Annotated in this window: 65 protein-coding genes and 1 pseudogene (1 of these 66 running past the window's edge); 40 read left to right on the top strand and 26 right to left on the bottom strand. The window is 43.2% G+C overall.

Annotation, left to right across the window (positions count from 1 at the left end; translation table 11 throughout):
* From G475_RS0116740 to G475_RS28080, 5 genes are all read left to right on the top strand, one after another.
* Nucleotides 1-117 carry the 3' portion of a GntR family transcriptional regulator gene (locus tag G475_RS0116740; RefSeq protein ID WP_026702259.1) on the top strand. Its footprint begins 279 nt before the window's first position, so 117 of the gene's 396 nt are visible here — the last part of the coding sequence; its start codon lies beyond the left edge, outside the window; it ends in the stop codon at nt 115-117.
* Complete coding sequence (locus tag G475_RS0116735) at nt 114-1,226, top strand: DUF1648 domain-containing protein (RefSeq protein WP_051302632.1); 1,113 nt, start codon at nt 114-116, stop codon at nt 1,224-1,226. Before G475_RS0116740 ends, G475_RS0116735 begins: the two co-directional genes overlap by 4 nt.
* Nucleotides 1,227-1,253: 27 nt before the next feature.
* Nucleotides 1,254-2,033, top strand: coding sequence for a CPBP family intramembrane glutamic endopeptidase (locus G475_RS0116730; RefSeq protein WP_026702257.1), 780 nt, complete (start codon nt 1,254-1,256; stop codon nt 2,031-2,033).
* Nucleotides 2,034-2,201: 168 nt separating this feature from the next.
* Nucleotides 2,202-2,582: a glycine betaine ABC transporter substrate-binding protein gene (locus tag G475_RS0116725; RefSeq protein WP_026702256.1), complete on the top strand. Its 381-nt coding sequence runs from the start codon at nt 2,202-2,204 to the stop codon at nt 2,580-2,582.
* A gap of 57 nt (nt 2,583-2,639) precedes the next feature.
* Nucleotides 2,640-2,858, top strand: a complete 219-nt coding sequence (locus G475_RS28080) for a rhodanese-like domain-containing protein (RefSeq protein ID WP_084414171.1) — start codon at nt 2,640-2,642, stop codon at nt 2,856-2,858.
* A 132-nt stretch (nt 2,859-2,990) separates the two neighbouring features.
* Here the strand turns inward: G475_RS28080 and G475_RS25430 are convergent, their stop codons facing one another.
* Nucleotides 2,991-3,863 (bottom strand): DMT family transporter, encoded by an 873-nt coding sequence (locus G475_RS25430; RefSeq protein ID WP_035711580.1) that lies wholly within the window; start codon nt 3,861-3,863, stop codon nt 2,991-2,993.
* 124 nt (nt 3,864-3,987) lie between these two features.
* On the opposite strand from G475_RS25430, the gene G475_RS0116715 reads away from it, so the two are divergent.
* The 3 genes from G475_RS0116715 to G475_RS0116705 all read left to right on the top strand — a co-directional run bounded on the left by G475_RS0116715 (nt 3,988) and on the right by G475_RS0116705 (nt 6,292).
* Nucleotides 3,988-5,412, top strand: coding sequence for an aminotransferase-like domain-containing protein (locus G475_RS0116715; RefSeq protein WP_026702255.1), 1,425 nt, complete (start codon nt 3,988-3,990; stop codon nt 5,410-5,412).
* 95 nt (nt 5,413-5,507) lie between these two features.
* On the top strand, nt 5,508-5,720 hold the full coding sequence (locus G475_RS0116710; protein ID WP_026702254.1) for a hypothetical protein: 213 nt from the start codon (nt 5,508-5,510) through the stop codon (nt 5,718-5,720).
* A 128-nt stretch (nt 5,721-5,848) separates the two neighbouring features.
* Nucleotides 5,849-6,292, top strand: coding sequence for a DUF1801 domain-containing protein (locus G475_RS0116705; protein WP_026702253.1), 444 nt, complete (start codon nt 5,849-5,851; stop codon nt 6,290-6,292).
* A 52-nt stretch (nt 6,293-6,344) separates the two neighbouring features.
* Here G475_RS0116705 and G475_RS0116700 read toward each other — a convergent pair whose 3' ends face one another.
* Together G475_RS0116700 and G475_RS0116695 are read right to left on the bottom strand one after the other, a co-directional pair.
* Nucleotides 6,345-6,524, bottom strand: a complete 180-nt coding sequence (locus G475_RS0116700; RefSeq protein WP_233275802.1) for a hypothetical protein — start codon at nt 6,522-6,524, stop codon at nt 6,345-6,347.
* Between the two features lie 58 nt (nt 6,525-6,582).
* On the bottom strand, nt 6,583-7,206 hold the full coding sequence (locus G475_RS0116695) for a hypothetical protein (protein WP_026702251.1): 624 nt from the start codon (nt 7,204-7,206) through the stop codon (nt 6,583-6,585).
* Between the two features lie 132 nt (nt 7,207-7,338).
* On the opposite strand from G475_RS0116695, the gene G475_RS0116690 reads away from it, so the two are divergent.
* Nucleotides 7,339-7,743, top strand: a complete 405-nt coding sequence (locus G475_RS0116690; RefSeq protein WP_026702250.1) for a hypothetical protein — start codon at nt 7,339-7,341, stop codon at nt 7,741-7,743.
* 113 nt (nt 7,744-7,856) lie between these two features.
* Here the strand turns inward: G475_RS0116690 and G475_RS0116685 are convergent, their stop codons facing one another.
* Nucleotides 7,857-8,681 (bottom strand): metallophosphoesterase, encoded by an 825-nt coding sequence (locus G475_RS0116685; RefSeq protein ID WP_035711576.1) that lies wholly within the window; start codon nt 8,679-8,681, stop codon nt 7,857-7,859.
* A gap of 205 nt (nt 8,682-8,886) precedes the next feature.
* Between G475_RS0116685 and G475_RS25425 the strand changes: the two genes are divergently transcribed.
* Nucleotides 8,887-9,186, top strand: a complete 300-nt coding sequence (locus tag G475_RS25425) for a hypothetical protein (protein WP_051302629.1) — start codon at nt 8,887-8,889, stop codon at nt 9,184-9,186.
* A 235-nt stretch (nt 9,187-9,421) separates the two neighbouring features.
* On the opposite strand, the gene G475_RS0116675 is transcribed toward G475_RS25425, so the two are convergent.
* Nucleotides 9,422-9,775: a winged helix-turn-helix transcriptional regulator gene (locus G475_RS0116675; protein ID WP_026702248.1), complete on the bottom strand. Its 354-nt coding sequence runs from the start codon at nt 9,773-9,775 to the stop codon at nt 9,422-9,424.
* 222 nt (nt 9,776-9,997) lie between these two features.
* Here G475_RS0116675 and G475_RS0116670 point away from each other — a divergent pair, with 222 nt between their 5' ends.
* Nucleotides 9,998-10,669, top strand: a complete 672-nt coding sequence (locus G475_RS0116670) for an NAD(P)H-dependent oxidoreductase (RefSeq protein WP_026702247.1) — start codon at nt 9,998-10,000, stop codon at nt 10,667-10,669.
* A gap of 64 nt (nt 10,670-10,733) precedes the next feature.
* Here G475_RS0116670 and G475_RS0116665 read toward each other — a convergent pair whose 3' ends face one another.
* Nucleotides 10,734-10,976, bottom strand: a complete 243-nt coding sequence (locus G475_RS0116665) for a hypothetical protein (protein ID WP_026702246.1) — start codon at nt 10,974-10,976, stop codon at nt 10,734-10,736.
* Between the two features lie 9 nt (nt 10,977-10,985).
* Entirely contained in the window at nt 10,986-11,855 is an 870-nt protein-coding gene (locus G475_RS0116660) for an alpha/beta fold hydrolase (protein ID WP_026702245.1), read from the bottom strand.
* A gap of 193 nt (nt 11,856-12,048) precedes the next feature.
* Here G475_RS0116660 and G475_RS0116655 point away from each other — a divergent pair, with 193 nt between their 5' ends.
* Nucleotides 12,049-12,633 (top strand): CGNR zinc finger domain-containing protein, encoded by a 585-nt coding sequence (locus tag G475_RS0116655; RefSeq protein WP_026702244.1) that lies wholly within the window; start codon nt 12,049-12,051, stop codon nt 12,631-12,633.
* Between the two features lie 117 nt (nt 12,634-12,750).
* Nucleotides 12,751-13,401 (top strand): LytTR family DNA-binding domain-containing protein, encoded by a 651-nt coding sequence (locus tag G475_RS0116650; protein ID WP_026702243.1) that lies wholly within the window; start codon nt 12,751-12,753, stop codon nt 13,399-13,401.
* Between the two features lie 217 nt (nt 13,402-13,618).
* Here the strand turns inward: G475_RS0116650 and G475_RS0116645 are convergent, their stop codons facing one another.
* From G475_RS0116645 to G475_RS0116635, 3 genes are all read right to left on the bottom strand, one after another.
* A complete protein-coding gene (locus G475_RS0116645; protein WP_026702242.1) occupies nt 13,619-14,221 on the bottom strand; it encodes a class I SAM-dependent methyltransferase in 603 nt (200 codons plus the stop codon).
* 222 nt (nt 14,222-14,443) lie between these two features.
* Nucleotides 14,444-15,637 carry an MFS transporter gene (locus G475_RS0116640; protein WP_026702241.1) on the bottom strand — a complete coding sequence of 398 codons (1,194 nt, stop codon included), beginning with the start codon at nt 15,635-15,637 and terminating at the stop codon, nt 14,444-14,446.
* A gap of 128 nt (nt 15,638-15,765) precedes the next feature.
* Entirely contained in the window at nt 15,766-16,986 is a 1,221-nt protein-coding gene (locus tag G475_RS0116635) for an MFS transporter (protein WP_026702240.1), read from the bottom strand.
* Between the two features lie 143 nt (nt 16,987-17,129).
* Between G475_RS0116635 and G475_RS0116630 the strand changes: the two genes are divergently transcribed.
* Nucleotides 17,130-17,882, top strand: a complete 753-nt coding sequence (locus G475_RS0116630; RefSeq protein ID WP_026702239.1) for a MerR family transcriptional regulator — start codon at nt 17,130-17,132, stop codon at nt 17,880-17,882.
* Nucleotides 17,883-18,009: 127 nt separating this feature from the next.
* On the opposite strand, the gene G475_RS0116625 is transcribed toward G475_RS0116630, so the two are convergent.
* Nucleotides 18,010-18,891: an Rpn family recombination-promoting nuclease/putative transposase gene (locus G475_RS0116625; protein WP_026702238.1), complete on the bottom strand. Its 882-nt coding sequence runs from the start codon at nt 18,889-18,891 to the stop codon at nt 18,010-18,012.
* Between the two features lie 336 nt (nt 18,892-19,227).
* Here G475_RS0116625 and G475_RS0116620 point away from each other — a divergent pair, with 336 nt between their 5' ends.
* Nucleotides 19,228-20,745, top strand: coding sequence for an acetyl-CoA hydrolase/transferase family protein (locus tag G475_RS0116620; protein WP_026702237.1), 1,518 nt, complete (start codon nt 19,228-19,230; stop codon nt 20,743-20,745).
* A gap of 581 nt (nt 20,746-21,326) precedes the next feature.
* Here the strand turns inward: G475_RS0116620 and G475_RS28075 are convergent.
* Nucleotides 21,327-21,671, bottom strand: a pseudogene (locus G475_RS28075) (methyl-accepting chemotaxis protein); the annotation flags it as partial.
* Nucleotides 21,672-21,857: 186 nt separating this feature from the next.
* On the opposite strand from G475_RS28075, the gene G475_RS25420 reads away from it, so the two are divergent.
* The 3 genes from G475_RS25420 (at nt 21,858) to G475_RS0116595 (ending at nt 24,250) form a co-directional block, all read left to right on the top strand.
* Nucleotides 21,858-22,286: a hypothetical protein gene (locus G475_RS25420; protein ID WP_051302627.1), complete on the top strand. Its 429-nt coding sequence runs from the start codon at nt 21,858-21,860 to the stop codon at nt 22,284-22,286.
* A 623-nt stretch (nt 22,287-22,909) separates the two neighbouring features.
* Nucleotides 22,910-23,650, top strand: a complete 741-nt coding sequence (gene map / locus G475_RS0116600) for a type I methionyl aminopeptidase (RefSeq protein WP_026702234.1) — start codon at nt 22,910-22,912, stop codon at nt 23,648-23,650.
* A gap of 147 nt (nt 23,651-23,797) precedes the next feature.
* The gene (locus G475_RS0116595; RefSeq protein ID WP_026702233.1) at nt 23,798-24,250 is read left to right on the top strand and encodes a VOC family protein; all 453 of its coding nucleotides are present in this window, start codon (nt 23,798-23,800) and stop codon (nt 24,248-24,250) included.
* 218 nt (nt 24,251-24,468) lie between these two features.
* Here the strand turns inward: G475_RS0116595 and G475_RS0116585 are convergent, their stop codons facing one another.
* A complete protein-coding gene (locus G475_RS0116585; RefSeq protein WP_026702232.1) occupies nt 24,469-25,296 on the bottom strand; it encodes an SPL family radical SAM protein in 828 nt (275 codons plus the stop codon).
* 247 nt (nt 25,297-25,543) lie between these two features.
* Entirely contained in the window at nt 25,544-25,669 is a 126-nt protein-coding gene (locus G475_RS28070; RefSeq protein ID WP_407636209.1) for a helix-turn-helix domain-containing protein, read from the bottom strand.
* Between G475_RS28070 and G475_RS0116575 the strand changes: the two genes are divergently transcribed.
* The 4 genes from G475_RS0116575 (at nt 25,646) to G475_RS0116555 (ending at nt 29,965) form a co-directional block, all read left to right on the top strand.
* The gene (locus G475_RS0116575) at nt 25,646-26,062 is read left to right on the top strand and encodes a DUF2975 domain-containing protein (protein ID WP_407636212.1); all 417 of its coding nucleotides are present in this window, start codon (nt 25,646-25,648) and stop codon (nt 26,060-26,062) included. The two genes, G475_RS28070 and G475_RS0116575, sit on opposite strands and share 24 nt — an antisense overlap.
* A gap of 24 nt (nt 26,063-26,086) precedes the next feature.
* Entirely contained in the window at nt 26,087-26,296 is a 210-nt protein-coding gene (locus tag G475_RS0116570) for a helix-turn-helix domain-containing protein (RefSeq protein WP_026702229.1), read from the top strand.
* A 968-nt stretch (nt 26,297-27,264) separates the two neighbouring features.
* Nucleotides 27,265-27,705: a hypothetical protein gene (locus G475_RS0116560; RefSeq protein WP_026702228.1), complete on the top strand. Its 441-nt coding sequence runs from the start codon at nt 27,265-27,267 to the stop codon at nt 27,703-27,705.
* A gap of 22 nt (nt 27,706-27,727) precedes the next feature.
* Nucleotides 27,728-29,965, top strand: coding sequence for a molybdopterin oxidoreductase family protein (locus tag G475_RS0116555; protein WP_026702227.1), 2,238 nt, complete (start codon nt 27,728-27,730; stop codon nt 29,963-29,965).
* An 80-nt stretch (nt 29,966-30,045) separates the two neighbouring features.
* On the opposite strand, the gene G475_RS0116550 is transcribed toward G475_RS0116555, so the two are convergent.
* Nucleotides 30,046-30,753 carry a YqjF family protein gene (locus G475_RS0116550; protein WP_026702226.1) on the bottom strand — a complete coding sequence of 236 codons (708 nt, stop codon included), beginning with the start codon at nt 30,751-30,753 and terminating at the stop codon, nt 30,046-30,048.
* Between the two features lie 549 nt (nt 30,754-31,302).
* Here G475_RS0116550 and G475_RS0116540 point away from each other — a divergent pair.
* Entirely contained in the window at nt 31,303-32,847 is a 1,545-nt protein-coding gene (locus G475_RS0116540; RefSeq protein WP_026702225.1) for an FAD-dependent oxidoreductase, read from the top strand.
* 58 nt (nt 32,848-32,905) lie between these two features.
* Nucleotides 32,906-33,067 (top strand): hypothetical protein, encoded by a 162-nt coding sequence (locus tag G475_RS27335; RefSeq protein ID WP_156911762.1) that lies wholly within the window; start codon nt 32,906-32,908, stop codon nt 33,065-33,067.
* A gap of 340 nt (nt 33,068-33,407) precedes the next feature.
* On the opposite strand, the gene G475_RS25415 is transcribed toward G475_RS27335, so the two are convergent.
* The 3 genes from G475_RS25415 to G475_RS25410 all read right to left on the bottom strand — a co-directional run bounded on the left by G475_RS25415 (nt 33,408) and on the right by G475_RS25410 (nt 34,920).
* Nucleotides 33,408-33,962, bottom strand: a complete 555-nt coding sequence (locus G475_RS25415; protein WP_026702224.1) for an alpha/beta fold hydrolase — start codon at nt 33,960-33,962, stop codon at nt 33,408-33,410.
* Nucleotides 33,963-34,050: 88 nt separating this feature from the next.
* The gene (locus G475_RS27330; RefSeq protein ID WP_156911760.1) at nt 34,051-34,221 is read right to left on the bottom strand and encodes a hypothetical protein; all 171 of its coding nucleotides are present in this window, start codon (nt 34,219-34,221) and stop codon (nt 34,051-34,053) included.
* A 261-nt stretch (nt 34,222-34,482) separates the two neighbouring features.
* Complete coding sequence (locus tag G475_RS25410) at nt 34,483-34,920, bottom strand: RDD family protein (protein WP_051302622.1); 438 nt, start codon at nt 34,918-34,920, stop codon at nt 34,483-34,485.
* A 177-nt stretch (nt 34,921-35,097) separates the two neighbouring features.
* Between G475_RS25410 and G475_RS0116515 the strand changes: the two genes are divergently transcribed.
* From G475_RS0116515 to G475_RS0116500, 4 genes are all read left to right on the top strand, one after another.
* Nucleotides 35,098-35,766 (top strand): hypothetical protein, encoded by a 669-nt coding sequence (locus tag G475_RS0116515; RefSeq protein WP_026702223.1) that lies wholly within the window; start codon nt 35,098-35,100, stop codon nt 35,764-35,766.
* Nucleotides 35,767-35,801: 35 nt separating this feature from the next.
* The gene (locus G475_RS0116510; RefSeq protein ID WP_156911759.1) at nt 35,802-36,095 is read left to right on the top strand and encodes a hypothetical protein; all 294 of its coding nucleotides are present in this window, start codon (nt 35,802-35,804) and stop codon (nt 36,093-36,095) included.
* Between the two features lie 156 nt (nt 36,096-36,251).
* Nucleotides 36,252-36,848 carry a TetR/AcrR family transcriptional regulator gene (locus G475_RS0116505; protein ID WP_026702221.1) on the top strand — a complete coding sequence of 199 codons (597 nt, stop codon included), beginning with the start codon at nt 36,252-36,254 and terminating at the stop codon, nt 36,846-36,848.
* Between the two features lie 121 nt (nt 36,849-36,969).
* A complete protein-coding gene (locus G475_RS0116500) occupies nt 36,970-37,791 on the top strand; it encodes a GNAT family N-acetyltransferase (protein ID WP_026702220.1) in 822 nt (273 codons plus the stop codon).
* A 175-nt stretch (nt 37,792-37,966) separates the two neighbouring features.
* Here G475_RS0116500 and G475_RS0116495 read toward each other — a convergent pair whose 3' ends face one another.
* Nucleotides 37,967-38,590: a class I SAM-dependent methyltransferase gene (locus tag G475_RS0116495; RefSeq protein WP_026702219.1), complete on the bottom strand. Its 624-nt coding sequence runs from the start codon at nt 38,588-38,590 to the stop codon at nt 37,967-37,969.
* Nucleotides 38,591-38,818: 228 nt separating this feature from the next.
* A complete protein-coding gene (locus G475_RS0116490) occupies nt 38,819-39,664 on the bottom strand; it encodes an aldo/keto reductase (RefSeq protein WP_084414169.1) in 846 nt (281 codons plus the stop codon).
* Between the two features lie 321 nt (nt 39,665-39,985).
* Between G475_RS0116490 and G475_RS27325 the strand changes: the two genes are divergently transcribed.
* On the top strand, nt 39,986-40,159 hold the full coding sequence (locus tag G475_RS27325) for a hypothetical protein (RefSeq protein WP_156911757.1): 174 nt from the start codon (nt 39,986-39,988) through the stop codon (nt 40,157-40,159).
* Nucleotide 40,160: 1 nt separating this feature from the next.
* Here the strand turns inward: G475_RS27325 and G475_RS0116475 are convergent, their stop codons facing one another.
* The 3 genes from G475_RS0116475 to G475_RS0116465 form a co-directional block, all read right to left on the bottom strand.
* Nucleotides 40,161-41,279 (bottom strand): PRK06851 family protein, encoded by a 1,119-nt coding sequence (locus tag G475_RS0116475; RefSeq protein WP_026702217.1) that lies wholly within the window; start codon nt 41,277-41,279, stop codon nt 40,161-40,163.
* A 74-nt stretch (nt 41,280-41,353) separates the two neighbouring features.
* A complete protein-coding gene (locus G475_RS25405) occupies nt 41,354-41,875 on the bottom strand; it encodes a hypothetical protein (protein WP_051302620.1) in 522 nt (173 codons plus the stop codon).
* Nucleotides 41,872-42,264 (bottom strand): hypothetical protein, encoded by a 393-nt coding sequence (locus tag G475_RS0116465; RefSeq protein ID WP_026702216.1) that lies wholly within the window; start codon nt 42,262-42,264, stop codon nt 41,872-41,874. The genes G475_RS25405 and G475_RS0116465 overlap by 4 nt, the downstream gene beginning before the upstream one ends.
* Before the next feature lie 206 nt (nt 42,265-42,470).
* Here G475_RS0116465 and G475_RS0116460 point away from each other — a divergent pair, with 206 nt between their 5' ends.
* The 9 genes from G475_RS0116460 to G475_RS0116410 all read left to right on the top strand — a co-directional run bounded on the left by G475_RS0116460 (nt 42,471) and on the right by G475_RS0116410 (nt 52,349).
* Nucleotides 42,471-43,577 (top strand): sensor histidine kinase, encoded by a 1,107-nt coding sequence (locus G475_RS0116460; protein WP_026702215.1) that lies wholly within the window; start codon nt 42,471-42,473, stop codon nt 43,575-43,577.
* Nucleotides 43,555-44,241, top strand: coding sequence for a response regulator transcription factor (locus G475_RS0116455; RefSeq protein ID WP_026702214.1), 687 nt, complete (start codon nt 43,555-43,557; stop codon nt 44,239-44,241). Before G475_RS0116460 ends, G475_RS0116455 begins: the two co-directional genes overlap by 23 nt.
* Before the next feature lie 127 nt (nt 44,242-44,368).
* Nucleotides 44,369-45,874 (top strand): alpha-N-arabinofuranosidase, encoded by a 1,506-nt coding sequence (locus tag G475_RS0116450; protein WP_026702213.1) that lies wholly within the window; start codon nt 44,369-44,371, stop codon nt 45,872-45,874.
* Between the two features lie 427 nt (nt 45,875-46,301).
* On the top strand, nt 46,302-47,672 hold the full coding sequence (locus G475_RS0116440; RefSeq protein ID WP_035711568.1) for a sigma-54 interaction domain-containing protein: 1,371 nt from the start codon (nt 46,302-46,304) through the stop codon (nt 47,670-47,672).
* Nucleotides 47,673-47,876: 204 nt separating this feature from the next.
* Complete coding sequence (locus G475_RS0116435) at nt 47,877-49,169, top strand: CitMHS family transporter (protein ID WP_026702211.1); 1,293 nt, start codon at nt 47,877-47,879, stop codon at nt 49,167-49,169.
* Nucleotides 49,170-49,211: 42 nt separating this feature from the next.
* Entirely contained in the window at nt 49,212-50,534 is a 1,323-nt protein-coding gene (locus G475_RS0116430; protein WP_026702210.1) for an acyclic terpene utilization AtuA family protein, read from the top strand.
* On the top strand, nt 50,521-50,820 hold the full coding sequence (locus tag G475_RS0116425; RefSeq protein WP_026702209.1) for an AtuA-related protein: 300 nt from the start codon (nt 50,521-50,523) through the stop codon (nt 50,818-50,820). The genes G475_RS0116430 and G475_RS0116425 overlap by 14 nt, the downstream gene beginning before the upstream one ends.
* Nucleotides 50,821-51,485: 665 nt before the next feature.
* Entirely contained in the window at nt 51,486-51,698 is a 213-nt protein-coding gene (locus G475_RS0116415) for a DUF6366 family protein (RefSeq protein WP_026702208.1), read from the top strand.
* A 66-nt stretch (nt 51,699-51,764) separates the two neighbouring features.
* Nucleotides 51,765-52,349 carry a DUF421 domain-containing protein gene (locus G475_RS0116410; protein ID WP_026702207.1) on the top strand — a complete coding sequence of 195 codons (585 nt, stop codon included), beginning with the start codon at nt 51,765-51,767 and terminating at the stop codon, nt 52,347-52,349.
* A 43-nt stretch (nt 52,350-52,392) separates the two neighbouring features.
* Here the strand turns inward: G475_RS0116410 and G475_RS0116405 are convergent, their stop codons facing one another.
* The 3 genes from G475_RS0116405 to G475_RS0116390 form a co-directional block, all read right to left on the bottom strand.
* Entirely contained in the window at nt 52,393-52,818 is a 426-nt protein-coding gene (locus G475_RS0116405) for a CBS domain-containing protein (protein WP_026702206.1), read from the bottom strand.
* A gap of 29 nt (nt 52,819-52,847) precedes the next feature.
* Nucleotides 52,848-53,030: a YjzC family protein gene (locus G475_RS0116400; protein WP_026702205.1), complete on the bottom strand. Its 183-nt coding sequence runs from the start codon at nt 53,028-53,030 to the stop codon at nt 52,848-52,850.
* Nucleotides 53,031-53,702: 672 nt separating this feature from the next.
* Nucleotides 53,703-54,215: a GNAT family N-acetyltransferase gene (locus G475_RS0116390; protein WP_026702204.1), complete on the bottom strand. Its 513-nt coding sequence runs from the start codon at nt 54,213-54,215 to the stop codon at nt 53,703-53,705.
* A gap of 464 nt (nt 54,216-54,679) precedes the next feature.
* On the opposite strand from G475_RS0116390, the gene G475_RS0116385 reads away from it, so the two are divergent.
* Both G475_RS0116385 and G475_RS0116380 read left to right on the top strand, forming a co-directional pair.
* On the top strand, nt 54,680-55,330 hold the full coding sequence (locus G475_RS0116385) for a hypothetical protein (RefSeq protein ID WP_026702203.1): 651 nt from the start codon (nt 54,680-54,682) through the stop codon (nt 55,328-55,330).
* Between the two features lie 85 nt (nt 55,331-55,415).
* The gene (locus G475_RS0116380) at nt 55,416-55,781 is read left to right on the top strand and encodes a PH domain-containing protein (protein WP_026702202.1); all 366 of its coding nucleotides are present in this window, start codon (nt 55,416-55,418) and stop codon (nt 55,779-55,781) included.
* Nucleotides 55,782-56,096 lie beyond the last annotated feature (315 nt).

Below are 56,096 nucleotides of genomic sequence, written 5' to 3'. Positions count from 1 at the left end.
CAGACGCTGCGCCCGATTGTAGCGGAAGGGCTTTGTAAAGATCTGTCTTATGAATCCATTGCCGCTTTATATCAAGAAGTATTGGATGAATTTCGAGAAGGGGAGGATGAAAAATGACAATCCATACACTCATTGCTGTTTTATCAATAGTCTCATTGCCGGTTGCGCTTATCTTAGCATGTATTCCGTATTTAACACGCAGGACGGAAAGTTTTGGCGTGTCCATTCCTGAGAAGGTTTATCATACGGAACCCCTGAAACTAATCAGAAAGCGGTATGTCCGTGCTATACTTCTTCTTACTGTTATTTTAATAGGAGGTTTCCTTTGGGCTGGTTTGATGATGACGGCCAATGAAGAAACCTTAAGTATGGTGTTTGCCGCCTTCATGTTGTTTTTAATCGCTCTTTCCTTTGGCGTCTATTTGAAATTTCATAACGAAATGAAGCGGATAAAAAAAGAATCAAATTGGGCACAAGATAAGACACAGAAGGTTGTCGTGCGCACAGATTTTCATGCACGTAAGCTTACCTACTCTAACCTTTGGTATGGTATTCCTTTTGCCATTGCGATTTTAACCACGTTGCTTACCGCGCTGTTTTATGACCGGCTGCCGAATGTCCTGCCCATGAAAATAAATTTTGCGGGAGAAGTAACCAATGCTGTTGAGAAAAGCTATCGTACGGCGTTTTTCCTGCCGATCATGCAGTCGTATCTTATCCTGCTTTTTATCTTTATCAATACGGTGATTGCGAAGTCCAAGCAGCAGCTGAATGCAGGGGCTCCTGAGAAGTCCTTTCAACAACTCACATTGTTTCGGAGAAGGTGGTCTCTCTTTCTCCTCTTCACTTCAATCCTATTAACGATCATGTTTTCATTAATGCAATGGAGCTATTTCTATCCGACAAATCAACATATGGTTCCCATTGTGAGCTTACTATGCAGCGGAATTATTATAATTGCGGCGCTTGTCTTATCATTTTCGACAGGTCAGGGTGGAAGCCGGATTCAAATCGAGGGAGAAGAGCAAGGAGAATCTGTGGATCGAGAGGAGGACATCCATTGGAAGCTCGGTCAAATTTACTTTAATCCAAATGACCCGGCGCTATTTTTGGAAAAACGTTTTGGTGTTGGCTGGACGATAAATTTGGCGAGGCCGACAGCATGGCTTTTATTAATTGGAATTATTGCGACAGCAGCGGGTATTCCAACCCTCCTAATGTTGTAAGCCTTTGATCATATAAGGAGGTAGAGCATGCAGCACCCTAGAAAACCATGGCGCTCTTTTGTATTTTTTCTGTTCGTTGGTGTGATTGCCGTTCTTTCCCTGCTGCCAATGCAAATTGAAATTCTTCCCCGGCAGCTGGAGGAGCTCGGTGTTCCTTTAAAGCTTCCCATTGAAATAATGGCTGTGCTGTCTCTCCTTAACCCTCTGCTATTTATTATAGTAGGTCTGCTCATAGGTCACTTTTTAGCTGAGAGAACTGGATTCTATTCTTTCATTTATGATAAAGATCGATATGGCACGCCATTGTTAAGTCGATTAAGGGCTGTCTTTATAATTTCCGCTCTTTTAGGGGGAATTAGTGGTGTTTTCATTGTAACGGTAGATTTTTTCCTTCAGCCCTTCCTTCCAGAAGAACTGCACATATCAGGTGCTGAGTCGACGGTTGATTTTTTCGACCTCGTTGCACGGCTGTTGTATGGAGGGATTGCTGAAGAATTAATGCTTCGCTTTGGGGTCATGACTTTAGTGGTTTTTATCATGTGGAAGGTCTTTCAACGCAGCCAAGCTCGACCAACCTCCGTTATTGTATGGATTGGTATTATCCTATCTGCTCTGCTCTTTGGGTTAGGTCATTACGCGGCAACGGCCGCAGCTACAGACATGACTCCCATTGTTTTTGCTCGCATGATCTTTTTAAATGGGTTTGGTGGTATTATCTATGGCTGGCTTTATTGGCGCAGAGGTCTTGAGGCAGGGATGATTGCGCATATAGCTACTCATGTGGTCTTTGTACTCTTCTCCCTTTGAAGGTGCCTTTTGAAGGTGCCTGGCACGCCCCGGTTTTTGTCGTATTTTGTAAGTTTCTGCAAGCTCCTATGACCAAGATAGCGAAGATAAGTTAAATTCACTACAATATACTCCGGAAAATATGCGAGAGGTATTTAATAAATTAAACGAAAAAGGGAGACTTTTATCATGAAAAAGACCTTAATGCTATTTATTACATTAACTTTATTGATACTTGCTGCTTGTGGTAATGGAGAAGAGGAAAATAATGCAAATGGTGATACAGAAAACAGCACATCAGAAGATTCATCGGATGAAGAAACGAATGAAGAAACAAGTGACGGAGCGAGTGAAGATAAAGGAACCATTGTTTTTGGACAAACACCTTGGACAAGTACTGCACCGCCAACACAAATTGCAAAACAAATTTTAGAAGAACAAGGTTTCACAGTTGAAGTAAATCATGTTTCGCAGCCAATTATCTGGGGTGGCATGAGTAATAAAGAAATGGATTTCTTTATGGATGCGTGGTTACCATATACAGAAGCACCGAGAATGGGAAGAGTATAAGGACGAGTTAGTGAAGGTAGCAACAAGGTTATTCCTTTAAACGAATTACAAGACAGAATGTCGGAACTTCCCAAGGATAAAATGATTGTACTATATTGTTGGGACACTTGGTGTACCCTTGCTTCCAAAGCTGCTGACTTGTTGCTTGAAAATGGATTTGATGCAAAGGAATTATATGGAGGGTTGGCAGCTTGGAAAACACTCGACTTCCCGACGTCAGGATTATCAGAAGCAGCCTCATCCAACGAGGGTAGTGGTGTCGACTGTGAATGTTAGAATACTCTATCACAACATAGGTCACCAATCGGAGTGGAAGCGACGATAACTAACAAAGCAGAGAAAAAGCAACCTACATTAAAACTGAAATATGAGCATGCTGCTTCAGATAAAGCTTGAATCATTGATGAATCATTTTTTGTTTCTCTCTTTGTACAAAGCAGCCAGTGAAACGCCGGCTAACACAACCACCCCGCCTGCCATCGATAGAAGGGTGGGGGTTTCGCCTATCCATATCCATGAGATAATAATGGCTAAGACAGGGGTTAGATATAAGGAACTGGTGGCTTCCGATGCGCCCTGTTTCGATGTGGCGTATGCTATGGCGAAGTAAGGAATCACGGTCGGGAACAGGCCGAGATACATAACGGTGAGTAAACTTTCCATGGAAGCCTGATGAATCGCTTCCGCCGTGCCGGGAACGGAAACCAGCATAAAGAGAGTTCCGGCCCAAATGGTGTACGTTGTAAATGGAATAAACCCATACTTCGTCAGATAGTTAGATTGCAGCACAAAATAAACACTCTCCCCCAGGGCTGCTATTAAAACCATAAGCACCCCCATAATTTCCAAGTTGAAACCTTCCCCTGCATCGAAGGAGATAAGAAACACTCCGAATAATGCCGTGATAGAGCCGGCCCATCCATATGTACCAAAGGTTTCTTTTAAGAAAAACCTGGCAAGCAGGGCGGAAACGAGCGGCGTGGTCGATACAACGAAGCTTGCTGCTCCGGCACTAACTGTCTCTTCTCCGATACTAAGAAACGTGTGATAGACGGAAAAGCCCAGAAATCCAAGAATTAAAATGGCGGGCTGGTCTTTTCGTTCCGGCAGTTTCATGTTTGTTGCTATGGCAGCAATCACAAGGGCAGTGGAACCAATCAATAGGCGCAGCATGGATAAATGTAACGGTTCAAACGATTCCAATCCTACGCGTATAGCCGGAAAAGCAGAAGCCCATAGAGTAATTGCCGCGGCATAGGCCAGTAGAACACTTATAGACATATGTAAATCATCCTTTACGATTCGAAGGTGTATTTGGTCCTGGAGCTCCTATGATAAAATACGTACGAAGCATTGGAATCAACCATTTCCATGAAAGCCATGCCAACCAATCAAGGGTGAAAAAATGAATAATCAATCATCAACGACGTATAGAGAAATTGTGGAATGCATCGAAAAGAAAGCAGCAGAAGGGCAGTGGTCCGCCGGGCGGAAACTTCCGCCTCAAAGGGAGTTGGCCGCTGCATTCGGGGTGAACCGGAGCACGGTGATTCATGCGTTGGATGTTTTGAAAGAGAAGGGAATTGTAGAATCAAAGACGGGAAGCGGGACATATATTTCGAACCATGATCCATCCAACGTATCAAAAAGTTTCGTAAACTGGAATGACTTTTCAAAGTACAGCCTTCATCCAACGAACCACGATATCGTGAGAAAAATAAATAAGCTGGAGCTGGACGATTCGATCATACAATTAGGCAAGGGAGAACTTCACGAGGAGCTGTTTCCCAAGCGTTTATTTAATGATTCGCTCCGCTCGCTGGAGACGACGTATAATCATTACGGATATGATGATGGCACGGGAGATTATAGATACAGAAAAGCGGTCTCGTCCTATTTGAAGGAGCGGGGGATTGCTTCCAGTCCGGATACCATATTGTCGGTTTCCGGTGCGCTGCAGGCGTTGCAGTTAATAACGCTTGGTTTACTGCAGATGGGCGCCACGGTTTACACGCCCCAGATATCGTATGTTCATTCCCTGCATGTTTTTCGAACATCCGGTATGAAGTTGAAAAGTATTCCGTTTAAGAGGCAGCGGCTTGATACGGATTACTTACGCGACGATTTGTACAGAAACAAAGGCTCGTCTATGTTATATATCAATCCTACGTTTCAAAACCCGGTGACGACAACGCTGGATGGTAACAGCCGAAAAGAATTGGTGAAACTGTCCCAGGAATATAAAATGCCTGTCATAGAAGATGATATCTTCCGGGATTTATGGATCGACCATGAGCCGCAGCCTCCTATTGCGTCCCTTGATCACAGCGGGCACACGCTTTTCATCGGCAGCTTTTCCAAGACAATGGCGCCGACGCTTAGAATCGGGTGGATGACAGGCCCGGCAGACGTTATGGAGAAACTGAGTGACCTGCGGATGCAGCTGGACTATGGAACAAGTTTCCTGCCGCAGCTTGCAATGTATGATTTCCTTGAAACAGGAAGATACGACGAGCATCTGAAAACGCTGAGAAAAGAACTTCGCGACAGACGAGATACCTTAGTCTATCTTTTGGAAAAACACATAGCAGATGCTGCGACCTGGGAGATTCCCGCAGGAGGCATGTTCATATGGGTGCGGTTTTCAGATGATATAAATGTTCGAAGGTTGTTTTCTTCTCTTGTGGACAGGGGAGTCTTAATAAATCCGGGCTTCATTTACAGTTATTATCACAATCAATATGTAAGACTGTCCTTCACCAGTTCGTCTCTGGAGGAAATGGAATATGGTGTGAAAGTAATGAGAGAAGTGTTGGACCATCTAAAATGATATAATCTAGAAGGCAGGGAATATTCATACCCTTGCAGGAATGGTATAGTATGCAGAGATGAATAATGATTCCCGTTTATAATAGGAGGTATATTTTGTCAACATATGATTTTTCCGCTCATCGGAAATGGTCCCGGATTCCAAAAGATATTCAGCAGCTTCTTCTCCAGAATGTGTTCTGCGTCAACTGCGGGGAAACGACGATTGTGGATTTTGAGCTGAAAGATGAAAAGAATGGTGTGCTGCTGGAAGGAAGTTGTAAGACGTGTGGCGGCGACGTGGCGCGATTGGTAGGAGACGACGGATAGACTGTTTGTTTAAAGAGGAAGGGGCAGAAGTGTTGCTCCTTCCTTTTATTATACTCTCTTAATATTAACATCAAAAAAATAAATCGCTATGTCCGCCGTGTATAATGAAAGAGAAAGGATGAAACGGTGTGGACAATCTAAATCAGTACATGGGAACGATGGATTCGAAATGGAAAGAGGCTTTTGTTCAGCTGAAAGAGGTCGTTGATGAAAATATTCCAGTCGGGTTTGAACCGGCGATACAGTACGGCATGCCGTCGTATGTCGTGCCGCTGTGTCTCTATCCGGCAGAGTATCACGCGAAAAAGGATATACCCCTGCCGTTAATCAGCCTGGCGGCGCAGAAACGGCATATTGCGTTGTATCACATGGGGCTGTACGCGGATCCGGCGTTGCTTGAATGGTTTGAGAAGGGGTATGCCGAGCACGCGGCGCATGCCTTGAATATGGGGAAGAGCTGCATACGCTTTACAAAACCGGATCAGATCCCTTATCCGCTTATCGGAGAGCTTGTGTCGAAGATGTCGGTGGAGGAATGGATCGCGTTGTATGAAAACAGCGTAAAGGGGTAATTAAAATACTATGTCTATGATTTATTGATGTTCTTCCAGGCTCCTCCCGTCTCTATTTCTGTACTTTTCTTCTGGCAGAATAATCCCAGATAGTTAATGTAATAAAGTATACTATAATAGTAACCATCGCATAGTCGCTGTATTTGCCTGGGAGAAATAGAAGGATGGAAGCTGTGACGATAAAAAATGGGGGCATCAGTATCCAGTAGCGTTTATTTTTAAAATGTTTCATAATCAGCTTCTCCTTCTGAGCTCTTTTTATCGATGACACAGCCGTTTGTACCTAAAATCTAAGGGTTCCTGAGTTCAATAGAGATGTTACTAGCTTCTTCGGCGGCAACTTGTATATCAAACGTACCGTCTACGTTCAGCCCCTGGATTTGAATGCTGCCGTTTCTTGATTCGGAGATTTGCTGCTCCCATAATACCTGATCCTCTGTTTCGGCGGACAGGGTGATCGTTCCTTCGCCAACCGATGCTGTATAGGGAATGGAAATGATTCCTCCCCCGGTTGTTCCGGTTTCCGTTACATCATAACTCCCCCGCAGCGTATCAATCGATACAGTAACCGTACCGTTTGCTATCTGTCTGTTGGCATTTACGGTTACATTGTCAGCATAAAAGTACAGGAATGCTGACACACCAATGATGAGGATAAAAGTAAAGGCTGATGCTATAATGAAAAACACTTTCATGTTTATCTTTTGTAGTATAAGATGGTTCAATTTGTATACGAGTCGAAATAACAAAGGAAATAACACGGCTGCGAAAAGAATAATAATCCAATGAACGGGCTGCAGGACAGCTAAAATAAGTACCGCCATGTACATTGCTATAAACATCCAATATCCTATGTGCAGAAACGTCTTGCTTTTATCGGGTTTACCGAAAATCATTTCTATGACTCTTTGCAAAGAACTCCTCCCATTTTGCCTCCAAGGTGCTGTTCTTCTCAAAACACATTAATCATAGGTAATACTAACACATATATGGTTAAATTTGTATATTAAAATTGTGCTGATAATGTGTAAAAAAGGAGGGTTCAAATGGTTAAGAAGGTATTGCAAGTTCTTATTCTTTTATTCGGATTATTTACTGCAGTTGCAGGTTTCTCTTACTATATGATTACTATTGGAGATTCCGCAGTACCGGATATGACGGGCGATATGATGGTGATTCAAACTTTTTTATTTATATCGACTTTTTCATTAGTTGTTGGTATGTATTTAGTTAAAAACTTCATTGTAAGAATTATAACAGCTGTCGTTTTTCTTGCAGTCGACGGAATATATATAGATGTATTGAGGACTAACTTGCCCGGCTATGAAGATAACAGCATTGATCTTGCTTATGTTCAACTGCAATATTCTTTTGTTTTACATTGCAGTTTGATCTTGGGTTGGGTGTTATTCCTTATTTTTCAGCAATGGTGGAGAACAAGAAAGAGATAAAAACTTTGTCACGGTACGTTCCTTCCTTCCTTTCTTTCTTTCTGCTCCCTTCACTATATGGGTTTCTTTTCCATCTTAACATATCGTTTCTCATTTTTTTCGTTTGATTGATACTATTCTTTGCCTTCCACCGTCACGATGGTCATCTGGCTCTGATTCAAAAAACGCACCGGTATCACACTGGTGCCGAGGCCGCTGTCGATGTAGAGCCGGCTGCCGGAGTCCAATGAGTACGTTCCTTTGTCGTACCGGGGGAAAAACCCTTCGCCGGGGGAGACGACTCCGCCGATGAATGGGAACCGGATCTGACCGCCGTGGGTGTGGCCGCTTAAAACGAGGTCGGCACGGGCAGCGGTTTCGTTTTCGACAACGAGCGGGGCATGGGAGAGCAGCACGGTGTAATGCCCGCCGTTCATCCCCTGAAACGCTTGGTCAAGGTTGTGATGGTCCGTAAAGTGGTCATCAATGCCGGCGAGGTTAATTACGGCATCGTCTACCTCCGCCTTGGTGTTCGTGTTATCCAGAATCATGATCCCGCTTTCCCGCAGACCACCGAGAAGGGTTTGGGCGCGAGGGTTGTCCCATTCGTGATTGCCGGTGACAAAATAAATTTTCTCCGTTACCTCGGTCAGTTTTTCCATCAGCTGCAGCGCCGGCTCCATGCTGGATGTGTTTTCATCGATGAGATCCCCTGTGATGACGATCATGTCCGGGGCGGCGCTTTTGGCGGCGTTGAGGAGCGGCTCGTTATTGTCCCCGAACTGTTTATTATGCAGGTCGCTGATCTGCAGCATGCGGATCGATGCATCGCCGGGCAGCTCCTCGGTGGTGAACGTGACGTGTTTGGTCTGGAACACGTTGGTATCGTAATAGCTTTTTCCCGCGATTACCGCAGCGGCTGTAATCAAGATAAGAAGCATCCAGCGTTTTTTCGTCATGATCATGACCACCCTTTTTGTATCTGCATTCCTTTGCATCTATAATAGCATGGTTCGGACTCATCCGGCAGGGAGCAAAAAGGATGGAGGAGAGGCTAAACATGATGCTGGAGGAACCTTCTGCAGTATGAGGTGATTCTAATGTATCCCTTCTTTATCTAGGCACGTTACAATAGAGGTAATGGAAAAAAGAGGAGGAGCTATTATGAATCATTTTTCCGTGCCGGCGATGGTGGAGTCATTTAAGGAACTTTTTCCGAAGGAAGCGTCTATTGCGGTTTCGGATGTGCAGCAGTTCCTTTACTATGAGCCGAGCAAACAGATTGATTTGAAGATTCAGCCTGGGGATAAAATAAATAAAAATACCGTAACGTTTAAGGCGCTGTCGATTCAGGAGAAAACGTCGGATCATGTGAACAGTACGGTTTTTGGGACGAATGTGCCAATTTTGGATGACGGGGAGCCTGCAGGGTGTCTTACAGCGACTCTGCCCTTAAAGTTCTAAGTTTTTGAAGGTTCAAATAAAGACGAGCTGGGTGCTGCTTGTGTAAGGGTGGGAAAATAAAAAATGGATGAAACCTTTTTATGAGGGTCTTCATCCATTTTTTTATTGGTTAATGTTCTATACATTGATGTTATGAGTCCCATTCTTCAGCTTAGAAATTCACCACTAATCTTTCTTTTGCATCAAGCTTATATCTTATTATGGGGTATCTGCCTAAAGGCGATCCAGCCAGCGATCAGGAATGCTTAAATGTAGTTGAATCTTTTTGATATTCCTTGTATTCATCGCCCCAAGCCATCACTGAATTGAGTATCGGCTTTAATTTTTTCCCGATGTCGCTCAACGAATATTCGACTTTTGGTGGTATTTGAGAGTGTACGTTACGAACCACAATTCCATAATCCTCCAAAAGGCGAAGCTGTTTGGTTAAGGTGGCATGGGTGATATCTGGAAATAATCGCTGGATTTCATTAAATCGCATCGGTTTTTCAAGTAAAAATAAAATAATACGCATGGACCATTTCCCGGACAATATTTTTTGAGCGCTTGTTAAGCCGCATTCTTCTAATATCTCATTGGTATAGTTCATGGCCTTCCTTTCCAGTATCCAATTGCATACTAACGCTATTCCGATAGCGTAGAAATCCTCTAAAAGATACCTCTATAATAGTATTTATATGATAGGAGCCTATCATATAATGATTTTTCAAACAATGTAAAAGGGGTGAAGGGGGAACACAAGAATTATTTCGTCACCAGGTTGAAATTTGAAGTGCAGGCCATGCCAATAAAAACAAAGGAGAGTACACTTATGAATACAACGATACCTGTTAGTAAAGAACAAGTGATTTCAGCTTTTCAATACAGGCATGCTACTAAAACATTTAATACGAACAAGAAAATATCCGGGGAAGATTTTAACTATATTCTAGAAACGGGAAGGTTATCACCCAGCACGATGGGTTTAGAGCCATGGAAGTTTGTCGTTGTGCAAAATCCGGAATTAAGAAATAAGCTAAAAGAGGTTTCCCCTGGAGCCCAACGCCAGCTGGACACTGCGAGTCATTTTCTGGTCATTCTCGCCCGGACAAATCTAAGATATGATTCCGAATATGTCATGAATCAATTGAAAAATGTGAAAAAAATGCCGGAAGAAGTTGTTACATTTTACTCTAGCGCATTAAAAGGTGTTCAGGAAGAAAGTGGTTTGTTGAAAGATGAACGTTTACTGTACGAATGGTCTGCAAAGCAAACCTATATTGCTCTCGGAAATATGATGACCGCTGCGGCTTTAGCCGGCATTGATTCTTGTCCGATGGAAGGGTTTGACTATGCAGCAGTCGACCATATCTTAGAAGAAGAAGGTTTGTTACAGGAGGGAAACTTCAAGGCATCCGTGATGCTCGCTTTTGGATATCGAAATGAAGAACCCGAACGAGTCAAAACAAGAAATGATATGGAGCACATTGTACACTGGTCATAAATGGTCATAAAAGGGAAAAAACCGCCCTGGCAAAATAAAAAATGTGCAAACAAATGGAGCTGTATCAAAAGTCTGTTAAATGCTGAGGCATGCGCTGCAGGCGGACGCTTGCCGTGGGCAGCGCCTCAGCTACATCAAACGGAAAAACCGCCGTTTGATGGGATCTTCGGCTGCTGCTCTTCCCACAGGCGTCGCCGCCTTCCGCTTCTGCCTGGGTCGAAATTTCTTTATCATAGGAATGGGGCTGTACCTTTGATACAGCCCCATTTGTTCTTGCTTTTGAATTATCGGGTGGACACTGCATCATGGTAAGGCATTAATCATGGTATGTTAAACGGTCTCGTAAAAATTGCTTTATCAAATAAGCACTGGTGTCCAACTCTTCTTCTAAAGGAAAATGCCCGGTATTTAATAAATGGACCTCGCAATCGTTAAGATCCTTTTGGAAAGCTAATGCCCCTTTAGGTCCAAAGAACATGTCATTTTTTCCCCAAACAGCAAGTGCAGGAGGTTGATACGTCCTAAAGAACTCCTGCCAATTTGGATACTGCTTAAGGTTGTTTCTATAGTCGTAATACAAAGCAAGTTGTATTTCGTCATTGCCGGGGCGATCCAAAACCATTTGATCCATATTCCATGCATCAGGGCTGATTCGCTCGGGATGACGTGTCCCATCTGTGTATTGATATGTTGTGAAGTCTAACGATAAAAGCGATCTTAAATTGTTCTTATTTTCCTCCGTTGGATTTTCCCAATACTTGCGTACAGGATCCCAAGCGGACATTAACCCTTCTTCATAAGCATTTCCATTTTGAGTTATAATGGCTTGAATTCGTTCAGGATGTTTGATCGCCAATCTGAATCCCACGGGAGAGCCATAATCATGAACGTAGATACTAAATTTCTCTAGTTTTAATGTTTCCACAAATTCATTGATCAAAAGTCCAAAGTTATCAAACGTATATTCAAATTCATCCATTTTTGGTTGGTCGCTGTTGCCGAACCCTGGATAATCAGGCGCTACAATATGATACTCATCCATCAGCTCCGTGATTAAGTGTCGATACATATGAGACGAAGAAGGAAAACCATGAAGCAGTAAAATAGTCGGATTTTTTTTATTCCCAGCTTCCCGGTAAAAGATATTAACGCCCTGGACACTTACATTTTTGTATTCTACTATCATATCCTCACCCCTTTATATTATTGAAGAAGCATGCAGTAGCCTGACAAAGAGTAATTCCTATTCATACGCATCCCCCCCTCTCTTATAACCTCTTTAATAAATTTTTAGTGGTTATAAAAGATATACTACCGTACTCATTCTAACTTTTCAATATGTTTTTTAACGGTTATAATAACATTTGAGGTGAAAATGGATGGATAAATTAGTGTATGTGCTAGGTGGCGCTGCATGGATAAACTTGGTTAATACAACGTATATCTCCAATAAACAAGAGGTCGATATCTTAGCTGATGCCTCCCGGACGTGCGAATGGCTGAAGGAAAATAACGTATTACGGGAGTCTGATGTACCGGCTTTAAAAGACGGAGAATGGAGGCATTCGTTAATAAACGAGCTTCATTCGCTGCGTCAGCTTTGTGAAATGGTTTTGTTCGATGTAGAACAAAAAGGAGTACTCTCTCCAGATACAACAGATCAATTAAAACAGCTTGTTGAACGGGTGAATGTCAGCCTGACTATGGATGCAGATGATGAAAAAGTAGAATTGGTCTCCGAAGGAATAACAACGGAAGATCACGTACTCTTCAAGATTGTCGCTTCTATTTTTGATACATTGAACAGTACTTCTATCCGTCGTATTAGGAAGTGTGAGCATCAAGAATGCAGGCTCCACTTTGTCGATACATCAAAATCAGGAAAAAGACGCTGGTGCAGCATGGAGTTGTGCGGAAATCGCAAAAAGGCGGCCGAATTTTATGCGAAGAATAAGAAAAAGTAGTAATTCAAAAAGGCGCGCATGAAGCTGGAGACCGATGGGACTGAGCTGTATTTATTTAGTGATAGGTGTCAGAAGCCCGTTACAATAGAGGTAATAGAAAAAAGAGGAGGAGCTCTTATGAATCATTTTTCCGTGCCGGCGATGGTGGAGTCATTTAAGGAACTTTTTCCGAAGGAAGCGTCTATTGCGGTTTCGGATGTGCAGCAGTTCCTTTACTATGAGCCGAGCAAACAGATTGATTTGAAGAGTCAGCCTGGGGATAAGATAAATGAAAATACCGTGACATTTAAAGCGCTCTCGATTCAGGAGAAAACGTCGGACCATGTGAACAGTACGGTGTTTGGGACGCCATATTTTGGGACGAGTGTGCCGATTCTGGATGACGGGGATCCGGCCGGATGCATCACGGCGATTCTGCCGTCGAAGCAGCTTCGTTTTCTTTCCACTTTTTTGACGGTTCAAATGAAGGACAGCTGGGTGCCGTTTGCGTATGAAGACATTATGTATCTCGAAGCCCAGAACCGGAAAACGTGGGTGCAGACGGAACAGGGGATGGGAACGCATAAATTCGTATTAGGGGATCTGGAGTTGTATCTGCCGGATGACACCTTTATTCGCTGCCACCGGTCTTATATTGTGAATGTGAAGTATATCGCTGAAATTCAGCCGGATTCTCATTCCACTTTTTTATTGATTATGAAGGATCAAACGAGAATCCCTGTGAGCCAAACATATGCAAGTCACTTTCGGAAGAGTCTCTCTTTCTGAATGTAGGTGCCTGTCACGCCCCGGTTTTTGTCGTATTGTGTTCGTCATGAGACCGCCCCCTTTTTTGAAAAATAAAAATTAAAGCACCATGATTTCATGTTAGCATGAACGACCGGAAAACACTCTGTGTTTCTCTCTTTGAATATACTGTTTCCGACAGAACGGAATGACTTCCGTACAGCACCCGAGGAATAGATTCACGAAGATAAACTGTCGTTTATTCTTTGACACTGCAGGCCAGAAACAGAGAAGCGTCCTGGTTCATAAAAACACTTTTTCCGTGATAGAAGGTTTGGATGTGAATGGAGGAGTAGCCGGCTTCGCTTAGTATCTCTTTTAGCTCGTCATGGGACAAAATCTTGTGGTTATGTTCATGCTGATCGAAGGTATCGTCTTTATCAAAATCAACGATAAGCAGCCGGCCGCCTGGTCTTAATACGTGAAACAGTTCCCGCAGGATGCTTGCTGTATCATGAATGTGGTGAAGAACCAGGGACATGATAATAATATCTGCTTCAAGCTCAGGCGTTTCTTTTGTGAAATCCGCGTATTGAACTTCTGCGTTGGAAAGGCTTCGGCGGGAAATCTTCTCCTGCGCCATATCCAGCATCTGCCGCGAGGAATCGACGAGCTTCACCGAACGTACCATGTCGGTTAGCTGCAACCCTACGAGTCCCGTACCGCCTCCATATTCCAGCACGTCCTTGGAACGGCTGTCCGGCAGCTCCTGTTTTATCTGTTTTCCAATAATCTCCGACAATTCTATTTGTTCCGGTGTATCGTATTGTTTTGCCATCTCATCAAATGTGTTACCTTCCATGGTGGTTAGCTCCTTCCAGGTCTTTTAAAAGATATTATAGATTCATATTATCTTTAATTAAGTTTTATTATAGCAATCCTTATTCTCTCCGTCAAAATAAATAACTCTGTTTGATAAAGGCAGTAGGGAAAATAAAGAACTTTAAGTGAATAACATGAAAACTAAAAAAAGAGCAACCACCGATTAATAAAGGAAGCTGCTCCGTAAGTCGGCAGGCTACCTTCACGTCGATTTCTTAACAGAGGAAGAAGCAAGTCCTGCCAGGAAGATTCCGATAAGAACAAAAACAAATGCTTGCAGCAGCCCCATGAATTCCCCGAATAACCCCAAAATCGGCGGGCCGACAAGAAAGGCGGTGTAGCCGATAATAGAAACAATACTTACTCTGATTACGGCTCCTTCCGATTCGTCGCCGGCAGCGGAAATGCCTACCGGAAAACCTAAAGAAGTGCCAAATCCCCATAAAAAGACACCACACGCAGCGATAGGCAGATATCCAGTAAATATAACAAGAGCCAATCCTGAAAACGCCAAGAGGGAGGCGGTCCGAAGCACAGGGACTCTGCCGAATCGGTCGAGGAAAAATCCTCCTGCGGTGCGGCCTAGGAACATGGCTGTTAAAAAAAGGGTGAACATGGCGCTGCCGGTGATATGCTGCACGTTGAAACCATCCACCATGGCGAGCGGCAGCCAGTCATTTGCCGACCCTTCCGCAAAAGCCATTCCGAAGACGACCAAACCAATAAGCAGCGTCCTGGGTTCTTTCCATACCGTCCATGAGCTAGTAGATGGATCTGTTTCTTTTTTCTTACGGGGGAGATGTTCTTTCCCTGTCCCATGAGGCAAATATCGATAGGAGATAAGAAGAACCCCAGCTGTTACCACGCTGATGATGAATAAATGGACGGTGACAGATATATGTAACGCCATCATGAGGGCACTCCATCCTGCTCCTGCTAACGTTCCTCCGCTGAAGGAAGCATGCAGGGCGGGAAGCAGAGTTTTATGGGCCGCGCGCTCTAAGACCGCCCCTTCTAAATTAATGGCGACCTCAAGAAAACCTATGCCAAACCCGAAAACCATAAGTCCGGCAAAGACCAGCAAACTGATTGAAAAATAAGTCCCGGTCCCAATAGCTGCTGTGCCGGCGGATATACAGAGGATACTCGAGACCGTTACGAAGCGGGCGCCGACTCTTGCGATAGCTCGCGATGCAGATAATAATCCCGCCATCGATCCGAGCGCGAGTCCGAAAATAATCCAACCCATCTGGGCAGTTGACGCTTCCAGTGTATCCCTGACCTCCGGGGTCCTGGCAACCCACGAGGCCAGCGCGACTCCTGACAATGCGAAAATAATAAAAAGAGCGTTGCGTGATAAATGAAGTTGTTTATTCGTTGCATTGGTGTTTGACATGTTCTCATCGTAACATAAGGTGCCTGTCACGACCCGGGTTTTGTCGAATTAGATTTTTTGGCTTCCGGCTGATGAAAAGGGGGACGAAGAAAAGACCACTTCCTATCTGAAAGTGATCTTTAATTAATTTAATAAGCAGACTTATAATTTCTGAACGTTTTTCCTTTCCATAAAATAGTAAGCGCAATCATTAATCCAGCTGCAGCAAAAGATAATACTACCTGCTGAATATCTATACCCTGGGCGACAAGGGTTGTTACGCTCGCATAGGCAAGTGGATCAAACCCATTCATCGCTAAAAATACAAGACTCATCACTCTCCCCATAATTCGCGGATCCGTATCTTCCTGGGTGGAGGTGAAAAAGGGTATAGCAACGAAGGAAAAAGCAAATCCAATAAGAAATGCTAAAGCTGTTAAAACAAACAAATTAGGAATTTGACTGAATGCGACAGCTACAATTAACATCGCAATTAACCCAATAATCGAGGTTAGGCCCCGACTGCGTATTTTCACTGTGCCAATGATGCCGGTGCTGATTAACATCCCCAAGCCTAAAGAAGCCTCAATTAAACTAAGGTTTATGGGTGATCCCCCATACGTTTCCACTAAAATCGGAATGGCAATGGATATTGCTCCAAAAGCAAAGAAGTTTAATGTAATTAATATTAGAATGCCTGTCATTAAAAACTTGCTTGCTTTTACATAGGAATAGCCTTCTATTAAATCCTTTAGAGGCGTTTGTTTCACTGCATTATCGATGGGTCCTTCTTTTAAAAAGGGAGGAAACATAAAAAATGCGGATAATAGAACGATAAAAGCCGCCGTTAAATAACCAGCGGTTACGCCGGCGTATTCCATGACACTTCCAGATAGGACAGGTCCAAGCACAAATCCAATCTGACCCAATCCCTGAATAATGGCATTTGCTTGTTTTATTTGGCTTTTTTGTACCATTTTTGGAATTAAGGAAGTCCCGGCAGGTCCAGAAAAAGCATCTAATGTGCCAAAAACCATACCGAGTATGACAAGGTAATTAAAAGTTAATTGATCTGTGTTGTGTAATACAAAAATAATACTCAGCAGGATCCCCTGAATGGAGCTCGTACTGAACATAATCGTTGATTTTTTGAATTTATCAGCAAGTACCCCGCCAAATGCCATCATGAGAACTCGCGGCACGGTTATAGCGATGAGTATAATTCCTAAAGAACCCGCAGATCCTAAATCATTAATAACAAACCAGGTGGTTGTCATAAAAAACATCGTAAAACCAATAACCGCTAAAAAACCTCCTATAAATAGAAACACAAAAGATCTATTTCTAAATAATGATTGTTGTTCTTCCATTAATAAACATCCTCCCAATTCTTAAGATGTTTATCATGTTAGACTGTGACGTTACGTCTTACGCAAGCTTTTTATTAAAACTCGAAAACGCATTGTGTGTGACGCAGCGTCACCGTTTATAATGCAGATAAGGAGGGCTTACGATGGAGGTAACCATTAGTTCATTCGCAAAGATAGCAGGTACAACAGTAAGAACTTTACGTTATTACGATAAGATTGGCTTACTGAGCCCGGAAAATAAAAATCATAAAGGAAATAAAGTGTATACAACAGTAGATTGGGAGAATTTCCAAAAAATAAAAATTTATAAGCATCTCGGTTTATCACTAGAGGAAATAAAAGAGCAGATGAAAAACCGGGGGATAAAGAATCGGGAACTATTGCTGATACAAAAGCAATTCATTCTTAAAAAACAAGAGGAATTAAATGACGTTATAGAAATGATTACAAGAATGGAACGACTATATAACCAGGAGAATATTTCTGAGGAGGAACTCAAGGAGTTAGATGAATTTTCGTTTATTATGCTGGATTTATTCAGACTGGAAAAAACACAGATCCAAGCGTTGGAAAAGCACTTTGAGGAAGATAAGGAGGTCTTGAACGAAATAAAGGTGTTCCATGATCCAGAATTTAAAAAGAAAATGGATCAAAATTTATGGCATTTGCTGCAGGCGATTAATAGATCCATAGAGCACAATGATTCCACCAGCAAAAATAAAGTACAAGAAATGATCAGGGAAATAGACAATTTATATCCAGCAATGAAACGCTTCTTAAGTATTGGTTGGGATGATGAATTCCTCGCGAGACATCATCACGAATTCACTTTTTATTTTCCTGAAGATATAGCTGTATATATTTATGAAGAATTGAAGACGTATTACACTGAGTAGATTACCTGTCACGACCCGGTTTTTGTCGAATAAAAAAATGGATGAAACCCTTTTTATCAGGTTTTCCTCCATCTTTGTTATGGTAAGGGGTTTCGTAACAGCCAGCTGTAAATGATTACAATCATTCTTATTGTTTTAATTGCAGCACTTCGTCGGTGGAGAGTCCTGTTACTTCAGAAATTGTTTCGATGTCCAAGTCTTTTTTCAGCATTGCTTCAGCAATCTCGGTTTTCGTTTTTTCTTTTCCTTGTTTCATGCCCTGCTCTATTCCCTGTTCCATTCCTTTCTCCATGCCTTTCTTTTCGTAAGATACGATAAACTCCCTCACTTTTTCGCCTTCTCTTCCGTCCATCCGTTTCACCTCTTCCTGTAGTTTCTTTTCTTCCGAGGAAGTAAGAGTTAGATACGTCTCGAAAAAACCGGTTAACAGATCGGATCTAGCAGGGTCTATATTCATGTGAGACATCATACGCAGAAATTCTTTTTTTACCTGTACTTTCTCCTTTTCATTATACCCCATTTTTGAAAGCAATGCAGCGGCTAACGGGTTGTCGGAGCGGATAAAGTGCCGCCAGTTCTGTTGTTTTAACTGGATAATAAGAAATTGAAAATGCAGGACGGTGTGAAAGGGAAAGGCAATGGAGAAGTGATCCGGCTCTTCGCGATTCTGGTCATAGGTGAAAAGGGCAATCGGCAGGATGTTGCAGCGGTATTTTTCGTATAGTCGTCCGTAGTAGAGGAACATGCGCTCATTGAAATCAGGCTGGGGATAACTCTGAGGTTCTGTGTGGATAATGATGATCGTTTCTTCTTCTTTCAGACTCGTTTTTGCCAAAATATCCACTCTGTACTTTTCCCCCTGGGTCACATCACTAAAAACTTCTTCCGCTAAAAACTGGACGTTGGAAAAGTCAACGGCAACGTGTACTTCCGGGAAAAATAACTGGATGAATTCTTCAAAATAGGTGGTCAACACTTCTTTAAATAACCGATCGTGATCAACAGCCATAGCACCCTCCTTTTTCAAGAACGTTTGTTCCATAATAGAATACCTGTTCCTGTTATAAAAAGCAAGATGATTATATTTTTTTAGTGCCTTTTTTAGTGCCTGTCACGCCCCGATTTTTGAGGGAAAGAACGGTTGGCTTAAGACCGAATGTCGTTATTTTATATGTCGACGTAAATTTTCACAAAGGAGGAAGATGGGGGACTTTATTAATTTATTCTGTTTCATGTATGTTTTTCGCTGGCTCCCTCCTGTTTTAAGCCTTTTCATGCGAAATCCCGTGAAGCGGACGCGGCCGGGCGTTAGAATAGGCATAGATTTACAACGGGGAGGCTTATCATGGAACAGCAGATCCAAAAACGGATACGTGATACTGAACTGCAGGGTGCGGTTGTCTCCGAGAAGATGGCGGCGTCCTGGATCAAAGATGGGATGACCCTTGGGTTGAGCGGATTCACCCGTGCTGGGGATGTGAAAGCAGTGCCGTCCGCCCTTGTGAAACGGACCGAGAAGGAATCGATAAAAGTGAATGTCTTTACGGGAGCTTCACTTGGATCCGATGTGGATCGGTTAATGGCCGAAGCGGGCATTGTGCATAAACGGCTGCCGTTTCAAGCGAATAAAACGATGCGTAGTGAAATTAACGGAGGAGAGATGCTGTTTGTGGACCAGCATTTGTCGCATACCGCGGAAGCTCTCCGGCAGGGAACGCTTGCTTCTGTAGATTTCGCGATTGTGGAAGCGGTCGCAATAACCGAAGAGGGGATGATTATTCCTTCGACCTCTGTTGGCAATTCTTCTATTTTCGCTGAAAAAGCAGAAGGGGTTATTGTGGAGTTAAACCTGGAACAGTCGGAAGCGTTTGAAGGGATGCATGACATTTATGAACCCGCCAGGCAGGGGGATCGTGACCCCATCCCTTTGACCGACGTGGAGGACCGGATCGGAAAAGCAGGGATTCAGGTGGACCGGGAAAAAATAAAGGGAATCGTGATAACCCATCAGCCGGACTCTCCCTCTACCATCCAATCTCCGGACGAAGATACCGTGGAAATGGCAGAACACTTAGTAGCCTTTCTTCGAAAAGAAAAAGAACTGGGGCGTCTGCCTGAGAATCTGGCCCCGCTGCAGTCGGGGATTGGTTCGATCGCAAATGCTGTGTTTCACGGGCTGCTGGAGTCGGAGTTCACAGATTTAGAGGTTTATTCGGAAGTGCTTCAGGATGCGGTGTTTGATTTGATGGATGCGGGGAAGGTCCGGTTTGCTTCCGGGTGTTCGATTACGCTGTCGGAGTCGAAGTTTGGCGAAGTGTATTCGAATATTGAGAGATATAAAGACCGGCTTGTGTTGCGGCCGCAGGAGATTTCTAATCACCCGGAGGTTATCCGCCGGTTAGGGTTGATTGCAATTAATACGCCGCTGGAATTTGATATTTACGGCAATGTGAACTCGACGCATGTGCTTGGAACGAAGATGATGAATGGCATTGGGGGATCCGGTGACTTTACGAGGAACGCGGGGATCTCGATTTTTGTTACGAAGTCGATTGCCAAGGACGGGAACATTTCAAGCATCGTACCTTATGTGTCCCATGTGGATCATACTGAACACGATGTGGATGTGATTGTTACCGAACAAGGTTATGCGGACCTGCGTGGGCTGGCGCCGAAAGAACGAGTGCCGCTTTTGATTGAAAACTGTGCGCACCCGAGCTATCGCAAGCAGCTGTATGATTATTTCGAGGAGGCCTGTGAAAATGGGGGGCATACGCCTCATAATCTGGAGAAAGCATTCTCCTGGCACACGAGGTTTTCCGAGCACGGGACGATGCTCGAATCTGCCCCACAGCCAAGTTAATAAGTTACTTGAGAATAAGTCTTAAACCCTGATGGTTGTCGTCAGGGTTTCTGATAGGTGATGGCTTTATATTCTTTTTGAAGTTCTTGTAGTAGTTCAACAATTTCCATAGTTTTTTCATTTAAGGTTTGTAGTAATTGTTCTGCTTCTTTATCCTTTGTACCAATTGCACCATGAATTTTTCTTAAATGATCATGAAATTGTTGGAGAGGCTTTTGCATTTTTTTAAATGCCGTTAACTGACCAACTGATTTATTCTTCATTTCCTTGTACCATTGATTAAAACGGGTATTTTCTTGGCTGATTTCACTCCATTGCTCAGTTGATTGATAGCCTAGTATCGCATTATAGGCCCACCAATGGTATAAAGCATGTTCTGTTTGCAAAATACGGATCATTTGCTCAGGGGTAGGTTCTGGTATCGTTTCAATTGTTTGATGTCGTAATTCATTGACTTCTTTGCTGACTTCATAGATGGATGAACCCGTTCTTTCCGCTTGTGTTTTAATATCCTCTGTATAGTGTGTCACGGTTTCCATGCTTTGATTAATATTTTGCGTGGCAGATGTTTGTTCCTCTGTTATAGCTGCAATCTGATTAATTGATTCTCCTACATCTTTTATCTGATTAGTGATCTTCTCCATTATTGTAATCGAATGGCGTGCGTAAGAGACGCGATCGTTCAATTGATCAGAGATAGAGGAAACGTCCTTATTTACAACCTCAGATTGATCCTGCATTTTATGAATGGTGGCTGAAATTTGAGTTACGGAAGATTTCGTTTGTTCAGCTAGTTTACGCACTTCATCAGCAACCACTGCAAAACCCTTCCCATGCTCTCCCGCTCTTGCCGCTTCAATACTTGCATTTAACGCAAGTAAATTAGTTTCTTCTGCCATATCATTAATGAAATGGACGACTTTGGATGTACTCGCCATGTGGTCAATCAATGTATCAATTTTCGCCTTTGTATTTTTAAATTCTTCAGTGATCTTCAAAAAATCCTCTTCTTTGGTGCCTGGCACGCCCCGGTTTTTGTCGAAATGCTTTTGCATGTTTGCGAAATGCTTATGATATAATGAAGTCATTCCAAAAGGAAGGGAGTTCAAAGGGTGGAAGAGACATTAAATCGGATTCTGCAGGAACTTTCAACATTAAAAAGTGATATAGGTAGTGTACGTACTGAATTAAAGGAAGAAATGTGGAGTGTACGTACAGAATTAACAGAACAAATAGGAAATGTACGTACAGAATTAACAGAACAAATAGGAAATGTGCGTACGGAATTAAAAGAAGAAATAGGTAGTGTACGTACAGAATTAAAAGAAGAAATAGGTAGTGTACGTACAGAATTAAAAGGGGAAATAACGGAATTAAAAGAGGGGCAGGAGCGCCTGGAAAAGAAGTTAATTAGTATTCCAGAAAGCTATGAAAATCTTGAGGTTTTCATCGACCGTCAGCAGCGTACGATGGAAAAGTTATCAGAGCGGTCTATCCGTCATGAAGCTGATATCCAATCCTTAAGAAGTACCCGCTTTTAGTTTTCATTTTTAAATGCATAGACTATGAAAAGGAGGAATGGATTTGGAGGGAGAAAATGAAGACGCTTGTTCTGAAATAAGGCGGTTGTGTAAAGAACTGAAAGAAGGACAGGAACGAATAGAGAGAATATTGGACCGAATTCCGGACCGGACTGAATATTTTAAACAATTAAAAAAAAACGGCAGCTTCGTACACTGGAACTTTTATCCGAGCGGCCACTGCGTCAAGAAGCAGATACAACATTTCGCAGGAAAGATCGCTTTTGACCCCTGCTCCCCCCTGGGAAACCTCCCTTTTTATACTTTTTTACCTACCCGGAAAAAGAGTGGCAGCGCACCAGCCTTCCACATGATTATTTAAAATTCCCATCCCAAAAAGGCCCAGCCTAAAAAGCAATAACAGCTATAACAAATGCAACAATTTTTACTATCGTCTCATTAAAACGCAATTAAAATCTCCCCCTTGACATTTGCCACTTTATGAATCAGGCGGAAATAATGGAGATCCAAACGGATAAGCCGGCAGAGCCTTGCGCATCTACGTCTCTCAGCAGTATTGTTGCCATTTATTTCGTCCATACCTTACAATAACAGCAACGCTGATTAACTCGAGGAGGAGTCGTATGGTTGCGTCAACACAAGCCGATCGAGAGGGGTTAATGAAGGCTGGGAAAATTATTTCCCACATACGAGATGAGATGATTGCCAGTACAACGCCCGGTGTGACAACAAAAGAACTGGATAATATAGCAGGGCGAATGTTTGAAAAATATGGAGCAGAGTCGGCCCCCATTACCACTTACAATTTTCCGGGCTATACTTGTATATCTGTCAATGAGGAAGCAGCACATGGGATTCCGGGAGCTCGGGAAATTAAAGAGGGGGACCTGATCAACATCGATGTGTCTGGCTCGTACAAAGGATATTTTGTTGATACGGGGCGTTCTTTTCTCGTGGGAGAAGGGCGATCGGAGCTTGTGGACCTTCTGGATGCGACCGAGCATGTTTTTGAGGAAGGGCTTAAAACGTTTAAAGCCGGAGCGAAACTAAATGGTGTCGGCCGAGCGGTACACCGAACAGCAGCAAAGTTCGGCTATCGCGTGATAAAAAACCTAACAGGCCACGGTGTAGGATCCTCCCTGCGTGACGAACCGGCTCATATTTTCAACTACGATGTCCCGTGGAATAAGGAATTATTGAAAGAGGGGATGGTAATCGCCTATGAACCTTTTGTATCGACAAAAGCAGAAGAGGTTGTTCCAAGTAGTGACGGCTGGGCGTTAAAAGTCAATCCAGGAGAATTTGTTGCTCAAAAAGAACACACTATCATTGTTACAAAAGGGAATCCCGTGATCGTGACGTGACACATTGGGATGTTATGGATGAAAAGGAGCAGGCCTTCTCTTTGAGATCCATGATAATAAGAATCTTATGGAAAATAAGGGGAATTATCTATTAAGATAAATATGTTAACGTAGTGATATATTTTTAACAAAGGCAGGGGAATGTCGGTGTCCATTAAATATGCTCACACAAACATTGTGGCAAAAGACTGGCGTAGCCTTTCTGATTTTTATATTAAGGTCTTTGATTGTAAACCTGTATTTCCCGAAAGAGATCTCTCCAGCAAATGGATAGAAAAAGTAACGAATATAGACGATGTAAATATTAAAGGCATCCACTTAACATTACCTGGTTACGAGGCGGGGCCTACTTTAGAGATTTTCGAATATAATCCAGAAAACCCTGAGAGGCATCCATCAGATATTAGCCGGCAAGGATTTGGGCATATTGCATTTGTAGTGGATAACGTGGAAGAAGTACTGGATAAGTTCATCGAATACGGTGGAAAGAAATATGGAGCTTTACAAGAAAAAGAGTTTACGTCCCTCGGAGTCTTAACAGTTGTTTATGCCGAAGACCCCGAAGGAAATATCATAGAGATACAGAATTGGAAAAAATGAATGGTGATAGTTCCCCCTGCATTGTACAATAGGGCATTTTCCTTGAAAAAAGGGCTGCCCCACAGCAAAGCACTCCACGAGAAAGCCAAAGTAGAATATTTACGGGTTTTATCCGTACTCTACGAAAGGGCCGATTGTGGAGGATCGGTCATGGAATCTGTGACGGCGGAATGATGGGACGATAAATATTAAACCCGAATGGAACAGCGTCTTCCCCGTTATCTGGGGAAGGCTTCATTCTTCGAAACGTGTACCATTTCTGGGGGAAAGTACTTTTTAAAATACTTTTCCACCTTGACATGTAAATTTGGTTGATCCCATCTTTCCAGCCCGTTTTCTCTAAATAACTTCGGCATTCCTAATCTCTCTGAACGTTTCCCCATGGAACCATCTCCCATGTTCAAGGTGTCAATCCAAATATGGTCCACTATTCCTTCCAATGCTTTTGGAAACTCTGGTGTAAATGGTAAGACAGGAGAAATTGATGCTTGTGTTGGTATTTCCGCATCATGCAGTTCTTTCAAAACTTTCAATCGCCGTTTTATTCCGGGAGCGTACGGAGCAAATACCCTTTTTATGTCTTCCCGATCTGTTTCGATTGTCAAAGATATAAGGACTTTACATTTCTCTTTTAATTGTATAATTACATCTATATCCCTTTTGACGAGCGGGCTGCGTGTTTGAATTTGGAGAAAATCAGGTGGGCATTCTATCATTGCTTCTAATATCCCTCGTGTTATATTCGCTTTTCGTTCTATGGGTTGGTACGGATCTGTTGCAGAAGACATAAAAATATTCACCGGTTTTGTTTTCCTGCGAAGTTTTTTCATTTCGTTCCTGTAATTGTCAGCAGCATTCTTTTTGATATCCACCCATTCTCCCCAGGGAAGGTCTTTGAATCTTTGTATGGGCATTTCTCTGACATAACAGTAAAGACAGGAAAAAGCACACCCGCTGTATGGATTTAAAGAATGAGTGAATCCAACATCTAAATATCCTTTTGCCTCCGTTAATACTTGCTTGGCAAGTGTTTCTTTTATCTGCATGATTCACAACCTTCTTTTAAGTGGTGATCTAGAATTACAATTTTCCTTCTATATAGAATTTTAACTGTCTTAATGTTCTTAGTCTATCGTTGGTTCCCCATTATCAACGCTTGACCTGCCGTGCCTGGCACGCCCCGGTTTTTGTCGAAAAGTGCCTGGTACTTGTCGAATTTTATGGTAAAAAAACAGCTGATGGAGAGAAACGAAGGGAAGCTATGGCTGATAAGGCTTCCAAAATTTTTAACTGTTACGTCTCCCAACTTTTTTTCTTGCGTACGAGCGTAGATATATTGATTCCAAGGGTATCCGCACAAGCGCTCTTGCTGCCTCTTTTGGCGCGTGCCAGCCAATCTTCGGTTATATTGACATTCACTTTGAGCAGCAGCCCGGCATTTATACGGACTCGTCGTTTCTGGTACTGTCCTTTATAACAACCATTTTTTTGGTATGGCTCGTTATGGCGTTTCTATGGTACATGCGGAAACTGCTTAGAAATATTTATCAAGACAGTTTATTTATGCAGGAAAATGTCTCGATTATTTTCAGGCTGGGAGTCACCATCATGGTGCTCGGCTCGGCCTTCAAATATACCGACGGCTTGATATTATCTAAAGCCTTGACGGCAGTTGATGTGTCCAATGCGACCATTCAATACTCCAATATTTCCTATATTGATGCGTTCATCGGCGGTGTCTTCCTTCTCATTATTGCCTCCGCTATGAAAATAGCAGTAGAGGCCGTGGAAGAAAATAAAAAAACAATCTAATCCTTAAAAGTAGGCGGGAGGATCATGATAAGAATAAAACTGGATGTAATGATGGCAGAACGAAAAATGTCTTTAAACAGACTGTCCGAATTAGTCGATATCACGCCAGCCAATTTATCCATATTAAAAAACGAAAAAGGAAAAGCGGTGCGCTTCAGTACTCTGGATGCCCTGTGTCAAGCACTCGACTGTCAGCCCGGAGATTTAATGGAATACGTGGAAGAGGAAGAATAAAGGAGAGAAAGGGGAACGCATGGAATAATGTCTCCTTGTATTTCTATTGCACGGCGTAACAGCCTATTAGTCGTCCGGCCTAAGTGGAGAGCCGTCCCCCTCTGGATGATTAATGGAGGGCGTCGAAGAAAGATTCAATGAAAGTCTACAGGTCACTGGAATGCCGGAAGAACAGGCGGAACAGAAACCGTGAAGAGGCCGGGACAGAAGGATAGGAGCCGGCCGAAAACCCGAACAAAACAATGACGATGGGATTGCTGCACCCGGTCACTGCGCTTTTCAGCTCACTTGGTAAAGAAGATCGAATTACTAAGTGAATCTTCAGTTCGTCTTCGTCCCATAGGAGTCTCCGTGGCCGGCCTCGGCTGAATAGAGAGGGAGGTTGGGCCAAACCAAAGAAAAATTGGTAAAACGGACATCTTAGGGTTTATATAACAAGAACGTCCATTCAGCGGAGTCAAAATAGGTCGACTCCTGCGGGAAAAGCACGAGTCTCGAGACCCCGCAGGAAGTGGCTTTCTTCCGAGGAGGCTCGAGCCGTGCCCGCGGAAAGCGACCTATTTTGACGCAGCGATAGAACAATACACAAAAATCCGAACGATTTATGGAAAAAATCGTTCGGATTTTTTGTCCATGATAATGTTTTGTCCCAGACTCTTTGAATATGGGACAAAACTAAATGACTTCTCCCGAAAGACGAATTATTGATAGTGCGGTATACTCCGTTTTAAGAGGACAGATGCAGCATAAAAAAATCCGAACGATGCCAAATTCTAATGGAGAATGTAGATAATCGTTCGGATTTTTATCTGGCCTATATGATTTTATCCAGACTCTTTACGGTTATTAACGAAAGAGTATAACAAAAGGGGGCATCGATAGTATGCTGGTTTTTTTCCCTTTACCAAAGTGGGATGTTTTATTACTTAAGGGAAAAGGAATAGAAACAAAAAAGGGAGGAAATAGGAATGAGCAATGTCGAACAAAAAGAAATAGACCATATTTATGAAGCTTTCTATCGGGTAGACCTGATATTATCTGAACTGATTGAGCTCCAATATTTCCGAGATGATCCTCTTGAGATACGGTTTCGTCTTGTGCTGGAAGAAAAAAAATCAACGATAGAAAAACTGCTTTCCTACTTAAAAGAAGAAGAGATGCCGGTTTATTCTAAACTGGTGGAATGGGTCAAAATTATTTATCGAGATGATGAAGTGGAAAAACTGCACTTTCAAGGCTGGAAAAGGATTTGCCAGCAAAATAACTTTCTAAAGGAAGATAAACTAGAAGAAATGAATGATTTATTCAATAAGATGTCTGACACTTTAGAAGAAGCTTTGCCAGATGAGGAAGACTTCCTGCGGGAAGATCATATTCCTTATGTCATTCCAACACTATATCGAGATTAGTCCACACAAAGGAGTTATTATGATGGCTTGGGGAGACGAGCGGCAGGATATCCATATCCACAGCCAGGGAGAAGTAGAAAAGTGGGTCCACAGTACTTGTAATTTATGTTCGATTGGCTGTGGATGTGATATTGCTGTCAAAGAAGGACACATTGTTGGTGTCAAAGGTAAAAAAGATGACTCCATAAATTTAGGCAGATTGGATCCAAAGGCTCAATACCAGTGGGAGCCCAACAACCATGAAGACCGTTTGTTACACCCTCTCATCCGCAACAAAGAAGGAAATTTAGAAAAGGCCTCCTGGGAAGAAGCCATGAATTATATCGTAAAAAAAGCGAAAGAAGTAATGAAGGAAAAAGGCGGAGACGGGGCAGCCATTTATTCTACGGGACAGGGATTTCTAGAAGACTATTATACCATTGCTAAAATTGGCAGAGCCGGCCTTGGCACTCATTTACTAGATGCCAACACCCGGCTTTGTACGGCTACCACGGAATGGTGTCTGCTTCAATCCTTTGGGGCAGACGGGGTGCCGGCTTCGTTTGAAGATCTGGACGAGGCGGAAACGATTATGCTGTTCGGACATAATCCTGCCGAAACAGGTACTGTATTTTTCGATCGCATCATGGAAAGAAAGAAGAAGACGGGCAAACCTTATTTAATTGTTGCCGATCCTAGGGAAACACTCACCGCAAAAGAAGCCGATCTCCATTTACAATTAAAACCAGCCACCAATGCAGCCCTATTAAACGGCCTCATCCGCGAGATCATTTCCGAAGGATGGCTGGATGAAGAATTTATTGAAAAAAATACTGTTCAGTTCAACGAAATGAAAGAGTCCGTAGAACCTTGGTCCTTAGAGAGAGCCGGCAATGAAGCCGCTATACCCGTTCCCACTCTTCGATTAGCCGCCGAAAAGCTTGGTAGAACAGAAAGCCTTGTCTCTACTACCCTGCAAGGTGCTTTTCAAAGCAGTGATGCTACAAGTGCCTGCGTGGCCATTAATAACCTCCATCTTATGAGGGGATTAATTGGTAAACCCGGAAGCGGACCACTCCATATGGCGGGTCAGCCCAGTTCTTCTGGCAACCGTACTGTAGGCGGGGTAGGGACATACCCGGGAAACCGCAACCCCGAAAACCCGGAGCACCTTCGCGAAGTGGCGGAACTCTGGAATGTGGAAGAATCTATGCTGGCGGTTGGACCGGAAAAAGGCATCATAAAACAAATAGAGCTTATGGAAAAAGAAAAAATCGGATTTTTCTGGAACATTCATACCAATCCTCTTGTCTCTTTGCCTAATTTGCCCAGGGCAAAGAAAGCTTTAGAAAAAACGTTTGTCGTCGTGCAGGATCCTTTTCTGACCGAAACAACGGAGGTGGCCGACGTCGTGCTTCCGCCTGCGATGTGGGGAGAAAAGGAAGGAACGATGGAAAATGCAGACCGCACCATTAATGTTCTCCGAAAAGCAGTAGAACCGCCGCCAAACGTCAAGAGCGATTTGGATATCCTTATTGATTTCAGCAGACGGATGGAGCTTCAAGATAAAGATGGGAACCCGCTTGTCGGTTATTCCACCCCAGAAGAAGCGTTTGAGGAATGGAAAAAAGTTTCAGAGGGGCGTCCAAGCGATATGTCGGGGATGACGTATGAAAAGCTCGAAAAAGAAAACGGCATTCGCTGGCCTGCCACCCAGAGCAAACCGGAAGGTACCGTTCGTTTATATGAAAACCACCACTTTCCTACGGAGCCGGAGTACTGTCAAAGCTATGGCAAGGACATGGTCACCGGGCGTCCTAAAACCGAGAAGGAATTCGAACAATTAAATGCTGACGGTAAAGCTATTTTCCATCCCACCAGACACCTGGGTGCTCCAGAAAAACCAAGAAAAGATTTTCCTTTTTGGCTTAACACCGGTCGTTTACTCTGGCACTGGCATACAAGAACAAAAACAGCCCGCTCCCCAGAACTGAATGAAAAAGCTCCCGAGGCCTATGTGACGATACATGAAGACGATGCCAGCTTTTTAGATATATCGGAAGGAGAACTCGTGCAGGTGTTTTCTCCTAGAGGGTCTATTAAAGTTCCTGCCCGAATCGGAACGGAAGTAAATCAGGGAGAAGTCTTTATCCCGTTTCACTATGGAAATTGGGAGGAAAATCAAGCGGCTAACCAATTAACCATTGATGTAGTTGATCCCCTTTCCCATCAGCCAATATTCAAGCAGGCTTCCTGCAGAGTGGAGAAAATTACGGAGTAGTAGTTAAAAGCATCAATTCGAGCGCAAAAAAAGGGCGAAACATCCTGATTCCTTATATGGGAGGTAGCCCTTACTTTTTATTATTTTCTTTCAATAGGAAAAAAATACACCGTTTTAGCCGCAGCGTAATGAACCAATGGATCCTCCTGAAACGCAGAAGCAGGCAGAAAGTCAAGAAGTTTGTCCGTTGTTATCACCAGTCCTGCTTCTTGCAGTTCCCATGGCTCATGGTAAATCGGTCTTTTAAACACCTTATTTCTGATCACCTTCCAAAGACAGTACCGTTCTGTCAGCCAGGTCGTTAGTGATTCCTTAGCTGATAATCCCGGCTTGGAATAGGGGAGGTAACGCGCTGAAAAAAAAGCAGGGATCACGCCGCTGTGCTTTCTTTTGCTGGAAAATAATATTGTATCAGATTCTTTTTTAAGCGTCATATCCGCCATAAAGTATGGGAGACCTATAAGATGCCGGGCCCCAGTTACTGCTAAACGGTGGTTGGCGTCCATCGTAAGGAAATAAACTCCAGGTTCCCCGCGGTAAGACACATAGGTCCGCACATTTAACTCTAAAAACGTGCTAAATGGAAGCGGGCGTGACATCCCTCGTAAGCGGTTCTCACTTGCTTGAAAAGGCACTACCCCGATCCAAGCTTTTCCATTAAATGTTTCGATATCTAAAAAGTCTGGAATATGCGGGCGGAGGTCCTCGACGTTGACTGCCCAATGAATGAAAAGCAAGTCTTCCCAAGTCTGCCGGGCGATCCATGTTGGTTTCTGTCTTTCAGGCATAAAATTCCCCTTCTTTATAAGAGTTGAACGGCTTTCCTTGGATGGAGAAGTGGAAGCTTTACTTTAATTAAACTTCCTTTTGGAAGCTCGCTCATTGATGGCGACGGAAGCAACTGATTGTCTTCATTAAAAGCTTGGTTGTTTTATCATTGATCAGGCATTGCCATTCACCACTTTGCTTATTTTCCAGATACCGTTGCTGGTGTTTTTTTCTCCTTTTTTTTGAGCCCGGTTCTTTCCTTCCCGATTGTCTGCTCCTATCAACTGTGATAGAAAAGCTATACCTTCCCATCTGATCTCTCAAACTCTTATTTTACGAAAAGCCTGCTTTGTAATGGGCGCTTTTTGCGTTTTAAACGACCAAATAAGCAAAGCGCGTAATATTTTCGTCTTTTTTTATCGAAACTCCCCAAACCCACACATATTTTTGCACAATCCGGGAATAAGGGGGGCAGGGTTCTTGTAGGCCTGTAGGGTAGTGACTGGCTTTTTCCACTCATGGACCACGTTAATTCAAGCCCGGGCTGATTAGTTGAAAGGAGACTTTTCATGAGCACAGACTCGTCTCAAATGCTCCCAGTGTATCCGCGTTCATTATGGAGGGAATCGGAGGACGTCCCCTCCTTTCCCAAAATAGAAGAGGATCTTTCGGTAGATGTTACGATTGTTGGCGCTGGGATCACAGGATTTACAGCCGCTTATCTCCTCGCAATGGAAGGCGTAAACGTAGCGCTTGTGGAGGCAAAAAATGTTTTAGAAGGCACGACCGGTTACACGACAGCAAAAATATCATCGCAGCATGGGTTGATCTACGAGGATTTAATACGGACTTTTGGTGAAGAGAAAGCACAATTATATTTCCAAGCCAATGAAAAAGCTCTTTCTTTTATCCATCGTACAGCTGAAAAACGTCAGATTGATTGTGATCTTCGTACGGACGATGTCTATCTGTATACCTCACGGGAAGAAAATAGGAAACAGGTAGAAAAAGAAGCAAAAGCCTATGAGAAATTAGGGATAAACGGCGGCTCCGCTGCAAGCGAAATAGATCTCCCTTATCAGGTGAAGGAGGCTCTTGTCCTCCGGAATCAAGCCCAGTTCCACCCCGTGAAATTCTGCAGGGGTCTTGTTCGCTCTATTCAAGACAATGGGGGACTTATTTTCGAACAAACGCGAGTCGTGGACATCCATCATAAAGACAAGCCGGAGATAAAAACCGCGCAAGGTTATCGCGTGCAGAGCAGCCAGGTTATTGTCAGTTCCCATTTTCCGTTCAATGATAGTGACGGCAAGTATTACAGCCGTCTTCATGCGGAACGCTCTTATGTCCTTGCCGTCCGCCCCCGCAGTCCTATACCAAAGGGGATGTATATAAATGCTGACAGCCCTGTTCGATCTCTTCGCTCTGCTCCAATGGAGGACGGAGAAGATCTTTTATTGATCGGAGGAGAGAGCCATCCTGTAGGAAAGCATGAGGAAAACACTTCGCAAAAATACCAAAAACTGAAAGAATACGGGGAAAAGTATTTTGGTATCGAAGCTATCCCGTACCGCTGGTCTGCCCAAGACCTGGTTACGCTGGATAAGGTGCCATACATCGGCCCGATGGTTTCCGGCAAAGAAAATGTTTTAGTCGCCACGGGTTATGCCAAATGGGGAATGTCTAATGGCATAATAGCTGGCTCCATCCTGTCAGATCACGTCTTACAGCGGGAAAATGAGTATAGCAGCCTTTTTGATCCGACGAGAAAGAAACGAAAAAGAGAAGATATTGTTTCCTTCGTGAAAGAAAATACGGATGTTGGCAAAGAATTAGTAAAAGGAAAGCTGAAACAATCCCAAAAAGGTTTAAAGGAGCTGGAGCACGACGAAGGGGCAGTAGTCGAATGGAACGGAAAGAAAGCAGGGGCCTATAGAAATCAAAAGGGGGAACTGTTTCTTGTTGATACGACTTGTACCCATATGGGGTGCGAAGTAGTCTGGAACGATGGGGAAAGATCATGGGATTGTCCCTGCCACGGTTCGCGTTTTTCTTATACAGGTGAAGTAATAGAAGGCCCCGCCGCTAAACCTTTGGAGCCTTTCACGGAGTAATATTTCGTCCCTTCGGATACAAAATACTAGAGTACTCAAGTTAATAGGAGGTTTATTTATGACAAAAGAAAGAACTAATTCTTATCAAGGAAAAAATGACGACTCCAAAGAACAAAAAATAAAGAAGCGAGATAAACAAAGAGATCAAGACCCTGAAAGGCAAGTGGATGACCAAGAAACGGAAGCAAGCGAAAAAAATCCAGACGATTTCCCGCAATAAGAAAAAGCAGAACCATGGCGAATGAATCTATCGTAATGTAGATAGCGGGAACGACGGGACAATAGAACCCGGATATAAGCTAGAAAAGGAAGGCAGCCTTTTTCTAGCTTTTTCATTTATAGTGGAGGAGGGAGAGGCATTCAACTACTTGTCTTCCATTGGAGAAGAATGCCATTTACTTCGTTCGCTGCCTTTGTTGGTAACTGATGGCCGCCTCCTTTAATTTGTATCATGTGTGATTGGGGAAGGGATTTTTTAAAATAGCGTTGATACGGTTTCGTAAAGATATCACGTCCCCCATAAATAATGCCTGTTGGACATAAAATAGAGGAAAGAAAACTCAAACTATCAAACTTTTACCATTTTTATACATACACTTCAATACGTGTGGATCGCTTGCTTCTACTGACGTTCTAATGTGCCTCTGCTGGTTCTTTTTCTTTGTATGCGAAAAAGCCAGTCCTTTCCCGAGAATACCTCGAATGTCTTCATACGTGCTCCATATACCAAGGTTGAATTTGACGTTCAACAAAAACGTGTTAACAAGAGGAAAACTATTTATTAAGATAAGGCTGGCTGTTTTTCGAGGATATTTTATCGCAAACATTTGAGCAGGCAGTCCTCCCAAAGAATATCCACAAAGAATGACCTGTTTTTCATTTAAATGGTTTATCAAGGCGAGCATATCATCTGTCCAATCCTCCATCGTATAGTCGCCTATGTTTCCTTTTTGGCTTTTTCCATTTCCTCTTGGATCAAACGTAACTACATGAAACCGGTCTTTTAATTCAAAAATAGCTGTTCCTACGCCAGGAGGAGAAATAAGCAGCAGGGTCGGGCCTTGACCGCCGCTTTCATAATATAAAGAAGTTCGGTTTGATAAAAAATAGGGCATAAAAAACCTCCTTCCCTTGTTTTCCCTTTGGAATAGGAACGAAACGTCTCAAACTATATGAGGAGAAAATTGGAGGCGTCTCATGGCTTCATCTCACTGTCACTTCCCAATCCAGCTCCAGGTTTTCGAGGAGCCGGCGGGGGGTGTTTTTTCCTAAAATTTCATAATCGCTGTCGCTTATAGTTATTCCGTTCTCCCCGATAACGAGGAAGTGATCATTTCTTTCTTGTTTTATGTGTATATAATAATCGTTTCCCACGGAGTCTCCTGTTTTTCGAAGCTTCGTCTCTCCAGGTTCAGTCTGTATGCTTTCAAATACTGTCTCGTCTTCTATAAGTACCTCTCTTTCCGTGAATTCCTTAACATCATGCCTGCGGTCTTTGATAGTAATGGAGTCTAAGGCACCCCCTCCCTGAGCATGTCTGTTACGGCTGCTTCATAAGTGGTGTGCTGAAACCGGTCGAGCGTGAAGGTTAGGATAAGGATCAGAACTCCCGCTGCTGTTAACACTTTTCGATTGTTAAAGGGTGTTTCCCTGCGGGTTCTTTTGACAGGTCGGAGGTGACGTAGGTTCCGGAGATAAAGTCATGGACGGTGCGTTTATCTTCACGCAGGGCTGCCATAAAGGCACTGACAATAATTCCAATGCCAAGTGGATAAAAGCGAACAGGACGGCACCAAAATAGCGGAGCAGCATGGAACCGATACCGGCACCATCCCGGTAGACGCTGGAAATGCGGATCCTGACCGCTCGTTTTCCAAGAGTGAATCCATTCCATACCGCAGGAATAAAGATAAAGTATAAAGGAAAGAACATGTTGATAAAATCGGATAACGGAATCAAAATATGACCATACAGCAGATAGGAAACGAGCTGGGTCAGAGTGAACAGCAATGCCGCATCGATGAAAGCGGCGGTACCCCTTTTTAAGAATCCAGCCGGCTGGTAGACATACATAATAAAACACTCCCAAAGCTACTTTTTCGTTAACATTTTCATAAACATACTAAATTTTCCTTTATCTTTTTGTTATGATTTTACCATGCCTTCCCAGTTGTTTTCTAAAAAGAAGTATTATTATTGGTAGGATGGTAGTGTAGAATTTTCCGGGCAAACTGGAAGGGAGGAGATATAGTGCATTTGTGTCCGTATTGTAAGACGGATAATGTGGAACAGCTGAGTTCGATGGGACTACGGGCGGCAGGGTGTATTGTACTGCTGTTCCTTCCTTATCTTTTTCTGCTGGCATGGGTTCCTTTCGTTTTTCCATTTTTGTTCCGCTGCCGAGTGTGTGGAACCGAATGGAAGCGGGATGAACTGGAAGAGGCGAATTGGCGGAAGAAAGAGGATCTCTCTGAAAAACAGAATCAACTGGAGGAAGAGCTGAAGCAGTGGTTCGACACCTGGGTGGCCGATAAGCAGCATCATGTCTATAAAATTGTGAAAAACAGAGGGTTTTTACTTATGCTAAGATTTGAAAAAAGCCATGTCCTCCCGTTCATGATAGAAACGATCGACGACTCCGACGGGCAAACTTCCTTCAAACTCTTGCAGCTGTGGGAAAAAGCATTTCCCGTTTATCGTCATCAGGAAAAGGACCTGTTGACCTATGAGCGGGAGGAGGAACCGAAAGAAGTTTTCTCGGATTTTGGAAAAGAAATCTTGAATGAAGAAGAGCGGCAGCGGCTGGTAACGAATGATTCCTTATTACAGTATGCTGAACGAACTGTTTCGATCGAAGTGTTCCCCGCAGCGAAAAAAGAAAGCAGCGCGGGAATCCAGAAAGAAGAGGATGAGATATGAGGTGATTGATCTATCAGGGGCTGAGGATTGCGATCATGATTTTTTTTATTTACATATTGGAAAATCTGGCGGAAGAAGTGATTGTCGCTTGGAATACTTACAGGGCTAGTGCTCTGTTCCCCGGTCTGCTGGTGATAACCATTCCGATTGCCTGTGTTTATTTTCTCGTACTGTTTGAGGTGAAAAAGCCGAAACATCTTTTTCAGCGAAAAATGTGGAAACAGATGCCCTTCATCATCGCTATCCTCGGTGCCGCCTCCCTGGCTGCAGTGCGAACTGATTTTTTGGGCAGATCAATGGTGCCTGTCACGCCCCGAAAAATGTTGTGACAGGTTCGTTTCACGAGTTGTCCAAGTCCCCATTGATTGTATGGATTGTTGGTTTTTCTCAAAAAGGGTTGTATTTGATACAAAAATAAGTTATTTTATAGTTAAACTGACTGGTCAGTTTAATCATTTTAATTGTGTAGGTGGTCCTCAAGAATTATGGCAAGAGCTGATGGAAAAGGTGAAAAAACAAAAAAGAAAATTTCAGAAAAAGCGAAGATCCTTTTCGAACAGAAAGGCTATGCTGCAACATCCATGGAAGAAATACGTGAGTTCACCCAGATTAGCAAAGGCAGCATTTATTATCATTTTAAGAGCAAAGAAGAATTGTTTCTGTATACGGTGGAAGAATCTTCAAAAGAATGGCAGAGCAAGTGGGAAGAACAAGCTGCTTTCGTTACAACAGCAAAAGAGAAACTATACTTACTAGCTCGCTATTATGCTTCAGATATGCAGAATCCCCTATCCCAAACCGTTCCAGAATATTTGGCTTCTGAGAATATAGAACAATTGATAAGAGAAAAACTCATCCATCTTATTAAGCCAGAATATGAGATATTTCATCAAATCATTGAAGAGGGGGTTCAAAACCAAGAGTTTGAAACGAATAATACTGTAGAAGATTTATCTTTTATTCTTTATAGTACACTCACCGGTATGAGCATTACACAGTTCCTTGGTTATGAAGAAGAAAGATTTTATAATCTTTACGTGAATGCGATTGACATCTTTCTTCATGGAATCTCCAAGGATTGACTTTCCCCTGGATTGAAGTAGGGGATTTTATTTTCATCTTTATTAAACCGTACGGTCAGTTTATTTTTGCGGTCCATTATTTAAAATTACATTCAATTGTTAATAGAAAGGAAGAAAGTATATGTTTTTATTACCTCAACATCAGTTTATGAAAGTGAAGCCTCTATTCGACTCGTTTCATCACCAAATTATTACGATGTCAGTTTTGGAGGGAAATACAGTCGGCGATATTTATGTGGATGATTTGGACAATCCAACATCAGCGCTCCTTAATGGTATGAACTTCGAAGTTTTATTTGCAGGTAAACCACATAACAAAGAGTTTAATGAAAAGATCAACCACGTGATCTCTGATCATATCATGCCAAAAGCTAAAAAGATGGAAATCCCTGCTATTAACTTGTATTACAACAATGAACAATGGAAGAAAGTGATTGAGCAGGAAGTCACTAATAAAATCAAGAGTTCAAAGGTTGAAAAGAGATTTTATACTTTTGATATTACGAGCTATAATCCACCCCCAAAGTTACTTCCAGACAAGGCCTCATTGAGACTCATCGATGCCTCTCTCTTCAATGATTCCTCATTAAACAATCTTAACCAGGTGAGGCAATGGGTCCAAATGCCTTGGCCATCGGTTGATCATTTTTTACAGAAAGGTGTTGGCTATTGTGTTATTGAAGAGGATACGGTTGCCGGCTGGTGCTTATCGGCGTTTTCATCCGGCAATCAGCTTGAATTTGCTTTAATGACAGAGGAGGGATATCGAAATAAAGGGTATGCTAAAATTGCAGCTTCAGCTTGCATAAATTTTTGTATTGAGAATGGAAAAAGCCCGCTCTGGAATTGTGATGATAAAAATATCCCTTCCATTCTTGTTGCTGAGTCGATTGGATTTAAAAGAACCCTAAATTATAATATTTATCAAATTAAAATCGACTAGTGCCTGTCACGCCCCGGGTTTTGTCGAATGAATTCAGTAAAGAGGAGGTGCCTGTCACCGCCCGAAAATTGTCGAATATACGAAAAGATAGACCGCTGAAATGAGTCGTATACTTATGATGGTTATTTCATTTATGACTCCTTCTATAAAAAAGTTCACAAACACTTGAATACCATTATGTGTAAATTTTACGAATCACAATCTTTCTGTACATCCCCTTATACATTAGTGGAGAATCCTCGGTTACGGATAAAATTTCTTTATGTCTCTCATGCAAGGATTCAAAATTTAACCCTATGTCCGTGCCTAACAGCTTAATTATAGGCCGTATTACTTTTTTAAAAGGAGAAGGTTCTTTTCCTTTAGGTGAAAATTTATTAAAGAGAATAATTTCTCCCCCTTGTTTTAAAACTCTTATCATTTCCTTGAAACATTTATCTGCGTCAGGAACAACGGATAGGATAAGACTTCCAATGATTATATCGAATTGATTATTGTCAAAACTCATATTCAGAGCGTCCATTTCCTTGAACTGTATGGAGGACTCTCTGAATTTTTTCCTGGCCCTTTCAATCATTTCTGGAGAGTAGTCAATGGCGGTAATATTTAAATCAGCATAGTTAATTTGTTCTAGGTCTGCGCCAGTTCCTACACCAACAAATAGTATATTTTGTGTCCTATCGAATGTATTTTCTTGAAATAACTTTTTTCGCGTGCTGAGAAATGGACCTGAATTAAATAATTTATCATAAAAGGGGGACCAAATTTTGTACACTATACGATTCCACCGGTTGTTCATCTATTCCTCCCCTTTTATTCAAATTTTTATTTGAACGAATTATAGCATATAATAAAAGGTAATACTCGTACATAGCTGGTCAATAAAAATCGAGAAAAATAAGAGGAAGGTTCCTGAAAAACGAATAACTTGATGGATTCAGGAGGCTTTAGCAGGGGGGATTTTTTCTCCATATTCTTAATATTAACCAGAAAAAAAGGCTGCCACGGCAGCCCTTTTTGTCCTATATTAAAATTCTTCGTATACGGCCGGATCCCCGTCAAAAATACGTCCATCGCTCCGGGTAAGTCTATTGATCGTCTGCATATCTTCGTCTTCCAGTGTGAAATCAAAGAGGCCGATGTTTTCAAGCTGGCGTTGCGGAGACGTGGAACGCGGAATCGGCACGGCGCCGATTTGCACATGCCAGCGAAGAATAATCTGCGAAACAGTTCTGCCGTGTTTGCCGGCAATGCCCTGCAGTGTTTCGTTATGGATGATGTCGCCGGCCTGGTATAACGGACTCCAGGATTCGGTGATGATCCCGTTTTCGTCATGATATTTCCGTTGCGCCTCCTGGTTAAAAAACGGATGCAGTTCAACTTGGTTGATCACGGGAAGGATGCCGGTTTCTTTTTTTAACCGTTCCAAGTGTTCCGGCAGGAAGTTGGACACACCGATTGAGCGGATTAACCCCCATTTCTGCGCGTCTATGAGGGCCTGCCAGGCTTCGACATACTGATCCTGGATCGGATTCGGCCAGTGGATCAAGTATAAATCATAATAATCCAGGCCGGCGCGGTACAGTGACTCCTGGATGGTGACGACTGCTTTGTCGTAACTGTGGTACCGTCCCGGCAGTTTGGATGTGATCCGCAGTTCTTCGCGCGGGACGGTCGTCCGTCGTATGGCTTCCCCCACCGTTCCTTCGTTTTCATAATTGTAGGCAGAATCGAGGAGCCTGTACCCGTTGCGGATCGCATTGGCGATCGCGCCCGCTCCTTCATTGCCGTTCAGCTTCACCGTGCCAAAACCGACCGCTGGTATAGTGACGCCGTCATGCATCGTTACATTTGGTACAGTATGTGTCATCATGCATCTCTCCTTCATTTATGGTTATCCCTCTATAATTATCTTCTACATAGAACCGGGTGGTGCCTGTCACTTGTCGAATATTCGTTAAAGTGTCTGTCCTGCCCTGGTTTGGTGGTGTTTTGTTAGTCAATTTAACGTTCGCACCGATGGATTGTTTTCCAATTAAATCCATTTTGCCAGGTTTTATATCGACATAATGGGGTGTTTTTCGTTATGTGGAAGAAGAATTTTATCCCGAGGAAATAAAGCGAGAGGTCATGCGGTTAAACTTGACAGGGTATATGAATAAGGAGCTGTTGGAGCGTTTCGGTATTAAAAATTATGGATGAGGCGGGGGCGAAAGGAGAGAAACAGAGACTTGCTCCTTCTATCGGTGAACAGTATGTTACGGACGTACCTGTAGGATTCCAATGGCATACGCCCGATTACAATATGGAACTGCCATACTCCGGGGGAATTCTGGAGCAAAGCAGCCTGCTTTGCTCCATTAACTAGATCAGTTCAAAAGGCTGCCAGTTTTTTGTACTATTAGGTTCTCCTGTATTTCTACTTGTTTTTTTAGTGTGTCAAAGATATGATTGAGGGCTGAATCATCCGACGCGGCGAGATAAATCTTTTCCAGGTTATCATTATCTTGTTTTGCTTTTTTTAAGTGAGTGATTCCTTTTTTCATATAGGATTTATACCTGCGGGTAAGGTTATGAATGGTGTTGGCGTATTTTTCGTCAGTGCCGGGTGCTACGGTTTTTTCGTACAAATCAATAATTTCGTCGTTTTTCGTCTCAGGAAAATACTCATGCGGATCTGTGCTGTCAAAAATACAGAAACCTAATTCCCGCACGACCACCATATCAATACTTTCTGGATCGAATCCACAGTGATATATTTCTACATCCAGGCCCAGGTCTTGCGCGGCTTCGGCCTGTTTTTTGAGAAAGGTGGATTTTCCTGTACCAGCCCGCCCTTTAATAAAATATCTTTTCTCAAGATCGTCTGTTATGTTTGGTATATAATCAACGACCCCTTTTGGCGTAGAAGCCCCGAAAAATCGATGCTTCGTTAATGGCGTTTTTTCTTTTGGTTCCTCGTTGGAAAATAAGTGTTTCCCTACATCTTCAGCTGCCTGATCTGCTTTGTCAGAGTCTAAGTGACGAATATAGATGTCTTCTAGATCGTCATGGATGCGTAACCCTGTTTGAAAAGATTGGTGTGCGGATTGGAAGGATTTCATGATTTTTTTCTGGTATCTCTGGATCCTGTTTTGTTGTTGTTCTAGATGTTTGGAGTCGAGGGTGGCATCCACGTCCACTATTTCTATTGTTCCCTCTTTAGGTTCGAATGGATCGGAAGTACCGTCATGTACCCCGATTTTCAAATGAGGAATAATGATCCCATCGAGTTTATCGTTATCAGAAGAACTATGGATGAACTCCATTTCATAATCTCTGCTTTTCCAAACATCTGCCAGTTTGTTCATGATATCCGTTTTTATCGCAGCCGATGATCCTTTTAAAATAAAGATGCGTTCCAGTCCTTGAAAATTAGAAGCATATAATGGATAAAAACCCTTCGCCGTGTGATCTCCCGCGTAATAATGAAGCACCTTTTCAGACATTTATATTCACTCCCCACCTATATCGTTGCTATCTCCTATAGCAGCCTATGCTCTGAGCGCCCAAAAGGTGCCTGTCACGCCCCGGATTTTGTCGAAGGGCGGTCACTTGTTAATTTCCACTGGTAGTATCGTAAAAAACCGATATAGATGAGAATAGATCCTGCGATATTACAGGCGACCCGGAAGCCATGGACGACCAGAAATTCTCGTGCCGTTTGGATTAGAAAGGCAGTGGAATGCATGTCACTTCCTTCGACAAACATGATTTCGTTGCGGGGCCATGCAAAAAGAATCGAGGACACCCCTTCCAGGATGATCATGAGCATGCTGGAGAGAATCCAGTAACGAACGTATTTGATGTTCCAAGAAAATACCACGGCAGCAGCACCTGATACAATACTCAGAAATCCAAGCGGCGGGAAAAACGTACCCGGACTTGCCACGGCCATGAAATCCATCGCTGTGTCAAAAGAAGCTGGAATGTTATGAAAAATATTCGGATAGACCATAAAGGTATCGAGTAAAATACTTCCTAATAAAATTAACTGTATCCAGAGATGAACGGCAATACTACCGAATGTCAGTGCTTGTTTCATGGGTGGCTCTCTCCTTTTCCTTTATTTATAAGGGCGGTGATTCCGCCGGCGGCCAGCCCCCAGATCCCATTCGTAACAAGGACACTGACGACGGCGAAAGGATTCGTCAGCGGTCCTTGTATTTCTCCGAGCAGGATGGGAGATAACACACCGCTGAGGACGATGGCATAGATGCCGTACATAAGACCGGTACATAATAAAGTAGAAAGCGGCGCTTCCTGTTTAGCAGCTGTGACTCCGATCCATACGATGGTGATGAAAATAGTAATGATAATGCTCGCGGCCGGCTGTCCAATGGCTTCAAGCAATCCGAGCATACTGGCAGATGGCCGGATCAAGGCAGCTCCCGCCAAAACAAAAATAAGCGGCCAGTTCAACGGTTGACTCATTGTCCTTCCTCCTTTTTTAATGCTGTATCTCCATCATAGAAGGTATTTCTAAATACGCTCTTGCTTGTTTCTTAACGATTTCTTAAATCGTTTATCCAAGGATTCCACGTTGACGTATACTAATAGTTAATAAAATGTTAAGACATTATTTTTAAAGGAGTAAGAAATGGGGAGTACCATATTTTCTAAGAAAAGGGGTGGGACAAGTGACAATACGAAAACGATTGATTCTTTCAAATATAGCAATGATTGTACTGCCGATTCTGGGCTTTCTTTTGCTTGAAATAGTGCTTGGATGGCTGCTTTTTACGGGCACAGGGACGCCGGATGAAAGAAACCTATCTTTATTTTTGCAAATGCGCTGGATCGGGGTGATTGTCATATTAGTGGGAACGAATGGACTTTTGACATATTATGTGTCCAAAAGTATTATTCAGCCGGTGAAGCATCTCACCTTGGCAACCCGGCAAATCGCAGATGGAAAGTTGGACGTACCGATAGAACCAGAGGGCAGAGATGAAATTGGTGATTTGGCACAGGATTTTGAAGAAATGCGGCGGAAGCTGAAGGAAGCGGACGAGCTTCAGAAAAAATACGAATCGGGACGGCAGGAGCTCGTCGCCAGTATCTCTCACGATTTAAAAACACCTATCACGTCTATCAAGGGTTATATTGAAGGGATACGGGACGGCGTGACGGATACCCCGGAAAAATTAAATCGTTATGTGGAGACGATTCATCGAAAAGCAAAGGATATGGACCGCTTAATCGAAGAGCTTTTTCTCTATTCCAAACTCAATGTCAACCGCGTCCCCTTCCATTTTGAAAAAGTGGACATGCATGCCTTTTTACAGGACTATCTTGAAGAATTGGAGTTTGATTATCCGGATGTCACCTTCTCGCTCTCGCCGAAAGAGGCGGAGCCTTTTTTCACGACGGCCGATCGGGAACAGATGAAGAGAGTGGTGACAAATATCATCCAGAACAGCTTGAAATACATGGATAAAGTGGATAAGATCATTTCTGTCCAGTTGGAAAAAAAACAGGGCAATCTTCAGGTTACGGTCGAAGATAATGGACGGGGGATCCCAGAAGCGGATCTGCCTCATATTTTTCATCATTTTTACAGAGTTGATTCTTCGCGACATCGTTCGAGAGGCGGGAGCGGGCTCGGCCTTGCTATTGTGAAAAATATTGTAGAGGAACACGGCGGTAATATTTCCGTATCCAGTACTAAGGGAAAAGGAACTTGCATCGCTTTTACACTTAAAAATCAGGAGGGGAGGAGCCATGAGTCGAATATTAATCATTGAAGATGAACAGGAAATTGCTGAACTTGAAAAAGACTATCTGGAACTGAACGGATGGGAAGCAGACATTGTTTCAGATGGAGAACAGGGCCTGCACCGGGCGTTGGAAAACGATTATGCGCTTATCCTCCTCGATTTAATGCTTCCCCAAGCGGATGGATTTGAAATTTGTAAAATGATCAGAGAAACAAAGGATATTCCGATCCTGATGGTTACCGCAAAAACCGAAGACATTGACAAAATCAGGGGACTGGGGCAGGGAGCGGATGATTATATTGTAAAACCGTTCAGTCCCAATGAATTGGTTGCCCGCGTCAAGGCGCACCTTGCCCGGTATAACCGGCTGGTTAAAAAAGAAGACACGGAGCAGAACATTCGGGTAAAAGGACTGCACATCGATAGAGCTGCCCGGCGTGTGTATATAAACGAGAAGGAGAAAACATTCCCTGCCAGAGAATTTGACTTATTAGTCTTTTTTGCCCTGCACCCCAACCGCGTCTTCACTAAAGAAGAGCTGTTTGAAAAAATCTGGGGACTGGATTCAACGGGGGATATTACCACAGTCACCGTCCACGTCCGTCGGATTCGCGAAAAAATCGAAGCCGACCCCTCCGACCCAACTTTTATCGAAACGATCTGGGGGGTAGGGTATAGATTTTTATTTTAGGTGCCTGTCACGCCCCGGGTTTTGTCGAATTCACGGGAACGGTGTTTTTCGTTGACAGGATTTTCTTGTTTCTTTACAATAAGAGTTTACTTGTACGTATAAGTAAATCGAAAGGGAGGCGGAGGAAATGAAACATACAGTGGTGGTCAATACGGATAGGGAAGAGGCGTGGATCAGCCGCCATATTTACGGCCATTTTTCGGAGCATTTGGGACGCTGCATCTACGAGGGATGGTGGGTGGGAAAAGATTCTCCCATTCCCAACACCAGTGGTATCCGCAACGACGTGCTGGAGGCCTTGATAAAGATTAACATTCCCGTTTTGCGCTGGCCGGGAGGTTGTTTTGCCGATGAATATCATTGGAAAGACGGCATCGGCCCCTGGGAAGACAGAAAACGGATGGTGAACACTCATTGGGGCGGGGTGATCGAAAACAATCATTTCGGCACTCATGAATTTCTGATGCTTTGTGATTTGCTCGGGACGGAACCATATATCTGCGGCAATGTTGGAAGCGGTTCCGTACAGGAAATGTCGGAGTGGGTGGAATACATAACATTTGACGGAGAATCGCCGATGGCAGATTGGCGCCGCGAGAATGGACGCCGTGCGCCTTGGTCCCTCACGTATTTTGGCATTGGAAATGAGAGCTGGGGCTGCGGCGGCAACATGCGGCCAGAGTATTATGCTGATCTGTATCGGCAGTACCAGACGTACGTACGTGAATACGGAGAGAACAAGCTTTACAAAATCGCCGGCGGAGCCAATGTGGATGACTACCGCTGGACGGAAGTACTCATGCGTGAGGCCGCGCCGTTTATGGACGGACTCAGTCTTCATTATTACACGATCCCGGGCGATTTTTGGGAAGGCAAAGGTTCGGCGGTGGAATTTGACCAGACGGAATGGGATATTACCATGCAAAAAGCGCTTCATATGGATACCCTTCTTCATAGGCACCGTGCGATTATGGATACGTTTGACCCGGAGGAAAGAGTAGGACTGATCGTGGACGAATGGGGGACCTGGTTTGATGTCGAACCCGGCACCAATCCCGGCTTTCTCTATCAGCAGAATACGATCCGCGATGCTTTGGTGGCTGGCGTTACACTCAATATTTTCAATCACCATGCCCGCCGCGTGTATATGGCCAATATCGCCCAGACTATCAATGTGCTGCAGGCGATGGTGCTGACTGATAAAGAAAAAATGATCTTCACGCCGACGTATCATGTGTTTGACATGTACCAGGTGCATCAGGACGCTGCACTGCTGCCGCTTGTTATAAAACCAGAGACGAAAGAGGCATCTTCTTTCCCCCACGTCCACGGCTCAGCATCCAAGCAAGGGGACGGAACGGTACATATCAGCCTCTGTAATCTGAATACCGGGGAAGCGGCCGATATCACGTTAGATCTTCGAGGTATGACAAGTCTAAAAGACATTAGCGGGACTATCTTAACAGCGGACCAGAAAAATGCCCACAACACGTTTGATGATCCAAACTGTGTACACCCGAAGCCATTTACCAATGTGAAAGTCACTGGGACGCAGGCCGAACTTCAACTTCCGCCGATGTCCGTTTTGGTGCTCCGTGCCTGTCACGCCCCGGAATTTGTCGAAAAGAAATAATATAAAAACACGCCCGGAAGTGTAGGTCTTCCAGGCGTGTTTGATCTATGGTTTATTTAAAAAATGTGGGTTAATCGATGAATAAACTATTTTCAAGCATTTTTTTTGCTTTTCTTTCCTGCGATTCGGAAATTGACTGCAGGACACTTTTGAAGAAGTGTTTCATGGATAATTCCCCCATCTCTTTCATTCTATCTGCATAATATAGCATTCAGTGCAAATCCACAAATTCGCGAAAAGTCCATGAAAACGAAAACATTTCCTATGAAAGCGCATGAAAAAGCGCTTTTTCTCTTGATTTCTTCGAATTACTATTGAATTGGGTAGTGCCTGTCACCTGTTGAAATCGACAGGTGACAGGCACTTGTCGAAACTATCGAATAATCTCGTGTTAGAATGAAAAGAAAGCGTTTTATAGGGGGGTAGGATGACGTTGGACCAGAGGGATTTTTCTTATTTATCCTGGATGAAAGACATTGTAATGGCTATTAATGATGGGGTGCTTGTGATTGATACGGAGGGGATTGTTCGATTAATTAATCATGAATATACGAGAATCACAGGAGTAGAGGAGGAAGTGATACTTGGAAAATACTTAAAAGATGTCCGAAAAGGGGCGGTGCTTCTGAATACTTTGGAAGACGGTAAAAAAAGAAACGGCATCTATAGAAAGGAGGGCACAGAGGAATACGTCGTTGATATGGCGCCAGTGTATCAATATGGCGAAATTGTCGGGGCCGTTTCCGTATGTAAAAGCCTGAATGAAGTCCATGTTCTAGCTAGAGAGCTGGAGTCAAGTAAACAGAAAATAGCGAAGTTGAAAAGTGCAGTGGAGGATATTTATAAAGCGACGTACTCGTTTGACGATATTATTGGCAGTGACGGTGCCCTAATGGAAACAGTAAACCGTACTAAAAAAGCAGCTCGTTCTTCTATGAACATCCTTATTCAGGGAGAAAGTGGAACAGGGAAAGAATTATTTGCTCATTCCATCCATAAGGAAAGCATCAGAACGGAATATCCTTTTGTGCCGGTGAATTGTTCTGCGATTCCTGCGAATTTAATAGAAAGTGAGCTTTTTGGCTACGAAGAGGGAGCTTTTACAAACTCAAAATCCGGAGGAAAGATGGGATTATTCGAATTAGCAGACCGGGGCACCATTTTTTTGGACGAAATTGGAGAGCTTCCGATGGAACTGCAGGCGAAATTATTAAGAGTTGTGCAGGAAAGACGTGTTAGAAAAATAGGCGGGTTGAACGAAAAAGAAATCAATGTCCGAGTTGTTTCTGCTACGAATAAAAATTTAAACAACATGGTAGAGAAGGGCCGCTTTAGGGAGGATTTATTTTACCGATTGAATGGTATTCAAATTACGATTCCTCCATTACGAAAACGAAAAGAAGACTTTTCTTTTCTTATCCAAGAGATGACAAATGGTTTGATGCCTGGAAAAGCGCCGGTATTTTCTGAAGAAGTAGAACAATTTTTACAAGAGTACGAATGGCCGGGGAATGTGCGGGAACTGTATAATGTCATGAATTATGCAATGAATATGGCAGACAGCGGCTATATAAAAATGGAGCATCTTCCTGAATTTGTCCAGGAACGAAAGCTTCATAGCAAGAATGGACAGCGCTCAGGAACGTTGAAAGAGCTGCTTCGGGAAACGGAGCAGGAACTCATTCATGATACGTTAAAAGAATATGAAAACAATTTGAATGGAAAGAAGAAGGCTGCTGAAACATTAGGTATCTCCTTGGCAACGCTGTATAATAAAATCGGGAACCCTTCTAAATAATTAAAATGCTTCTAAAAAATTAGAAACATTGACAACGCTTACAAACCAAACTTTTTGCCTATAAAAGGAAGTAAATGGTTCTTAATAAGAAGAACCTGGTTATGGTAAAAGCCTTGATAAAAGGCTTTTTTGTTTGGCATGGATTTTGCTTTATTTATAGGGCGGGTCTTTCCTATTGGAAAGAATATAAAAAGGAGGTTAGGTATGTTAGCTGTTTCTGGTTTTCTGATTATTGGTATCCTACTGTATCTTGTTCTAACCAAGAAAACGTCTGTCCATTTTGCTTTGGTTGTGGTCCCCATTATTATTGCTCTTCTTACAGGCTTTGGATTTTCTGAACTTGGGGAATACATGGGGGATGGTTTAAGCAGCATTGCGCAAACAGGGATTATGCTGACGTTTGCTGTCCTGTTTTTTGGAATTATGTATGACGTAGGGTTGTTTGATCCTGTAATCAAAGGGGTTATTAACTATGGTGGAGGAGATCCGCTGAAAATTGCAGTAGGAACAGCGGTTATTGCGATGATGTCTCATTTGGATGGATCAGGGGCCAGTACGTTTCTTATTACGGTATCTGCCATATTGCCAGTTTATCAAGCGCTGAAAATGAGTCCCTTAACCCTTGCTGTTATTGCAGCATTAAGCGCTGGTACGATGAATATGGCTCCATGGGGAGGCCCGACCGTAAGAGCTGCGTCTGCGTTAAACGTGGATGTGGTTGAATTGTATACCCCGTTACTACCGGTACAGATTGTAGGTTTAGTATGTGTGCTGCTGGTCAGCTTCTGGCTGGGAAAGCAGGAACGGAAACGGGTGGGGAAGAAAGAAGAGCTTCCGCCGGAAATAAAAAACGCCCAGGAGAACGAGGCCGCTAATCGACGCCGTAAAATGTTTATCCCGAATCTTTTGATTACCGCTGCTGTTATCGTTACATTAATTTCAGGCATCGTGCCCCTCGCTATCCCCTTTATTGTAGGGGTACCGCTTGTCTTAATGCTTAACTACCGGGAAGTTTCTGAACAGCAGGAAAGAATAGAAGCCCATGCAAAAGGTGCTGTCTATACCTCCTCTATCATTTTTTCAGCAGGGATTTTTACCGGAATACTAAGTGGCACGGGAATGATTGAAGCTATGGCTGGAACACTTGCGGAAGGTATTCCAAGTGGATGGGGATCCTCTTTTCCAATTTTGCTTGGGTTCTTGTCTATGCCATTGAGCCTGCTGTTTGACCCAGATTCTTTTTATTTCGGAGTCCTTCCTGTATTAAGCGCTACAGCTGAAACATTTGGGGTGGAACCAATGACGATGGGAAGGGCTGCCATTCTTGGACAAATGACAGTAGGTTTTCCTGTCAGCCCTTTAACTGGATCGACGTGGCTGCTGGTGGGGTTAGCCGGTGTACATCTCGGTGATTTACAGAAAAAAGCTATTCCATTTGCGATGGCGATTACAGCCGTTATGACTATCACAGCAATGATTCTGGGAATCCTTATTTAAAATAAGAAAATGCCAAACACAGGACGGAGAGGATGGAAATCTATGCTTAAAATTGGATCCGGAGCAGGTTTCTCCGGAGACCGGCTGGAACCGGCCGAAGTCTTATTAGAACATGCAGAGTTAGATTATCTTGTGCTGGAGTGTCTGGCAGAACGAACGATTGCGCTTGCGCAAAAAGAGAAATTTCATGAACCGGAAAAAGGGTTTGATCCTCATCTGGAAGTTAGAGTGAGACGACTTCTTCCTTTGTTATCCAACCAAAAAACACGGCTGATCACAAACATGGGAGCGGCAAATCCAGAAGCGGCTGCAACGAAAATAGTAGAAATTGCAAAGGAATTGAATATTTCCTGCAAGGTTGCTGCTGTAACTGGAGATGATGTGTTCCAAGTTATAGAAACGAATCATCTTCTTCCAAACGATAACCCGCAACAGGTGAAGAAAGAAAATCTTTTATCAGCCAATGTGTATTTAGGGGCGGAGGCGCTCCTTCCTGCTCTAGAAACGGAGGCTGACATTATAGTCACCGGACGTGCTGCTGATCCCTCTCTGTTCTTAGCTCCGCAGATTCATCATTTTCAGTGGTCCATGCATGATTATGAAAAGTTAGGAAAAGGAACAGTGGTTGGCCATCTTCTTGAATGTGGGGCACAGGTCAGCGGTGGATATTTTGCAGATCCGGGAAAAAAAGAGGCAGCGGATTTAGCTGATATCGGTTTCCCTTTTGCAGAGATTGAAGAAGACGAAGTCGTGATTAAAAAAGTCGAAGGGACAGGAGGAGTAATCAATCTTCAAACTGTGAAAGAGCAGCTTTTATATGAAGTTCATGATCCCGCCAATTATTTTACGCCGGATGTTACGGCTGATTTTTCTAAAGTGGAAGTCAAGGAAACGGGAGAGAATCAGGTGCAGGTTACAGGTGGAAAAGGACATGAACGCCCTGACAAGCTTAAAGTCTCTATTGGTTATCATGCTGGATTTATCGGGGAAGGGGAAATATCCTATGCTGGTGCCAATGCAGAAGCTCGGGCGGCATTGGCAGGATCTATTTTAGAAAAGCGGTTATCAGACAAGGTGCCCCATTTAAGAATCGATTATATTGGAATGTCATCCTTGCATCGAACCAGCTTTGGGGAACATACCCCGTATGAAGTAAGGGTCCGGGCAGCCGGTCATAGTGACTCAGAAGAGGTGGCGGCGTTGATTGGAAAGGAAACCGAGGCTCTTTATACGAACGGTCCGGCCGGAGGGGGCGGAGCCAGAAAGAAAATCACCGAATCCATTGGCGTCCTTTCTAACTATTTATCAAGAGACCAGGTCCATCCGAAACTGATCATAAGGAGCACAGATAATGAAACTATATAACATCGCCCATAGCCGGGCTGGAGATAAGGGAGACATAGTAAACTTATCCTTGATCCCTTATCAGGAAGAGGATTATGAATTTCTTCGCAGACACGTAACCGAGTATAAAGTAAAAGAACATTTACAAGACATCGTGAAGGGAGACGTCATTCGTTACGACATTCCTTCATTTAAAGCATTTAATTTTGTCTGCCAACAAAGCTTGCTTGGAGGAGTGACTACTTCACTGGCTTTAGATACTCATGGAAAAAGCCTAAGCTTCGCTCTGCTCGAAATGGAAATTTGACGGTGCCTGTCACTTGTCGAATTCGACAGGTGACAGGCACCGGATGTGAAAAGAGCCCGGGAGAGGATGTCTCTTCCGGGCTCGTTGGCATTTATTAATCAAAAAAGGTATGGTTTTTTAGAGTGCGCCGGGCTTTTCTTTCCTGCGAATCGCAGACTGCCTGCAGGACGTTTTTAAAAAAATGTTTCATTGGTCGTGCCTCCAATTTTATCATGCTAACAGCATCATAAAGCGTACAGAACCAATGCTCAAATGGAGGCAGTTCTAATGGAAACGAAAACATGTTCTATGAAAGCGCATGTACATGTCTTATTTTTTCGATTTTCTCCCATTTTCCCTTGAATGCTGCAGAAGAACAATAGGGAGGAACGAAAACCACGGAGGGGGACGCCCCTCCGTGATGATAGTTTCGAGTGGATTTAACGAAAGAGTACAGCATAGGTCAGCTTGATCATCGACAGCATGCCGGGATTTTTGTATCTACTCACGTTGTTCCCTCCTGTTATTGTGATTATACGAAGTATCTCATGTAATATGCTTTTCATCTACATGTTTGTAAGCAAACTTCACACGTTAAATACCCCCGTTTCTCTGGCCGCTCGAAAAATGTTAATATATAGTAAATCCAATACATAAAAATCCTTCCAAGAAAGGCGGAGAAATAATTGCGGAATTCTTCAGGCTCTCCAAATGAACAAGAAGAACTGCGGCAGGAAGAACGAAAGAGAAATTCAGGCGGCGCCCTGAATGACGGATATCAGCGGGCAAGAAACGGATATGTACCGGAGCTTACGTCCCGTTTAGGCTGGAAAGGGACGGGACTGCTTATTGCGGTTGTCGTTGTAGTGTTTATCATCGTCTCCCTGATCATGAACTAAAACCAATTCCTTGTATAAACCGGAAGCTGTTCACGCACACTAAGGGAAAAGAAAAGGAGGGAGAGTATGGAGTTTTCGGTGATATGGGAATCTGCCGTATTGGTTGTGATCGGTATATTAATTCTTCGTATTGCAGGCCGTAAGTCGATTTCGCAAATGTCACTGGCACAGACGGTAGTTATGATTTCCATTGGATCCATTATCATCCAGCCCATTATCGAAGACAGTATTTGGAATACGGTTTTAGCCACAACGGTATTTGTCCTTATGCTTGTTTTGATTGAGTATTTACAATTGAAATTCAATCCACTCGAAAAGTTTATTACCGGCAAATCCAAAACAGTGATCAAAAATGGTGTACCTCAGTATAAGACCCTGCGGCAGATGAGATTTACAATGGATACGCTGGAAATGCGGCTGCGCCAGCAGGGGGTAGCGAACATAACCGATGTTCAGATGGCAACGCTTGAACCAAACGGCCAGCTCGGTTATGAATTGAAAGAGGACGCCAAGCCGCTGACGGTGGGACAGTTTAAACAGATGATGGCCGGTATGATCCCGCCTCAGCCGCCGGATGAAGCCGAACCGGATATGTTTACGGAAGTAGAGGAGAAAGGGCATCCTCTCCCCAACTCCAAGGAGCTGCAATAAAAGGAAAGCTGCCCCATGATGGGACAGCTCGACAGCTCTTTTCTTAATTGTTTCCATTTCCCTTAGAGACGTCGTGGATAACATTCCCGGCAGTTTCGACAGCGTTTTCTACTCCGAGATCTCCGAGGGTGGCTACGCCCTTTATGCCTTTATCTTCCATGACGAGCAATCGTTTAATTTGATGCTCCTGCATCAACCGGGCTGCTTCTTCCACTTCCATGTCCGGGGTGCCTGTTACTATATTTTCTGTCATGACATCCGAAGCCTGTACATTGTCCGCGGATCCTTTGGCTAATCCATTCACAACGATATCTCTGTCTGTGACAACTCCTACATATTTGTCATCTTCTTTCACAGGAATAAACCCAACATCTTCTTCCTTCATTTTTTTCGAAACGGTGGTTAGCTCATCCGTCGCGTTACTGGAAACAGGGTTTGGGGACATAACGTCTTTCAATAAAGCTGTCATTGTCTCTCCCCCTTTCTAAAGATGAGTTGTTAGGATGCTTTCACCCAATAAGCGGCTTCATTACTTGATGGAGACGGCGGCAGCTGTTCTCCTTCCTCTACTCTTACTTCGGTATCATCCTGATTGGAAGATTCTCCGCTTACAAGACTATGCACTTTATAATTTCCGCTTTCTGGTGCTTTTTCTCCGGTTTTGAACATATTCTCTGCCATTGTTACACCTCCTAAAGTAATTGGAAAGAGTGGTTGAGTTCAACTCTTTCTTATAGAAAAAAGATTCCCGCGTCGTTTCCGAGATAAAACAGGTATTTCGTGATTTTTTACATATTAAAACTTCCGTCCCAGTTTCCACGCTGCCTTTATATTATCTGTGCAGGGCGGGCTGCCCCTTCTGTAGATACTTCTCCACACGAGCCCCCTGTTTTTTCTCGTGCATGTCTGGTTTGATGGAGCAATTTACAATGGACTAGTACGGGAAAAAACGGACAAGAATGAAAGCAGGGGGCATCGGAATATCAGTAAACTGATTCAATGTTCCCGTCACCGTCCCGATATTTCCCAACGACTGCTTCTCCTGAAAGATAATCACGGGCAGTATTTTAAATACTTCTTCTCACGTTTCGCCTGTTCCTGTTCAGCAGCAAGCAATGTACTACCGGGGAGTACTCTTTAACAGGTTATATTCTAATTTCAATTTCCTTCCAAAAGTTCCTGTTTAACTTCAACAAGAAACGGACGAGGGATCGAATACGAGGGCGCTGGAATAAATACTATATTTTAACTATCCCTGTTTATACTGGCTTTTAAATGAAACTAGACTAGGCGCATTCTTTTATTAGAAAAATGCGTCTGATAAAATACAAAAATAATCTAACTAAAAGTTAGTTATTTTTGTTTCCACTCTGATGCTAATATCCCCATAAAATAAGTATCATAATAGTTCCCTTCAATAAAAGCGTGTTTCCTGAGTTGTCCCTCCACGATAAATCCAATTTTCTTATACAGCCCAATAGCCTGCTCGTTAGTTCCTCTTGTTGTTAAATAGATTTTATTTAAACGAAGTTGATTAAACCCAATGTTAATCATCTGTTCCATTGTATTTTTTCCATAACCGTGTCCCCGAGCCTCAGGAGCAAGCAGGATTCCAATGCCAGCCCTGCCATGAGCATATTCAATATTTTGAAGAAAGACCCATCCAATTAGTGTATGTTCTTCATTTTCTACAGCCAACAAAAGATCGCCATTTTCCCTTTTTTCCTTAACATGATTTTCCATTTGTTCATACGTTAATGGTACTCTACCTGCCATGGATATTGAAACGGGATCGTTGGACCAACGATGAAGCTCCTTAATATCTTCTGTTTCAAATGATCGAAGAGTTACTTGTTTAACAGCCATTGCAAACCTCAATCCTTTCACTGAAGTGTATACATTTCACATTATAACAAAGGTTTTTTTACACCAGAATTTTTACATGCATACCTGCTGAATAGCTTGATAAGCTTTATTCATTTAAATTGCGCGTTGGAGAAAACCTTTTTAGGCCGGCACGACTTTTCTTTTCATTTTTTAAACAGATAAGTGAAAGAAATCACTATGAAGGTAAAAATACCACGACACTGAATAGTACGGTTGGCCCTTCTTCCAGCCATATCCATGAAATAAGGGTACTTAAAGAAGAGAGTTTTTTTTAGCTGTGTTTACCTGAGAAAATAAACAGTCGAATAGTATTTTTCTGCTTAATAGATTATGGGGGGCTGATATTATCTGGAACGAGCTTCTGGCCCTAAATGAGAGGTTCTTGTAACCTTGGACCGGTTTCCCGCGTCTTACACATAAACAGAAAAAGGGAGGAAATAGTAATGAAGAAATGGGCTGGGATAGCTGTCTGTTTTCTTATGGGCCTCATGTCGGTACAGACGGTGCAAGCAGATGAAGAAACGTCTTCCATGACGGAAAAAATCCAGGAATGGGAACAGCAGGGGGTGGATCCAAATCACACGGAGGCGGTGGAAAAACTGCGCCGTTATATGGAGGAACATTTCTCAGATGGAGAGTTCGCCAGTCTGCATATTTACCGGGAAGAACGGGAGCTCGGCACAATCATACTTTCTTTTACCTCGATGCCGTCGGAAGCGCAGCAGGAGGAAATGAAAGCGCTGGTGGGAGAACCTGCCCAGGTTGAATTCCGGGAGGCAGCGTTTACCGAAGAGCAGTTAACGTCCAAACAAAAGGAAGTCGATCAAGCCATATTTGAGGAAAAACGCTTTGAAGATCAATTCCAAGTGCATTCCACCTCTGTTGATATCATCAATAACCGCGTACAAATAGGGATTAATGAACGGACGGAAGAGAATATTCAGACGCTGGAAGAGGAGTTCGGCAAAGAATGGATCGAAGTCGTGGAAGCCGAAGCCCCGCAGACCTTTGAAGAAGAGACGGGGGAACGGGAAGAGACCAATACCAATGGACTTCGCCGTATTCTGTCGCTGGTGCGAAGCTGGTTTCAGTAAAATAGGAACAGAACCTGTCTTTTTTCCATGGCAGGTTCTTTTTCATGTAAAATAGAGAGGCAAATAGGAAAAAGGAGGACTGGAAATGGCTGGAGTAGAAGACATCATGTCATGGACGTTTTATGAAGAAACAAAAGTACCGCCAGAAATAAAGGATATTCTGGTGGAAGGGGAAACAGCGGAGATCGCTTACAAAACCGTACGGGACGTAGCGGTTGTCACCAACAAACGCTTGATAATCGCCGATCGGCAGGGTATTACTGGAAAAAAGGTGGAAGTGTACACCATCCCATTTTCATCGATTATTATGTATTCCTCGGAAAACAGCGGCACGTTTGACCTGAACGCAGAAATGGAACTATGGACAAAAGCCGGTCGGCTGAAACTGAACCTGAATAAAAAAGTAGATGTACGCAAGCTCGACCGGCTCATTGGAAAACATATATTGTAAAAGAACAAAGAATCTGGGACAAAACTAAATGACTTCTCCCGAAAGACGAATTATTGATAGTAACGCAAAGTCGTCCCCATGGAAAGCGCAGTGGCCGGCCGCAGAAATCGTACAGCGGTATACTCCGTTCTCATTGGGTGTTTTACATGAAAAAATCCGAACGATGCCAAATTCTAATGGAATATGTAAGATAATCGTTCGGATTTTTATCTGACCTATATGATTTTGTCCCAGCCTCTTTCCTACGATTAGTCAAGTGAAAATTTTAAATAATGTTTATTCTCCTCTTCCTGTTTTTACGCATAAGAAATAAAC

Source organism: Salibacterium aidingense DSM 18341 (genome assembly GCF_000429685.1).
In the GTDB taxonomy this organism is placed as follows: domain Bacteria; phylum Bacillota; class Bacilli; order Bacillales; family Marinococcaceae; genus Salibacterium; species Salibacterium aidingense.
This window is presented reverse-complemented; position numbering and strand designations above follow the sequence as displayed.

Coding starts and splice junctions, on each gene's coding strand:
- G475_RS0116490 (WP_084414169.1), bottom strand. CDS start 39,664: ATGATGACACATACTGTACCAAATGTAACGATGCATGACGGCGTCACT.
- G475_RS0116465 (WP_026702216.1), bottom strand. CDS start 42,264: ATGAGTCAACCGTTGAACTGGCCGCTTATTTTTGTTTTGGCGGGAGCT.
- G475_RS25425 (WP_051302629.1), top strand. CDS start 8,887: ATGAATCATTTTTCCGTGCCGGCGATGGTGGAGTCATTTAAGGAACTT.
- G475_RS0116585 (WP_026702232.1), bottom strand. CDS start 25,296: ATGCAGATAAAAGAAACACTTGCCAAGCAAGTATTAACGGAGGCAAAA.
- G475_RS0116690 (WP_026702250.1), top strand. CDS start 7,339: ATGGTTAAGAAGGTATTGCAAGTTCTTATTCTTTTATTCGGATTATTT.
- G475_RS0116560 (WP_026702228.1), top strand. CDS start 27,265: ATGAGCAATGTCGAACAAAAAGAAATAGACCATATTTATGAAGCTTTC.
- G475_RS0116715 (WP_026702255.1), top strand. CDS start 3,988: ATGAATAATCAATCATCAACGACGTATAGAGAAATTGTGGAATGCATC.
- G475_RS25430 (WP_035711580.1), bottom strand. CDS start 3,863: ATGTCTATAAGTGTTCTACTGGCCTATGCCGCGGCAATTACTCTATGG.
- G475_RS0116570 (WP_026702229.1), top strand. CDS start 26,087: ATGATAAGAATAAAACTGGATGTAATGATGGCAGAACGAAAAATGTCT.
- G475_RS0116730 (WP_026702257.1), top strand. CDS start 1,254: ATGCAGCACCCTAGAAAACCATGGCGCTCTTTTGTATTTTTTCTGTTC.
- G475_RS0116450 (WP_026702213.1), top strand. CDS start 44,369: ATGAAACATACAGTGGTGGTCAATACGGATAGGGAAGAGGCGTGGATC.
- G475_RS25415 (WP_026702224.1), bottom strand. CDS start 33,962: ATGCCCTATTTTTTATCAAACCGAACTTCTTTATATTATGAAAGCGGC.
- G475_RS0116410 (WP_026702207.1), top strand. CDS start 51,765: ATGGAGTTTTCGGTGATATGGGAATCTGCCGTATTGGTTGTGATCGGT.
- G475_RS0116665 (WP_026702246.1), bottom strand. CDS start 10,976: ATGATGCAGTGTCCACCCGATAATTCAAAAGCAAGAACAAATGGGGCT.
- G475_RS0116380 (WP_026702202.1), top strand. CDS start 55,416: ATGGCTGGAGTAGAAGACATCATGTCATGGACGTTTTATGAAGAAACA.
- G475_RS27325 (WP_156911757.1), top strand. CDS start 39,986: ATGGATGAGGCGGGGGCGAAAGGAGAGAAACAGAGACTTGCTCCTTCT.
- G475_RS27335 (WP_156911762.1), top strand. CDS start 32,906: ATGACAAAAGAAAGAACTAATTCTTATCAAGGAAAAAATGACGACTCC.
- G475_RS25405 (WP_051302620.1), bottom strand. CDS start 41,875: ATGAAACAAGCACTGACATTCGGTAGTATTGCCGTTCATCTCTGGATA.
- G475_RS0116650 (WP_026702243.1), top strand. CDS start 12,751: ATGAATCATTTTTCCGTGCCGGCGATGGTGGAGTCATTTAAGGAACTT.
- G475_RS0116685 (WP_035711576.1), bottom strand. CDS start 8,681: ATGACGAAAAAACGCTGGATGCTTCTTATCTTGATTACAGCCGCTGCG.
- G475_RS0116655 (WP_026702244.1), top strand. CDS start 12,049: ATGGATAAATTAGTGTATGTGCTAGGTGGCGCTGCATGGATAAACTTG.
- G475_RS0116725 (WP_026702256.1), top strand. CDS start 2,202: ATGAAAAAGACCTTAATGCTATTTATTACATTAACTTTATTGATACTT.
- G475_RS0116385 (WP_026702203.1), top strand. CDS start 54,680: ATGAAGAAATGGGCTGGGATAGCTGTCTGTTTTCTTATGGGCCTCATG.
- G475_RS0116500 (WP_026702220.1), top strand. CDS start 36,970: ATGTTTTTATTACCTCAACATCAGTTTATGAAAGTGAAGCCTCTATTC.
- G475_RS0116630 (WP_026702239.1), top strand. CDS start 17,130: ATGGAGGTAACCATTAGTTCATTCGCAAAGATAGCAGGTACAACAGTA.
- G475_RS0116400 (WP_026702205.1), bottom strand. CDS start 53,030: ATGGCAGAGAATATGTTCAAAACCGGAGAAAAAGCACCAGAAAGCGGA.
- G475_RS0116425 (WP_026702209.1), top strand. CDS start 50,521: ATGAAACTATATAACATCGCCCATAGCCGGGCTGGAGATAAGGGAGAC.
- G475_RS0116550 (WP_026702226.1), bottom strand. CDS start 30,753: ATGCCTGAAAGACAGAAACCAACATGGATCGCCCGGCAGACTTGGGAA.
- map (WP_026702234.1), top strand. CDS start 22,910: ATGGTTGCGTCAACACAAGCCGATCGAGAGGGGTTAATGAAGGCTGGG.
- G475_RS25410 (WP_051302622.1), bottom strand. CDS start 34,920: ATGTATGTCTACCAGCCGGCTGGATTCTTAAAAAGGGGTACCGCCGCT.
- G475_RS0116475 (WP_026702217.1), bottom strand. CDS start 41,279: ATGTCTGAAAAGGTGCTTCATTATTACGCGGGAGATCACACGGCGAAG.
- G475_RS0116670 (WP_026702247.1), top strand. CDS start 9,998: ATGAATACAACGATACCTGTTAGTAAAGAACAAGTGATTTCAGCTTTT.
- G475_RS0116635 (WP_026702240.1), bottom strand. CDS start 16,986: ATGGAAGAACAACAATCATTATTTAGAAATAGATCTTTTGTGTTTCTA.
- G475_RS0116735 (WP_051302632.1), top strand. CDS start 114: ATGACAATCCATACACTCATTGCTGTTTTATCAATAGTCTCATTGCCG.
- G475_RS0116700 (WP_233275802.1), bottom strand. CDS start 6,524: ATGAAACATTTTAAAAATAAACGCTACTGGATACTGATGCCCCCATTT.
- G475_RS0116620 (WP_026702237.1), top strand. CDS start 19,228: ATGGAACAGCAGATCCAAAAACGGATACGTGATACTGAACTGCAGGGT.
- G475_RS0116540 (WP_026702225.1), top strand. CDS start 31,303: ATGAGCACAGACTCGTCTCAAATGCTCCCAGTGTATCCGCGTTCATTA.
- G475_RS0116435 (WP_026702211.1), top strand. CDS start 47,877: ATGTTAGCTGTTTCTGGTTTTCTGATTATTGGTATCCTACTGTATCTT.
- G475_RS0116390 (WP_026702204.1), bottom strand. CDS start 54,215: ATGGCTGTTAAACAAGTAACTCTTCGATCATTTGAAACAGAAGATATT.
- G475_RS0116430 (WP_026702210.1), top strand. CDS start 49,212: ATGCTTAAAATTGGATCCGGAGCAGGTTTCTCCGGAGACCGGCTGGAA.
- G475_RS28080 (WP_084414171.1), top strand. CDS start 2,640: ATGTCGGAACTTCCCAAGGATAAAATGATTGTACTATATTGTTGGGAC.
- G475_RS0116555 (WP_026702227.1), top strand. CDS start 27,728: ATGGCTTGGGGAGACGAGCGGCAGGATATCCATATCCACAGCCAGGGA.
- G475_RS0116675 (WP_026702248.1), bottom strand. CDS start 9,775: ATGAACTATACCAATGAGATATTAGAAGAATGCGGCTTAACAAGCGCT.
- G475_RS0116505 (WP_026702221.1), top strand. CDS start 36,252: ATGGCAAGAGCTGATGGAAAAGGTGAAAAAACAAAAAAGAAAATTTCA.
- G475_RS0116495 (WP_026702219.1), bottom strand. CDS start 38,590: ATGAACAACCGGTGGAATCGTATAGTGTACAAAATTTGGTCCCCCTTT.
- G475_RS0116510 (WP_156911759.1), top strand. CDS start 35,802: ATGATTTTTTTTATTTACATATTGGAAAATCTGGCGGAAGAAGTGATT.
- G475_RS0116625 (WP_026702238.1), bottom strand. CDS start 18,891: ATGGCTGTTGATCACGATCGGTTATTTAAAGAAGTGTTGACCACCTAT.
- G475_RS0116455 (WP_026702214.1), top strand. CDS start 43,555: ATGAGTCGAATATTAATCATTGAAGATGAACAGGAAATTGCTGAACTT.
- G475_RS0116645 (WP_026702242.1), bottom strand. CDS start 14,221: ATGGAAGGTAACACATTTGATGAGATGGCAAAACAATACGATACACCG.
- G475_RS0116660 (WP_026702245.1), bottom strand. CDS start 11,855: ATGATAGTAGAATACAAAAATGTAAGTGTCCAGGGCGTTAATATCTTT.
- G475_RS0116405 (WP_026702206.1), bottom strand. CDS start 52,818: ATGACAGCTTTATTGAAAGACGTTATGTCCCCAAACCCTGTTTCCAGT.
- G475_RS0116440 (WP_035711568.1), top strand. CDS start 46,302: ATGACGTTGGACCAGAGGGATTTTTCTTATTTATCCTGGATGAAAGAC.
- G475_RS0116640 (WP_026702241.1), bottom strand. CDS start 15,637: ATGTCAAACACCAATGCAACGAATAAACAACTTCATTTATCACGCAAC.